Source organism: Clostridium sp. OM05-5BH (genome assembly GCF_003481505.1).
Taxonomy (GTDB): Bacteria; Bacillota; Clostridia; order Lachnospirales; family Lachnospiraceae; genus Otoolea; species Otoolea fessa.
Genome location: NZ_QULJ01000005.1, coordinates 1 through 57671, shown reverse-complemented (window position 1 = coordinate 57671; position 57671 = coordinate 1). Strand labels below are relative to the sequence as shown.

49 protein-coding genes (1 of these 49 running past the window's edge) are annotated in these 57671 nt (G+C 45.2%); 13 read left to right on the top strand and 36 right to left on the bottom strand.

Annotated elements, in window-relative coordinates:
• Both DXB70_RS07935 and DXB70_RS07930 read left to right on the top strand, forming a co-directional pair.
• A protein-coding gene (locus DXB70_RS07935; protein ID WP_118529862.1) for a bifunctional lysozyme/C40 family peptidase crosses the window boundary here: on the top strand, positions 1-925 show its 3' portion. The gene continues 80 nt to the left of window position 1, outside the view; only the last 925 of its 1005 coding nucleotides appear in the window; the start codon falls outside the window, past its left edge; it ends in the stop codon at positions 923-925.
• A gap of 16 nt (positions 926-941) precedes the next feature.
• A complete protein-coding gene (locus DXB70_RS07930) occupies positions 942-1850 on the top strand; it encodes a conjugal transfer protein (protein WP_118529860.1) in 909 nt (302 codons plus the stop codon).
• Between the two features lie 74 nt (positions 1851-1924).
• Here DXB70_RS07930 and DXB70_RS07925 read toward each other — a convergent pair whose 3' ends face one another.
• The gene (locus DXB70_RS07925; RefSeq protein ID WP_103900079.1) at positions 1925-2485 is read right to left on the bottom strand and encodes a TetR/AcrR family transcriptional regulator; all 561 of its coding nucleotides are present in this window, start codon (positions 2483-2485) and stop codon (positions 1925-1927) included.
• Between the two features lie 179 nt (positions 2486-2664).
• Between DXB70_RS07925 and DXB70_RS07920 the strand changes: the two genes are divergently transcribed.
• On the top strand, positions 2665-3360 hold the full coding sequence (locus DXB70_RS07920; protein ID WP_015552517.1) for a hypothetical protein: 696 nt from the start codon (positions 2665-2667) through the stop codon (positions 3358-3360).
• A 32-nt stretch (positions 3361-3392) separates the two neighbouring features.
• Here DXB70_RS07920 and DXB70_RS07915 read toward each other — a convergent pair whose 3' ends face one another.
• Positions 3393-3749, bottom strand: coding sequence for a helix-turn-helix domain-containing protein (locus DXB70_RS07915; RefSeq protein WP_118529858.1), 357 nt, complete (start codon positions 3747-3749; stop codon positions 3393-3395).
• A gap of 600 nt (positions 3750-4349) precedes the next feature.
• Between DXB70_RS07915 and DXB70_RS07910 the strand changes: the two genes are divergently transcribed.
• From DXB70_RS07910 to DXB70_RS07890, 4 genes are all read left to right on the top strand, one after another.
• Positions 4350-4769: a sigma factor-like helix-turn-helix DNA-binding protein gene (locus DXB70_RS07910; protein WP_182448439.1), complete on the top strand. Its 420-nt coding sequence runs from the start codon at positions 4350-4352 to the stop codon at positions 4767-4769.
• The gene (locus tag DXB70_RS07905) at positions 4766-5005 is read left to right on the top strand and encodes a helix-turn-helix domain-containing protein (protein ID WP_118567795.1); all 240 of its coding nucleotides are present in this window, start codon (positions 4766-4768) and stop codon (positions 5003-5005) included. Before DXB70_RS07910 ends, DXB70_RS07905 begins: the two co-directional genes overlap by 4 nt.
• 573 nt (positions 5006-5578) lie before the next feature.
• On the top strand, positions 5579-5773 hold the full coding sequence (locus DXB70_RS07895; protein ID WP_011861908.1) for a DUF3173 domain-containing protein: 195 nt from the start codon (positions 5579-5581) through the stop codon (positions 5771-5773).
• 36 nt (positions 5774-5809) lie between these two features.
• A complete protein-coding gene (locus DXB70_RS07890; RefSeq protein WP_015552515.1) occupies positions 5810-6994 on the top strand; it encodes a site-specific integrase in 1185 nt (394 codons plus the stop codon).
• Between the two features lie 310 nt (positions 6995-7304).
• On the opposite strand, the gene DXB70_RS07885 is transcribed toward DXB70_RS07890, so the two are convergent.
• The 8 genes from DXB70_RS07885 to DXB70_RS07850 all read right to left on the bottom strand — a co-directional run bounded on the left by DXB70_RS07885 (position 7305) and on the right by DXB70_RS07850 (position 14533).
• Positions 7305-7802, bottom strand: a complete 498-nt coding sequence (locus tag DXB70_RS07885) for an aminoglycoside nucleotidyltransferase (protein ID WP_009247521.1) — start codon at positions 7800-7802, stop codon at positions 7305-7307.
• A gap of 84 nt (positions 7803-7886) precedes the next feature.
• Positions 7887-9431 (bottom strand): ATP-binding cassette domain-containing protein, encoded by a 1545-nt coding sequence (locus DXB70_RS07880; RefSeq protein WP_009247522.1) that lies wholly within the window; start codon positions 9429-9431, stop codon positions 7887-7889.
• A gap of 453 nt (positions 9432-9884) precedes the next feature.
• On the bottom strand, positions 9885-10262 hold the full coding sequence (locus tag DXB70_RS07875) for a TnpV protein (RefSeq protein WP_009247523.1): 378 nt from the start codon (positions 10260-10262) through the stop codon (positions 9885-9887).
• 26 nt (positions 10263-10288) lie between these two features.
• The gene (locus tag DXB70_RS07870) at positions 10289-11449 is read right to left on the bottom strand and encodes a plasmid recombination protein (RefSeq protein ID WP_009247524.1); all 1161 of its coding nucleotides are present in this window, start codon (positions 11447-11449) and stop codon (positions 10289-10291) included.
• A 334-nt stretch (positions 11450-11783) separates the two neighbouring features.
• Positions 11784-12938, bottom strand: coding sequence for an AAA family ATPase (locus tag DXB70_RS07865; RefSeq protein WP_055200169.1), 1155 nt, complete (start codon positions 12936-12938; stop codon positions 11784-11786).
• Positions 12928-13263 carry a hypothetical protein gene (locus DXB70_RS07860; RefSeq protein ID WP_009247526.1) on the bottom strand — a complete coding sequence of 112 codons (336 nt, stop codon included), beginning with the start codon at positions 13261-13263 and terminating at the stop codon, positions 12928-12930. The genes DXB70_RS07865 and DXB70_RS07860 overlap by 11 nt, the downstream gene beginning before the upstream one ends.
• Positions 13253-14344, bottom strand: a complete 1092-nt coding sequence (locus DXB70_RS07855) for a site-specific integrase (RefSeq protein ID WP_009247527.1) — start codon at positions 14342-14344, stop codon at positions 13253-13255. Before DXB70_RS07855 ends, DXB70_RS07860 begins: the two co-directional genes overlap by 11 nt.
• Positions 14345-14533, bottom strand: a complete 189-nt coding sequence (locus tag DXB70_RS07850; protein ID WP_009247528.1) for a transcriptional regulator — start codon at positions 14531-14533, stop codon at positions 14345-14347.
• A gap of 448 nt (positions 14534-14981) precedes the next feature.
• Here DXB70_RS07850 and DXB70_RS07845 point away from each other — a divergent pair, with 448 nt between their 5' ends.
• Positions 14982-15512, top strand: a complete 531-nt coding sequence (locus tag DXB70_RS07845) for a helix-turn-helix transcriptional regulator (RefSeq protein WP_009247529.1) — start codon at positions 14982-14984, stop codon at positions 15510-15512.
• Positions 15513-15804: 292 nt separating this feature from the next.
• On the opposite strand, the gene guaA is transcribed toward DXB70_RS07845, so the two are convergent.
• The 8 genes from guaA to ftsH form a co-directional block, all read right to left on the bottom strand.
• Positions 15805-17346 (bottom strand): glutamine-hydrolyzing GMP synthase, encoded by a 1542-nt coding sequence (gene guaA / locus DXB70_RS07840; protein WP_117796206.1) that lies wholly within the window; start codon positions 17344-17346, stop codon positions 15805-15807.
• A gap of 668 nt (positions 17347-18014) precedes the next feature.
• Complete coding sequence (uvrA, locus tag DXB70_RS07835; RefSeq protein WP_118472205.1) at positions 18015-20867, bottom strand: excinuclease ABC subunit UvrA; 2853 nt, start codon at positions 20865-20867, stop codon at positions 18015-18017.
• Between the two features lie 300 nt (positions 20868-21167).
• Positions 21168-21971 carry a formate/nitrite transporter family protein gene (locus DXB70_RS07830; RefSeq protein WP_182448436.1) on the bottom strand — a complete coding sequence of 268 codons (804 nt, stop codon included), beginning with the start codon at positions 21969-21971 and terminating at the stop codon, positions 21168-21170.
• 329 nt (positions 21972-22300) lie between these two features.
• Positions 22301-23263 carry an ABC transporter permease gene (locus DXB70_RS07825; RefSeq protein WP_118293913.1) on the bottom strand — a complete coding sequence of 321 codons (963 nt, stop codon included), beginning with the start codon at positions 23261-23263 and terminating at the stop codon, positions 22301-22303.
• On the bottom strand, positions 23260-24336 hold the full coding sequence (locus tag DXB70_RS07820; protein ID WP_022360157.1) for an ABC transporter permease: 1077 nt from the start codon (positions 24334-24336) through the stop codon (positions 23260-23262). The genes DXB70_RS07825 and DXB70_RS07820 overlap by 4 nt, the downstream gene beginning before the upstream one ends.
• Entirely contained in the window at positions 24333-25889 is a 1557-nt protein-coding gene (locus DXB70_RS07815; RefSeq protein ID WP_107000563.1) for an ABC transporter ATP-binding protein, read from the bottom strand. Before DXB70_RS07815 ends, DXB70_RS07820 begins: the two co-directional genes overlap by 4 nt.
• A gap of 192 nt (positions 25890-26081) precedes the next feature.
• A complete protein-coding gene (locus tag DXB70_RS07810; RefSeq protein WP_107000564.1) occupies positions 26082-27275 on the bottom strand; it encodes a BMP family ABC transporter substrate-binding protein in 1194 nt (397 codons plus the stop codon).
• Between the two features lie 428 nt (positions 27276-27703).
• The gene (gene ftsH, locus DXB70_RS07805) at positions 27704-29578 is read right to left on the bottom strand and encodes an ATP-dependent zinc metalloprotease FtsH (protein ID WP_118673075.1); all 1875 of its coding nucleotides are present in this window, start codon (positions 29576-29578) and stop codon (positions 27704-27706) included.
• Between the two features lie 260 nt (positions 29579-29838).
• On the opposite strand from ftsH, the gene DXB70_RS07800 reads away from it, so the two are divergent.
• From DXB70_RS07800 to DXB70_RS07790, 3 genes are all read left to right on the top strand, one after another.
• Positions 29839-30339, top strand: a complete 501-nt coding sequence (locus DXB70_RS07800; protein WP_118673073.1) for a MarR family transcriptional regulator — start codon at positions 29839-29841, stop codon at positions 30337-30339.
• A 202-nt stretch (positions 30340-30541) separates the two neighbouring features.
• Positions 30542-31489, top strand: coding sequence for a tyrosine-type recombinase/integrase (locus DXB70_RS07795; RefSeq protein ID WP_243099928.1), 948 nt, complete (start codon positions 30542-30544; stop codon positions 31487-31489).
• A 21-nt stretch (positions 31490-31510) separates the two neighbouring features.
• Entirely contained in the window at positions 31511-32410 is a 900-nt protein-coding gene (locus DXB70_RS07790) for a tyrosine-type recombinase/integrase (RefSeq protein WP_118673069.1), read from the top strand.
• 477 nt (positions 32411-32887) lie between these two features.
• Here DXB70_RS07790 and DXB70_RS07785 read toward each other — a convergent pair whose 3' ends face one another.
• The 12 genes from DXB70_RS07785 to DXB70_RS07730 all read right to left on the bottom strand — a co-directional run bounded on the left by DXB70_RS07785 (position 32888) and on the right by DXB70_RS07730 (position 46969).
• Positions 32888-33640 (bottom strand): amino acid ABC transporter ATP-binding protein, encoded by a 753-nt coding sequence (locus tag DXB70_RS07785; RefSeq protein WP_117796214.1) that lies wholly within the window; start codon positions 33638-33640, stop codon positions 32888-32890.
• Positions 33630-34319: an amino acid ABC transporter permease gene (locus DXB70_RS07780; protein ID WP_022360148.1), complete on the bottom strand. Its 690-nt coding sequence runs from the start codon at positions 34317-34319 to the stop codon at positions 33630-33632. Before DXB70_RS07780 ends, DXB70_RS07785 begins: the two co-directional genes overlap by 11 nt.
• A 130-nt stretch (positions 34320-34449) precedes the next feature.
• The gene (locus tag DXB70_RS07775) at positions 34450-35283 is read right to left on the bottom strand and encodes a basic amino acid ABC transporter substrate-binding protein (protein ID WP_107000569.1); all 834 of its coding nucleotides are present in this window, start codon (positions 35281-35283) and stop codon (positions 34450-34452) included.
• A gap of 692 nt (positions 35284-35975) precedes the next feature.
• Positions 35976-37328 carry a TRAP transporter large permease gene (locus tag DXB70_RS07770; protein WP_117796216.1) on the bottom strand — a complete coding sequence of 451 codons (1353 nt, stop codon included), beginning with the start codon at positions 37326-37328 and terminating at the stop codon, positions 35976-35978.
• Entirely contained in the window at positions 37325-37951 is a 627-nt protein-coding gene (locus tag DXB70_RS07765; protein ID WP_117796217.1) for a TRAP transporter small permease, read from the bottom strand. The genes DXB70_RS07770 and DXB70_RS07765 overlap by 4 nt, the downstream gene beginning before the upstream one ends.
• Positions 37905-38966, bottom strand: coding sequence for a TRAP transporter substrate-binding protein (locus DXB70_RS07760; protein WP_117796218.1), 1062 nt, complete (start codon positions 38964-38966; stop codon positions 37905-37907). The genes DXB70_RS07765 and DXB70_RS07760 overlap by 47 nt, the downstream gene beginning before the upstream one ends.
• Positions 38967-38981: 15 nt before the next feature.
• Positions 38982-40643, bottom strand: coding sequence for a hydantoinase B/oxoprolinase family protein (locus tag DXB70_RS07755; RefSeq protein ID WP_118468271.1), 1662 nt, complete (start codon positions 40641-40643; stop codon positions 38982-38984).
• Between the two features lie 16 nt (positions 40644-40659).
• Complete coding sequence (locus tag DXB70_RS07750) at positions 40660-42738, bottom strand: hydantoinase/oxoprolinase family protein (RefSeq protein WP_118638394.1); 2079 nt, start codon at positions 42736-42738, stop codon at positions 40660-40662.
• Positions 42739-42757: 19 nt separating this feature from the next.
• Entirely contained in the window at positions 42758-43837 is a 1080-nt protein-coding gene (locus DXB70_RS07745; RefSeq protein ID WP_118468274.1) for an SIS domain-containing protein, read from the bottom strand.
• A gap of 38 nt (positions 43838-43875) precedes the next feature.
• Positions 43876-45021 carry an ROK family transcriptional regulator gene (locus DXB70_RS07740; protein WP_117796220.1) on the bottom strand — a complete coding sequence of 382 codons (1146 nt, stop codon included), beginning with the start codon at positions 45019-45021 and terminating at the stop codon, positions 43876-43878.
• A gap of 881 nt (positions 45022-45902) precedes the next feature.
• The gene (locus DXB70_RS07735) at positions 45903-46373 is read right to left on the bottom strand and encodes an LURP-one-related family protein (protein WP_118523041.1); all 471 of its coding nucleotides are present in this window, start codon (positions 46371-46373) and stop codon (positions 45903-45905) included.
• Positions 46370-46969 (bottom strand): methyltransferase domain-containing protein, encoded by a 600-nt coding sequence (locus DXB70_RS07730; RefSeq protein ID WP_118523883.1) that lies wholly within the window; start codon positions 46967-46969, stop codon positions 46370-46372. The genes DXB70_RS07735 and DXB70_RS07730 overlap by 4 nt, the downstream gene beginning before the upstream one ends.
• A gap of 327 nt (positions 46970-47296) precedes the next feature.
• Here DXB70_RS07730 and DXB70_RS07725 point away from each other — a divergent pair, with 327 nt between their 5' ends.
• Entirely contained in the window at positions 47297-48061 is a 765-nt protein-coding gene (locus tag DXB70_RS07725) for a YwaF family protein (RefSeq protein WP_118673067.1), read from the top strand.
• A gap of 157 nt (positions 48062-48218) precedes the next feature.
• On the opposite strand, the gene carB is transcribed toward DXB70_RS07725, so the two are convergent.
• A complete protein-coding gene (carB, locus tag DXB70_RS07720; protein WP_107000573.1) occupies positions 48219-51431 on the bottom strand; it encodes a carbamoyl-phosphate synthase large subunit in 3213 nt (1070 codons plus the stop codon).
• A gap of 410 nt (positions 51432-51841) precedes the next feature.
• Here carB and DXB70_RS07715 point away from each other — a divergent pair, with 410 nt between their 5' ends.
• Positions 51842-52267 (top strand): DUF3842 family protein, encoded by a 426-nt coding sequence (locus tag DXB70_RS07715; protein WP_107000574.1) that lies wholly within the window; start codon positions 51842-51844, stop codon positions 52265-52267.
• A 21-nt stretch (positions 52268-52288) separates the two neighbouring features.
• On the opposite strand, the gene DXB70_RS07710 is transcribed toward DXB70_RS07715, so the two are convergent.
• From DXB70_RS07710 to infB, 5 genes are all read right to left on the bottom strand, one after another.
• Positions 52289-53215, bottom strand: a complete 927-nt coding sequence (locus DXB70_RS07710; protein ID WP_118468282.1) for a bifunctional riboflavin kinase/FAD synthetase — start codon at positions 53213-53215, stop codon at positions 52289-52291.
• 1 nt (position 53216) lies between these two features.
• Positions 53217-54194, bottom strand: a complete 978-nt coding sequence (gene truB, locus DXB70_RS07705) for a tRNA pseudouridine(55) synthase TruB (protein ID WP_118629111.1) — start codon at positions 54192-54194, stop codon at positions 53217-53219.
• An 82-nt stretch (positions 54195-54276) separates the two neighbouring features.
• Positions 54277-55248, bottom strand: a complete 972-nt coding sequence (locus DXB70_RS07700) for a bifunctional oligoribonuclease/PAP phosphatase NrnA (protein WP_118570830.1) — start codon at positions 55246-55248, stop codon at positions 54277-54279.
• Positions 55241-55633 carry a 30S ribosome-binding factor RbfA gene (gene rbfA / locus DXB70_RS07695; RefSeq protein ID WP_022360140.1) on the bottom strand — a complete coding sequence of 131 codons (393 nt, stop codon included), beginning with the start codon at positions 55631-55633 and terminating at the stop codon, positions 55241-55243. The genes DXB70_RS07700 and rbfA overlap by 8 nt, the downstream gene beginning before the upstream one ends.
• A gap of 16 nt (positions 55634-55649) precedes the next feature.
• On the bottom strand, positions 55650-57671 hold a 2022-nt coding region (gene infB, locus DXB70_RS07690), incomplete at its 5' end, for a translation initiation factor IF-2 (RefSeq protein ID WP_270228558.1).

The following is a 57671-nucleotide window of genomic DNA, read 5'->3' as shown; positions in this document are numbered from 1 at the left end:
CTTCTCGGATGAGGAAGACGGCGGAAGCGGCGGAAACCTTATCTATGGGGGCGTGAGCGTATCACAGGAAGTCCTCGCCCATAAACCTATGCTGGAAAAGTATGCAAAGGAATATGGCATAGAAGAATACTTAAATGTGCTGCTCGCCATCATTCAGGTGGAATCCGGCGGCACGCTGGAAGACGTTATGCAGTCCTCGGAATCTCTGGGGCTTCCTCCGAACTCCCTTAGTACAGAGGAATCCATCAAACAGGGCTGCAAGTATTTCTCGGAACTGCTCGCAGCAGCAGAAACAAAGGGCTGTGACTTAAACAGCGTGATTCAGTCCTATAACTACGGCGGCGGTTTTTTAGATTATGTAGCAGGACACGGGAAAACGTACACCTTTGAACTGGCAGAGAGCTTCGCAAGGGACAAATCCGGCGGAAAGAAAGTCACCTACACCAACCCTGTTGCGGTAGAGAAAAACGGAGGCTGGCGGTATTCCTACGGAAATATGTTCTATGTCCTCTTGGTATCGCAATACCTGACCGTGGCACAGTTTGATGATGAAACGGTGCAGGCTATCATGGAGGAAGCCTTAAAGTATGAGGGCTGGACGTATGTGTACGGGGGCGATTCCCCCTCCACTTCCTTTGACTGTTCGGGACTGGTGCAGTGGTGCTATGGCAAGGCAGGAATCGCCCTGCCACGGACAGCACAGGAACAGTATAATGTGACGCAGCACATCCCCCTGTCCGAAGCAAAAGCAGGGGATTTGGTCTTTTTCCACTCCACCTACAACGCCGGAACCTACATCACCCATGTGGGGCTGTATGTGGGAAATAACCGGATGTACCATGCCGGAAATCCCATTGGTTACGCAGACCTGACAGGCTCCTACTGGCAACAGCACCTTGCCGGAGCCGGACGAATCAAACAATAAGAAAGGATGAACCGATATGATTCAGATTAGAAAAGAGGATAACCAGAAAAAGCAGAAAGAAAAGAAACTGAAAGTTTACAAAGTCAATACCCACAAAAAAACCGTGATTGCCCTGTGGGTGCTGCTGGCAATGAGCTTCCTGTTTGCCGTCTATAAGAATTTCACGGCGATAGACATTCATACTGTCCATGAAACCAAAGTGATTGAGGAAACCATCCTCGACACTCACAAGATAGAAAACTTTGTGGAGAATTTCGCAGAAGTCTACTATTCATGGGAACAGTCCGCCACTTCCATTGACAACCGGACAAACGCTTTAAAAGGGTATCTCACCGGAGAGCTGCAAGCCCTGAATGTAGATACTGTCCGAAAGGACATCCCCGTATCGTCTGCCCTGACCGATTTTCAGATATGGGAAATTACAAAAGAAAAGGAGCAGCATTATCAAGTGACCTATACAGTGGAACAGCGTATCACAGAGGGAGAATCCAGTAAAACCGTCCGTTCCGCCTATCAGGTGACGGTCTATGTGGACGGCTCTGGAAACCTGACGATTATCCAGAACCCAACCATCACCAGCGTTCCTGTAAAATCCGGTTACACCCCAAAAGCGGTACAAAGTGACGGTACGGTGGATTCCATCACCACGGAGGAAATCAACGAATTTCTCACTACCTTTTTCAAGCTGTACCCTACGGCAACCGCAAAAGAGCTGACCTATTATGTGAATGAGGGCGTGCTGAAACCTGTGGGGAAAGAATATATCTTCTCGGAACTGGTAAATCCTGTCTACAACCGAAACGGAAATCAGGTGACAGCTTCCCTTGCAGTAAAATATCTGGATAACCAGACCATGACAACACAGGTATCGCAGTTTTACCTTGTGCTGGAAAAGAACGGGGAAAACTGGAAAATTGTGAAATAGTTATAGAGAAACGTGCATTTCTCATTTGGAGATTTGCACGTTTCTCTTACAAAGTATTTAAAAGAAATTTTCGTTTAATCTTTATATTTTTGATTAGCTCCCAGCAGTAGTGTATCAATTGCTTCGGATAATTCTTTTCTTACTTTATCAGGATTTGAAAAGGCATATCTTAATTGTAATGTTGTATAACCATGAAGCATACCTGTTACCATGCTCAAAATTTCAGTGGTCTTATCTGGATTAAAGCCACATGAGCAAATAAGTGTTTTAAGTAAAGATAGATAATCATTAAAAATGATTGCTGTTTCCTCTGTTCCATTCCAACTAGCCCATTGAATTATTTCATACACACCGGGATGTTCAATCATATAATTAAGATATTCAACTGCCACTAATTTTAACGCTGAATCCCCTGTCTTACCGATTGCTGCACGAATCATTTTTTCATTCATAGTACGCATACCACTATGTGCTATCTCCCTAAGAAGTTCATCCAAACTTCCTATATGATTATATAAGGAGGGGGTACGAATCCCTAAATTTTCAGCAATAGCTTTCAAAGAAACATTATGAAGTCCATTTCTATCAGCCATATCAGACGCTGTTTTTATAACTTCGGCTCTTGTAACTCGCATATTCATTTTCCTCTTTCTTCACATCATTTACCTCATTTTAAGTAATTAAATTAGCGAAGTCAATAATTAGGTTAGAAAAAAAGAACTTTTATATTGACAAATTGTATTATAATATTTAATATTACTAATATAATTAGTTTTGATACTACTATAATTAGTTTATGAAAGGAACTACAAATATGTGTACAAGATTTGTGTATAATGGGAAAGAAACCATTGTTGGGTTCAATTTTGATATTGACCTTTCTGAATGGGAACATACCGTAATTGCTGAAAAAGACCGTTTTTTTATAGGGATAAAAATGTCCGATAATAAGTATCACTCTTTTCACGGAATCAATAGAAATGGGAATGTTGGCACATTGTTGTATGTACATGGAAATGACAATGCACAATTTTGCGGTAATGAATCATGCTATACAATAGCTGATTTGACAGAAAATTTTATAAAAGGCAACCTCTCTTTTGATGATTCATTGGAAATAGTGAAAAAAAAGAAAATTACTTATGCTCCTGACACTACTATGCAGGCTATGTTTTCGGATAGAACTGGGCGTGTTCTCATTATTGAACCGGGGATTGGGTATCGTTTGGAAAAAGAAAAATATTCCTTAATAACAAATTACTCCATTCTAAAACCAGAATTGACTAATCCATATGTTTTATCTGGGGATAACAGATATGAAAAGGCAAAGGATTTACTGCAAGGATATGGAGAAAACTTCTCTATTTCCAACGCCTTTGATGTACTTAGGTCAGTACGTCAGGAAGGACTTTGGGCAACCAGAGTTTCTTTTGTATATTCCGTTGCTAAAAATAAGGTATATTATGTGTTGAACAATGATTTCAAAAATATTGCAGAGTATCAATTCTAATATCACTGCAATTATAAACAAAAGTGGAGGATTTACATTTCCCCCACTTCCTTAGATTTGACAATACCATCTGCGACGCTTTCCATAATAACAAGGTCAGCGTCTGTGAAATTGTCTATTTTGTTTTCTAACTGCCTGCGTTTGGTACTTTTCACCCGACTGCTGGCAGGCAAGAAAAACTCATCCACTGATACATTCAGCAGAGATACAAGGTCGTAAAGCACCTGTAAGCTGGGATGCTGCCCTTTGTTCTCAATATTGGTTAAATAACGTGGGTCAATCTCAATCATTGCTCCCACCTGTTCACGGGTCAAACCCTGTTTTTTACGGGCTTCTTTTATGGCAAGCCCCAAAGCCCTGAAATCATATTTATCTTCTTTTTTACGCATAATACACCACCTCTGTACATTTTACTGTTCCTGTTATAATAGTGACAGGTATAGAAAAACGTATTGTACAGTTGTACAGTTCCTATTATGTGTACCAAAGATAAAACTATGCTGCTGAAACGGAAATAAAAAAAACCGTTATTTGGCAGTACACTTTTCTTGCGTCAAAATCACATAAGCCTTTCCAGACGACGGTTTAATAAAAGCCGCCGTCTTTCTTTTTTCCAGAACACATGGAGGTTGTATTAAAGTCAGCTTTTTTTAGGCTCCGGCGGCTTACAGGAGGAAGCCGCTATGCAAAATATTTTCTTAAATATATCTACATTCGGTAAACCGTTAAAAAAAGCCATCCACCTACGCTAGAAAAGTCTGACCTGCAATATGGTTTTTCACAATACATAGTAAGAACTATCGAAGCACACAAGCAGAAATATCGTCTGTTTGCGTGCTTTTTTAGTTGGAAGAAAAAGTTTTTAAATTTTTCTTCTCAAAACGCAACTGCACCCCCTGTCCTGTCGGGACTAAGAGCGAAAAGGGGGAAAGAAGCAGAAATTCCTATCAACTCGCTCCCTTTCAAGGCTGGAAAGGGGGTGAGCAATGATGAAGCCATCTGAATTTCAGACAACCATAGAGAACCAGTTTGATTATATCTGTAAAGTCGCTATGGAGAATGAACGCAAAGACTATCTCAAAGCGTTGTCCAGACAGTGTAAACGGGAAACCCTGTTCTGTGATATGGACGATTACACCGTCAATCTGTTTTCTTCCGAAGACACCTATCCCTCCCATTTCCATACTTTTGAAATGGATGGATTTACTGTCCGCATTGAAAACAGCCTATTAGCAGAAGCATTAGAAAATCTGGATGAAAAGAAACGTGACGTTATCCTGAGATATTATTTCCTCGGATTTGACGATACGGAAATTTCAAAAATTCTGGAAGTCAACCGTTCTACCATCCAGAGAAGAAGACACGCCGGACTGGAATTTATCAAAAAATTTATGGAGGAAGAAGCATGACATCAAAGCACCCTATGATTCCGTTTCCTGTAATTGTAAGGGCTGCGGACGGTGATATTGAAGCAGTCAACCAGATTGTACGCCATTACAGCGGTTTTATTGCCAGCCGTTCCATGCGTCCCATGAAAGACGAATATGGCAATACTCACATGGTTGTAGATGAAACCCTACGCCGCCGGATGGAAACACGTCTGATTGCAAAGATTTTATCTTTTGAAATCAGGGAACCAAAGTAAAAATAACGCTCTCCTGTGGAAGCATGGACAAGCCCATGCTTCCCAGACAGAGCTTGCCAGCCTATTAAAGTGCATTATCACCAGTGCATTTTAACAGGCTGACAAAGCCGGATTGTTCCTTGAAAAAGAAAGCGTCTAATCAACGCAGCATAAAGCAGCCGAATACGTTTCGATAGAAAGAGAGCCGTTGGGCTGGCACGCCGTGACCCACCAAAGGAGGGATGAAACCGGATAGCGATTCCTGCCAGCGTTCCATAAGCAGCTTACCGCAGAGCTGCCGCCATGACCTTTCTATTGTGATAATGATACTTCCGTACAGCCTTAGTCCGTGTGATGATGTAGCACCGCTGGCAAAGGGTACGGCTGGATGAGAACCATGCAGGGGTGAGATTCCCATGAGCTTTAGCGAAAGCTGCTCGGCTTGCTTATATACTATTTTGAATTAGAATTTTTCATTCAAAATCAAATAACTATTCGCAGGAAATACAATCTTAATATTACTTTTGCCACAAAATCTGATATAATATAGACAGATATTGAGGGTTCCATATCTGGTCTATGGAAAGGAGGAACATGATTACAGTAACAAAAAAAGACTTAATAGAACTGGGTTATGGGACTTCATTCGCAGCAGACATCATAAGAGAAGCAAAAAAACTTATGATTTCAAAAGGGCATACCTACTATCAGTCACGCAAACTGGACAGGGTTCCCAGAGAAGCTGTGGAAGAATTGTTAGGGATTACTTTTACTGATAAATCAAACTGATTGTACTTCTTGCACATTTATGTAAGGAGTGAAATCATGGCAAAAGACCCTATTAAGAAAGCAGAAAACGGAACTTATTATTTTAGAGCAAACTTAGGTTTCCACCCGATTACCGGAAAACAGATTCAGAAATACAAAAGCGGATTCAAGACAAAAAAGGAAGCCAGAGAAGCATATTCAAAGCTTATGCTTACATCCACAGAGGAATTGACAGAAAAGAAACAGCAGCTATCCTTTCAGCAGTTCATTGAAGAGACTTACCTACCTTGGTATAAAACACAGGTAAAGGAAAGTACCTATCTGAACCGCCGTTCTACCATTCAGAAACATTTTTCATACTTTTACAAAATGACGGTGGATGAGATAGAACCCATTAACGTCCAAAACTGGCAGCTTGAACTCGCAAAAGAATTTAGTCCAAACTATATCCGTATTGTACAGGGTATGCTCTCCATTGCCTTTGACAGAGCAGTTGTTCTCGGTCTTGCAAAGAAAAATCCGTCACGAATGATAGGAAACATCAAGAGCAAGAAAACAAAAGTGGATTTTTGGACACTGGATGAATTTCAAAAGGTAATTTCCCTACTCTACAAGGGCGATTATTACGAACATTACCTTTTCATTTCATACTGGCTCCTGTTTATGACTGGAATGAGAATCGGAGAAGCCGCAGCCCTGCAATGGTCGGATATCAACTTTGAAACCGGACTTTTAAGTATAACGAAAACGCTGTACTATAAAACAATAGACGAATACAAATTTGTGGAACCAAAGACACAAGCCAGTATTCGCACTATCTATATTGACACAGATACCATTAAAGAATTAAAAGCATGGCAGGAAGTACAGCAAAAGGTTTTAAAGGACTGTGACCTTGTACTAAGCTATAATGGGATTCCCACCAGTAAGCACACCCTCCCACGGGCATTAGAAAAACTTGCTGGATTGGCAGGCGTACACCGTATCAAAATTCATGCACTCAGACATTCCCATGCTTCCCTGCTCATCAGTATGGGAGAAAATCCTTTATTGATTAAAGAACGTCTGGGGCATGAAAAGATACAGACCACGTTAGGAACCTATGGACATTTATATCCCAACACCAACGTGGAAGTTGCCAAAAAATTAACTGGCGTTCTCACTTATACTCCGGCAACAACCAGTGTTGCCGATTACACCAGCAATCAGCATACAGCAATCTATCACAGAGCAGTTGAATAAAAAAATGCAATCAAAATGCAATTCTAAAAGAAAAGAGCCTCAAAACCCTTGAAAATAAAGGCTTTGAAGCTCTGCTCCAACTATTCGAACTCTACAAAGACTAACGCTTTTTGTTTAGGAATTATTCTCTGTAATGTTTCTCGTTCTTTTGATTATTTGATATATCCATATTATCCTGCCTATACGAGCTAATGTTATCATTTTGTTATCGGCATTGATAACACCTACTCGATAACTGTGGATAATAACTATATGTAGCATGTCAAATTATAAGCTATTTTGCTTAGAGATTCAACACAAAACTGAAATTTTACTTTTCCTTATATTCATCTGGTATTGCTATTTGAAATGTTTCACACAACAGCATCACATCATGCACATCATTTTTATCGTGTTCATATCCCAAATGAAGCATTACCTGACTCAATGGTTCAATACAAGAAACAGTTATATCTCCAACTTTTCCAATACCGGAAAAAGTTTTTGATGGAAATATATCTCCCTCATAAACAATTCCGTCATCTGTAAATTCAAAACAATGTAAATCAATGATTCTTTGTTTATCATCTTTCCAGACAGTATGACCATCCGTTGTATAATCAGTATTTACTTCCTCAAATCCATGCTGCTTAATCACATAAATATAATCATGATAATGTTTCAGTTCAACAAACAAATCAATATCATTGTGTATTCTTGATTCTCTTTTAAGAAGTGCATCAACACCCCATCCGCCATCTAAATATACTTTAATTTCGTTTTGCAAAGCATATTTTATAATTTCACATGCATCTTCTGTACGTACCATAATCTATCCTCCAAATTCAAATCTTTGTATGCTTTCCAACTCACTAAAAGCCTGAAATTTGTCAGTCTTTCATCCTTTTTGTTATCAATCACCAATTAGCTGTAATCCATTAGGATTTAGCTGATATATTTTATCGCACACCTCTTCAATATACTTTCTATCGTGAGAAATGCTAATGACAGCCCCCGGAAATTCTCGGAGCATTTTTCTTATTACCGGACCGGACAATGGTGAAAAATTTCTTGTCGGTTCATCCAGAATAAGAACATTTGCACCACTTAAGCTCATCCTCAAGAGAAGCACTTTCGCCTTTTGTCCGCCTGATAACTCCCGAATCGGATGCTCCATTTCATCTGGTGTGTATTTAAGTGAACCAAGGTATGTTCTAATTCTTGTACGCTCTTCTTTATCTCCTGTTTTATCAAGGTAATCAACCGGTGTAACATCCAAATCCAGCAGGTCTTCATAAGTTTGAGGCATATATTCTGCTTTAATGTCATTCCGATTTAGGAGTTCTTCCGCTATCTTTTTTAGAAGAGTCGTTTTTCCTGCCCCGTTGGCTCCTATCATACAGATTTTTTCTGAACCTTTTATTTTTAAATGAATTCCTTCTGCTAAAATTCTTTTGCCATCCGGAGTCACAAGCTTTGAAAGTTCATATTCTATGACCGTTTTTCCTGCGGGAATGTGTGAGTTTTCATCCCCTAATTTGACAAAGATTGCTTCTTCCTGTTCCGGCATCTGAGTCATATTTTCATCTTCTTTTTCAAATCTTCGTTCCATTGCCTTAACCGTATGCATTTTGTCCTTTAAGTTTTTGGCAACAGACGGTGCTTGTCTGGTACAACTTCTTAATGCACCTTGTACACTCTGCATAACTCTTTGATATTTTTCATCGCGAATCTTTTTCTCCCTACGGTCACTCAGTGCCCGCTGTTTTTGGATTTCAAATTTATGAAGCCGTTCTTCCACATAGCGTCTATAGGGAAGCTTTGCCACGGTATATCTCGCCTTTGTTTTTCGTATAATCTGCTCGATATGTATCACCATGTTGGCAGTACGCTCTATCAGCGTTTCATCGTGTGAAATAAAAAGCACAATGTGCTTCCAGTCATTTATGATTTTTTCCAGTAATGTAAGCGTCGCAATGTCGATGTCATTGGAAGGTTCGTCCAACAACAGCACAGAAACATCGCGAATGAAAAGCCTCATAAGTTGTGTCTTGACTTTTTCGCCTCCTGAAAGACTACCCATTGTCTGGTTACTGTAGAAAAAATCATTTTTCATTCCAAATTTTCCCGCAATAACAGACAATTCTTTAGGCGTTTTCTCCCAGAATATTTCCTCTTCAGAAAAATATTCGTATATTGTTTTTTCCTTATCTTCATCGAGCATCTCCTGCGGAAGATAACCAAGACGTTCGTGTCCCATTATCCTTTCCCCATCTGCTTCTATATAGTTTTCTACAAGCGACGGATTGTATATCCACTTCATTAATGTCGATTTCCCATTTCCCTCTTCTCCAATAATAACTGCCTTATCTCCATCATTTAGCACAAGGTTGAAATCATTAAGAATTATTCTCAGGTCTTTTTTATGTGTTAAATTTAATTTTTTTATCTGCAACATTAAAGTTTCTCCTTTTCGAAGTCTGAGCCAATTATTATTTTGAACACACAAAAACGAGTCTTTTTTGCATACGCAAAAATAGACTCGCTAAATAGACCCTTATTTCTTTTCCAAAAGGAAAACAAAGGAAATGCCTCTTGCGATAATCCAACTTAAGCGTACACAAAACAAACCTATTCTCTACAGGCTCAATAACTATATGTGTCTTACTTAAATCAAATTATCTATTAATCATTTCCTCACCTTACACAAAATGTGCCTTTCTTTCTTCTAATGGCAATACTATCATACTGTATTTTTTGTGTCAATACATTTCACCTTATGGAAGTGCAAATTAAAATTTTCACTTCCTAATTATACATCCAACCATTACGAAATTCAATCTTTCACAACCTCTTTACAACCACAACCACAGCACTCCAGCAAACGCAGGAGCACCATACCGTAAAACGCTTATGTGTAAATCAACTCCGTTCCTACAACTTCCCTCACACAAGCCTGAATATTATTCATTCTTCCAATCCATTCGTAGGGATTATCTTTCTTTAATTGTTCCGTCACATCTTGTCTGTCGGCATATTCCTTTACCAGTCGAAGAAACATATCCTCTGCTTGCTTATCGACTTCTGCAAGATAACTATGCAGCTTTCCGCTTGTCAGCAGGTTCATATATAACACTTTATAGTGTTCCTTTAAATGCCTTGCATGTCGTTTCCCCCATAAACCAATCGGCTCTATTTCTTCTTCGGCTGGTACTGTGATGTTCGGCAATAAATAATCACCCACCTGTCTATAAGTTCCGCCCATTTCTTCAAAAATTGTCTTTGTCATTTTCCTTTTCCTCCTGTGATTTTTGTCTATCGTGATCGTGTATTATCACGCTTGCGACCTTTAACTGTTCTTGCCTGCTCCAACAAATCATCTATCTGTTTGCGACCAAAAACCTTACGGAGCAGGCTGTAATCTTTATTTTCTGCTTTTAGGATTTTGTTTTCTTCGGTCAATCTTTCATTGACTTTCTCCAAACGCTGATTGGTGCGGTATAACTGTGCATTCGCTGTATTCAGCCTATGATAGTTGTCCCACCCCTCAAAGCAGCGGGCAAGCACCGTTTTGACAAGTTGCTTCAATTTCCTTACAACCGGCTCTGCCATTTTGGTTTTATATGCCTTTGCAGTCATAAATTTCTCTGGTTCTGGCAACTGATATTTCGGTGCAGTATCAAGCTCTATTTCAAGATTTGACAGCTCGTCTTTTGCCTTATCATAGTTCAATACTCGTTCCGACAACACATCAAATTCAATCTGTTTCTGCTCGATTTTCGCACCTAATGCCGCCACTTCTTTTTCTCTTTCCTGCTTTTTATAATCCAAAACAGAAAGATGTTTTTCGTGTGTGCCTAAATGTTCCCACTCAATCCCATAACGTTCCATCACCGCCGCAAGCTGTTCTTTTTCGGACTGTATCCATTGCGACCACTCCGTATCGCCACGACTGCCGCCCTTAAAACCTTGCGTTGCAAGAGCCTGCTTTAGTGACACTCTTGTATCAAGTCCACGCTTGCTGCCTGTGGTAAAAGGTACAAAATCTATGTGCAGATGTGGTGTAGCTTCATCCATATGCAGATGAGCCGAGAACACCCGAAGCTGTGGATTTCGCTCCTGAAAACCCTGATAGTATTCATCTAAAATCTGCTTTGCCAGTTCTCCGTTTTCCGTATCGGCGTTCATATTTCCCTTACCGCCCACCTGTAAAATGATTTCGTGGAACGGTTTTTCCTGCTTGGAACTTCGGATTTTTTCATAATAATCTTTTATCTTTCGGTCTGACCTTATCTGCTTGGCATTGTATCTTTCCAATGCTTCATCAAACAATTCGTGATAAACTGTCTTTATATTTTCATTGCAGTAGTCGATATTGAGATGAGTACGAGTTCCGTCTACATTTTCTGCTCGGAACTTTCGGCTATTGTGATTGACCGAGCCTTTACCGACCATTGCACTTATCGTTCTCTGCATTTTTTCATCTCCCATCTGTAAATTTCAACATTCTCAGGTTTTGTTACTTTTGTCAAAAGTAACGCAAAAGCACTTTTGACGGGTACACCCATCAAAAATGCGACCTGTAAACAGGTTTTGCGTTCTCCGAAGGCTCTCCGAGGGGTGAGCGTGTGCCGGTGGCACACACGCCTGCGAACCGACCGAGCCAGCAGGCGAGACCAAAGAGCCGCCTTTGAAAAGGCACTCTCTGCACACTCCCCTAAACTTTATCCGGTGTCAAAGTGTGACGATGGTGACAATGTTTTTCACAGCGTGCTGCTCTCAAAAACATTGACACCTTTGACACCGTTTGTCACGCCGTCTGCTCGGTTTCTTTCCAAAGTGAAACCTTTCTTCCGTCGTGTGTGCGGCTGTTCTGATAACGGATACCGTAATCACGAAACAGCCTGCTTGCGTTGATACTGAGCCTTAAAGAAAGTACATTCGGCTTTATATCCACCGCAAGCCTTTCGCAAAGTTCCGAAGCAGTTCCTTCCCATCTGTCACTTTCCGAAAAGAGCGTATCCGCTATCTTCTCAAGCAGAGGTTCGGGCGGTTCTTTCCACATCTCCGTTTCCGATTTTGCAAAGTTCCACACCAATCGCTCGCTGTCCCTTACAAGATGGATTTTCATATCCTGCTGGTCTCTGCCAGCAACATCAAGTGTGGCATTGTTGGAAGCACGCTTGTCCTTACTGAGAACAAATGCACCGTCTGCCGCACCCATCAGACCATTCGTGCCTGAAATCATATCGAATATATCTTCCGATTTTTGTTTGCGTGTATGATGAACAATAAGCATTGAAACCTTGTAACTGTCTGCCAACGCTTTCAGCCTTGCCACAACATCATAATCACTTGCGTAGCTGTAATCTGCTCCGCCTGCTTCACGCACACGCTTTAAGGTGTCTATGATAATCAAGCCTGTGTCTGGGTGTTCCCTCATAAACCCTCTTATCTGTTCTTCCAGTCCGCCATTGACCGTTTTACATTCCGTTGCGAAATACAGATTGCCTGTCTCCTTTGCACCGAACATCTGAAACAATCGCTTCTGCAAACGTGGGTAATCATCTTCAAGGGCAAAATAAAGCACCGTTGCCTTACGCACCTTATACTCCCAAAGCGGTGTGCCTGTGCTGATATGATAGGCAAGCTGTGCCATCATAAAGCTCTTTCCCACTTTCGGGGAACCTACGAAAAGGTAAGTTCCCCTTTGGAGCAGACCGTCGATAAGTGGTGTCTGAACCTCAAACACCGTATCATACAGCGTTGTCATTGATACTGTTTTCAGATAGGAAGGGTCTAACTGTCTGAGTATTTCCCTTTGCATTTCTTCAAAAGATTGCTCGTACCCCTTGAAATCCGTATCCTGATTGACTATACTATTGTCAGTACATTTGGAAAGTGACTGTTCCGCATCTGTTGCCGCAGATACATTTGGAATAGTCATTTCTTTTTTATTCTCCATTCGCATCCTCTCCTTTCAAACCGCCGAGAATAATGGAAATCAGTTCTATTACACTCAGCAGTTCATCATCCACACCTTTTCCTGCTTCAATCCTTTTCAGTTCCGCAAGGACTGTGGCAAATTCCGTTTTCAACGCCTTATACACTCTCGGATTGCCCTGTACCACCACATCCTGATTTAAGCAACGGCGGTAACAATACTCCTGTTTTGGCAATCCTGATAGAGCTACAGCTCTGTTAATGAGTTCGTTTTCTTCGGGCGATACTCGAAACCCTACTGTGATATTCCTCCAACGATTTTTGTTATCTCTGTTCTTAGCTGACATTTTCAAAATCTCCTTTCCCTAAATCATCTAATTTTTCTGCCATCTCAATCTGCTTTGACGGAAAGAGGTGTGCGTACTGATAAGTAATATCAATACTTTCGTGACCAACTCGGTCAGCAATCGCCACCGCAGAAAAGCCCATATCAATCAAGAGTGAAATGTGGCTGTGACGGAGATCGTGAATGCGGATACGCTTCACGCCTGCCGCCTTTGCCCCTCTGTCCATCTCGTGATGAAGATAGCTTTTCGTCACCGTAAAGATACGGTCTTTCTTCTTCAATCCGTAAAGCATACCGAGATATTCTTTCATTTCCTCACACAGAAACTTCGGCATTTTAATCGTGCGGTTGCTCTTTTTCGTTTTCGGAGAAGTAATCACATCCTGCCCTTTCAAACGCTGATAGGATTTATTGATTGTGACTGTTTCCTTATCAAAGTTGAAATCTGCCGGAGTCAAAGCTAACAGCTCGCCCTCTCGGATACCGCACCAGTAAAGCATTTCAAACGCATAAAAGGAAACAGGCTTGTCCATCATCTCAAAAGAGAATTTCTTGTATTCTTCCTTTGTCCAGAACAGCATTTCCTTGTGTTCCTCACGTCCCATATTTCCCACCTTTGCCGCAGGATTGGAACGCAGTTCATAGTAGCGGACAGCGTGATTGAAAATGGCGGACAACTGATTGTGCAGCGTTTTCAGATACGTCTGTGAATAAGGCTTTTTCTTCTCATCACGATAGGCAAGCATTTCATTCTGCCAAGTAATAATCTCCTTTGTGGAAATCTCGCTGATTTTCAGTTTCCCGAAATACGGAAGTATCTTTGTGCGTATGATATGCTCTTTGGTAAGCCACGTGTTTTCCTTCAAACGGTTCTTCACATCATTGATATAAAGCTCCGTAAAGGCTTCAAAACTCATATCAAGGTCTGAAGAAGTCTGCAATTTGAACATTCTTTCCCATTCCTGTGCTTCTCGTTTGGTAGCAAAGCCACGCTTGCATTTCTGCTTGCGTTCCCCTTTCCAGTTCACATACCTTGCCATCACATACCAAGTACCGTTATCTTCATTCTTAAATACCGGCATTTACATTTCCCCCTTTCCTGCTCCGTAGAGCCTTTCGTAAAAATACTGGCGATTTACACGCCCTGCAATCGTAATAAAGCCCTTTGCTTTCAATTCCTCATTTAATTGTCTGATGAGTTTATATGCATAAGGTTTTGATACGTTTAGTTCCTGAGCCACATCTTCGGCTCGGATAAATCTGTTTTCCATATCCTTTTTCTTCCTTTCTTAAAATAATTTTTTGCTTGCCGCTTTCTCCGTGTTAAAGTTCCAACAGGCACTCCTGCTTGTCGGCAGGCGCTGTGCTGTCCCAATGCACCGCAGTACATCAGGCGCTCGCTCGTATAGGGGTTCCCGAAAAGTCGGAGACTTTTGGGGAAGAGGAGGAGCAGTGCAGCGAATGAGCTTTTGTGCTTGCACACAAGCGAACGATACGGAACTTGCTCCGACGAGGTCTTGGCGGTTTGGCTTTTCGGACGGTCATTCAGTTGTCGCATTAAGCATATTTGTTTAATTCGTAATTTATTTTACTAAACATATTTGCTATTGTCAAGTGGTTGCAAAGAAAATATTAAACATTTTTGTTTCGGTTTTTCTTGACTTCCACTAAACATTTCTGCTATACTTATTTCACTAAATATAAAAGGAGCGTATCATTATGGCTATCAGCGAAAGAATACATTTTTTCAGACTAATGCGTGGTATGACACAAAAGTATCTCGGTACAGCAATCGGTTTTCCAGAAAAGAGTGCTGATGTGCGTTTGGCACAGTACGAAACTGGTACACGCAAACCGAAAGCAGACCTTACAAATGCATTGGCACAGGTGCTTGATGTTTCTCCACAGGCTCTTGATGTTCCTGACATAGACAGCTATATCGGTCTTATGCACACTCTGTTTACCCTTGAAGATATTTACGGTCTTACTGTCAGTGAAGCAGACGGAGAGGTATGCTTAAAGGTCAACAAGGACAAAGGCAGAGAAGCATATGAACTCCTCAAAATGCTGTATGCTTGGAAAGAACAGGCAGACAAGCTATCTTCCGAAGAAATCAACAGAGAAGAATACGATAACTGGCGTTACCATTATCCAGAGTTCGACACCACACAGCGTTGGGCAAAAGTTCCATCACAGGAATTAAGTGACGCTCTCGTGGAAGCATTCAAAGACCACTTGAAAGATAAATAAGCACCTACAGGACCTGCCACTGGCAGCTCCCTACAGATGCTTTGGCAACGACAAAAAAGCCCTTAACTATGGTTATTAACCACAGCTAAGGGCTTAGTTTATAATATGGAATTTGTTCAGAGCCAAGCTCCGAACTTTAGTCTGCAAGCCACCTGTTAATTGTTCCGTTACCCATAAACCACTGGATAACAAGAATAATGGCACTTGCTATGACTGTTATCAATTTGTTATCAAAAGACTAATCGAAATCGCTGAAACCCGCATAAACACTGGCTTTTTTAAGCAACTCGATTTATTCAAACTCAATCGTAGCCGGCGGTTTCCCCGTGCAATCATACAGTACGCGGTTTACACCTTTCACCTCATTTACAATTCGGCTTGTGACTTTTCCGAGTACTTCCCACGGAAGTTCTGCGGATTCTGCGGTCATGAAGTCGGATGTGAGGACGGCACGAAGTGCGATGGCATAGTCATAGGTTCTGACATCGCCCATGCAGCCTACGGAACGCATATTGGTCAGGGCTGCGAAGTACTGACCGAGTGTGCGGTCGATACCTGCTTTTGCGATCTCCTCGCGGTAGATAGCGTCTGCATCCTGTACGATGCGTACCTTCTCTGCTGTTACCTCACCGATGATACGAACGCCAAGTCCCGGACCCGGGAACGGCTGACGGTATACCAGATTTTCCGGAATACCAAGTTCCAGACCGGCGCGGCGGACCTCATCTTTAAACAGCATACGCAGCGGCTCGATGATCTCCTTGAAATCTACATGTTCCGGAAGTCCGCCTACGTTGTGGTGGGACTTGATAACAGCGGATTTTCCAAGACCGGACTCAATCACATCCGGGTAAATCGTACCCTGTACGAAGTAATCTACTTTGCCAATCTTCTTTGCTTCCTCCTCAAATACGCGGATGAACTCTTCGCCGATGATCTTACGCTTGCGCTCCGGATCGGTTACACCTGCCAGCTTGTCGTAGAAACGCTGCTGTGCATTGACACGAATGAAGTTCAGCTTGTACGGACCGTTCGGACCAAATACTGCCTCTACCTCGTCACCCTCGTTTTTACGAAGCAGACCGTGATCGACGAATACGCAGGTCAGCTGGTCGCCGATCGCTTTCGCCATCAGGACGCCTGCTACGGAAGAGTCTACACCGCCGGACAGAGCCAGAAGGGCACGACCATTTCCTACTTTTTTACGGATTTCTTCGATGGATTTCTCTACGAACGCATCCATCTTCCAGTCACCTGCACAATGGCAGACACTGTATACGAAGTTATGCAGCATCTTGGAGCCTTCCTGTGTATGAAGTACCTCAGGATGTGCCTGGATGCCGTACCAGCCTTTTTCTTCATTTTCCATACCTGCAATCGGGCAGACCGGAGTATGGGCTGTCACACGGAAACCTTCCGGCATCTTGGAAATATAGTCGGTATGGCTCATCCAGCATATGGTCTTCGGGGATACACCCTCATACAGCTTAGATGTTGTGTCTACCTCTACCTCAGTCTTTCCGTATTCGCTGACCGGTGCTGTGGCAACCTCGCCACCTAACAGGTAGGACATCAGCTGTGCGCCATAGCAGATACCCAGTACCGGGATTCCCAGATCAAAGATTTCCTTTGAACATCTCGGAGATTCCTCCTTGTATACACTGTTCGGTCCGCCGGTGAAAATGATACCCTTCGGGTTCATCTCTTTGATTTTTTCCAGCGGCAGGGTGTAAGGATGAACCTCACAATATACGTTACACTCTCTTACTCTTCTGGCAATCAACTGATTGTACTGTCCGCCAAAGTCCAGTACAATGATCATCTCTTTCTCCACGAGTATTCCTCCTATAATTTTATGCTGCGATCCGTACTTCATCAACTTGTAGCTTCGAATCAACTTCCAGGATTTATGGTCACACGCTTGCACAACATGTGAACTGTAACAGTCATACTGCTGCCGCAGGTAATCGCTCCGTTTCAGCCCCATCGCCGCCAATCGAAAAATAACCGGTCGCAATCTGTTCAGCAGCTATACCACGTTCTCTTCCTGTCAATTCCTGTAACTTTTATTATAAAATACCCGGCAATTAAAGACAAGCCATTTTTACGGTATTTTCAGGCACTTTTTTCAGAAAAATGCTTTTCGATTCAATTCAAGTCGAACATCCGTGAGACTTGGCGCGTGATTCTGGTCAGCGAAGCATCGGCAAAATCCGCTACCAGTATGATATCGTACGGAATTTTCAGTGCAGAAAATTCCTATCCGCAAGTAAAAATGCATATTCTATGCAGAATCACTGCGCATCCTCGCGGAGCGTTTATCTCAATCGGAGACCTAACTCCCACTAAGACAAATTTGTTATTACTCGCCACCTAAAGAGGTGGGGCTTCTCAACTGAGAGCAAAGGATGAGAATTATTATACTATTTGCATTGTGCAGATATGCACACTACTGCGCTTTCATCTCGGTAATTGAATTGCCGAGGATTCCCGCTTATTGTCCTAAACATTTAAATATTTCTTCACATACTTCCCCGTATACGATCCCGGCGTCGCTGCCACCTCTTCCGGTGTTCCTTTCGCAATCACGGTTCCGCCGCCCTCGCCGCCTTCCGGTCCGATGTCGATCAGGTAGTCAGCAGTTTTGATGACATCCAGGTTATGTTCAATGACAACCACGGTATTTCCACCATCCGACAAACGTCTTAATATCTCAATCAGACGGTGTACATCGGCAAAATGAAGTCCCGTAGTCGGTTCGTCCAGAATATAGATCGTCTTGCCGGTTCCACGCTTGCTCAGCTCCGTCGCCAGCTTGATTCGCTGTGCCTCACCGCCGGACAGCTCGGTGGACGGCTGTCCCAGGCGGATATAGGAAAGTCCTACATCGTAGAGTGTCGCAATCTTCCGGTGTATGGACGGCACATTTTCGAAGAATTTCATCGCCTCCTCAACCGTCATATTGAGGACATCATAGATGCTTTTCCCTTTATATTTGACCTCCAGCGTTTCCCGGTTATAGCGCTTGCCGCCGCAGACCTCACACGGCACATAGATATCCGGCAGGAAATGCATCTCGATCTTGATGATACCGTCGCCGGAGCACGCCTCACAGCGCCCGCCTTTTTTATTGAAGCTGAAACGTCCTTTATTGTAGCCTTTTGCCTTGGCATCCGTAGATGCCGCAAACAGATCCCGGATCAGATCAAATGCCCCCGTATAGGTTGCCGGATTGGAACGCGGCGTCCGCCCGATCGGAGACTGGTCGATCGCGATAATCTTATCGAGCTGCTCGACGCCCTCGATGGATTTATGTTTTCCCGGAATCGTGTGTGCTCGGTTCAGCTTCTTTGCCAGCGCTTTATAAAGAATCTCATTGACAAGTGAGCTCTTTCCCGAACCGGAAACGCCGGTGACGCAGGTCATCACGCCCAGCGGGAATTTGACGTCGATATTCTTAAGATTATTTTCCGCTGCGCCTTTCACCGTCAGCCAGCCGGCCGGTTTTCTCCGCTCGGACGGCACCGGAATCTGAATGCGCCCGCTCAAATATGCGCCGGTGATCGATTTTTCATTTTTCATGATCTCTTCCGCTGTGCCGATCGCCACGACCTCGCCGCCGTGTTCGCCCGCGCCCGGACCGATGTCCACGATACAGTCTGCCGCGCGCATCGTATCCTCGTCATGCTCAACCACCAGAACTGAATTTCCCAGATCCCGCAGGTGTTTCAGGGTATCCAGAAGCTTGTCGTTGTCCCGCTGGTGAAGTCCGATACTCGGCTCGTCCAGAATATATGCCACACCGACCAGACCGGAGCCGATCTGGGTTGCCAGGCGGATTCGCTGCGCCTCGCCGCCGGACAGCGTGCCAGTCGCACGCGACAGGGAAAGGTATTCCAGACCGACATTGATAAGGAAGCTGATCCTCGCCCGAATCTCTTTCAAAATCGGCGCACCGATCGCCTGCTGCATCGGCGTCAGCTCCAGCGCATCGATAAATTCGCGGAATTTGACGATCGACATATCGGTCGCCTCGAAAATATTTTTCCCGCCAACCGTGACTGCCAGAGATTCCTTCTTTAATCGCTGCCCCTTGCAGGCTGGACACGGCGTGATCCGCATAAATGTCTCATATTCCGCCTTCATTGAATCAGAGAACGTCTCACGGTATTTGCGGTTCATGCTCTGAATCAGCCCCTCAAAGGCAATATCATAAATTCCCTCGCCACGCTGTCCACGGTAATACACCTTCACAACCTTGCCGCCGGTTCCGTAAATTAAAATATCATGGATCTCCTTCGGATAATCTTCAAACGGGGTATCCAGACTGAAATCGTATTCTTTTGCCAATGCATTTAAGATCGCGCCGGAAAAGCTCGTTTTGTCCGTGCAAGACTGCCATCCCATCGCCGTGATCGCACCCTGATTGATGCTCAGGCTCTTGTCTGGAATCATCAGATCCTCATCAAACTCCATCTTATATCCCAGACCGAAGCAGTCCGGGCACGCACCAAATGGGTTGTTGAAAGAGAAGCTGCGCGGTTCGACCTCATCCACGCTGATACCGCAGTCCGGGCAGGAAAAATTCTGGCTGAACGTCAGGGTATCGTGCTTTTCTTCGCCGTTTTCATCCCGCACCGCCGTATCGGTCAGCATCAGACCATTGGAGAGACCCATGACCGTTTCAATCGAATCCGAAAGGCGTTTCTCAATCCCCGGCTTGACCACCAGGCGATCGACCACAATCTCAATATTGTGCTTGATATTTTTATCCAGCGTGATCTCCTCGGAAAGCTCGTATAAGCTGCCGTCCACCCGCACACGGACATAACCGCTCTTCTTTGCCTGCTCCAGCACTTTCTCGTGGCGTCCTTTCCGCCCGCGCACGACCGGGGCAAGAAGCTGGATCTTTGTGCGCTCTGGCAGCGCCATGATCTGGTCAACCATCTGATCGACCGTCTGGCGGCGGATCTCACGACCGCACTTCGGGCAATGCGGAATACCGATTCGTGCGTACAAAAGACGCATATAATCATAGATCTCCGTCACTGTGCCGACCGTCGAACGCGGATTCCGGTTCGTCGATTTCTGGTCGATAGAGATCGCCGGGGACAAGCCCTCGATGCTCTCGACATCCGGCTTTTCCATCTGACCTAAGAACTGACGCGCATAAGACGACAGGGACTCCATATACCGCCGCTGCCCTTCGGCATAGATCGTGTCAAATGCCAGAGATGATTTACCCGAACCAGAAAGTCCGGTCAGGACGACCAGCTCATTTCTCGGAATATCAATGGAAATGTTTTTCAGATTGTGCTCATTGGCACCTCGTATCTTTATATATTGCTTCGCCATATCTGTACCTCAATTATCATTGACTCTGCTCTGTTTTATCATGTCGCTACTGACTTATTTTATAGTCATTATAGTCACAGTCTTCCCTGTAATTATGCTTAGTATAACACATTCCAAAAGTCTTTGCAAACATTTGTTCTGTTTGATAAAATTGAATCAGCTAAACATAGATATTCCTTGGGAATAGAAGTCAAACTTTTCATCAATTCTAATACAAAAAGGGCACCTCCGCCCGACTCCAAACCTAACATGGAGACCAGACAAAAATACCCTTTCGCCCTATTTCATTTTTTCACGCATTCATTTTATTTCACGATTTTTCGTTCCCCGAAGATACACCAGCCAGTACCCGCCTCCAATCACCAGCATCCCGCCGATCATATTTCCGATCGTAGCCGGAATCAGATTATTGAGAATAAAGGTTCCGATCGTCAGCCCTTCCGCTGCCAGACCGTACTCGCCCATGATCATCAGCCCCGCCGGGATGTAAAACATATTGGCGATGCAATGCTCGAAGCCGCAGAGAATGAAAATCGCCACCGGCGGGTAAAGCGCCAGAATTTTGCCAGATACCTGCTCGGAGCTCATCGCCGCCCAGACTGCAATACAAACCAGCACATTACAGAGGATCGCACGGCACAGCACCTCCGACAGAGTCAGGGTCACCTTGGAAACGGCTGTATTCAGAAGAACCTGCGCCAGATTGCCGCCGTACAGGCTTGGAATATGCCCGTAGACAAATAAAACCGCCACAAAGATCGCGCCAATCAGATTTCCCAGATAGACAAACAGAAGATTTTTAAACAGCCCGCCCACGGAAATCCGTTTCTGCAGCGCCGAGATCGTCATCAGGCAGTTCCCAGTGAAAAGTTCCGCCCCGGTGCAGACCACCAGCGCCAATCCTGCCGGGAATACGAGTGCCGAAGCAATCCGCGATGCCGAGCCATTTGTCATTGCTGCCGAGGCAACCGACGCCCCCGCGCCTGCCAGCGCGATGAACATTCCGGCGAAAAAGCCGAGTATCAGCATATGAGACACCGGAAGTTCCGCCTTTTTTCTGCCCGTCTCCACATAATTTTCTGCAATCTGTTTCGATGCAACCATAGATTTTCCTCCCATCAGCCTTTCTATGTCCGAAATCCATTTTTCAAATTCTTCCTTTTATCTTCTGAATTTCCGAACCTGCCACATCGTTTTATAACCTTTCCTTCCATTTCAAACAGAAAAAGACGGTTTTCGTCCGATCTTTCTGTTCTATCCCTTTAAAATCTTTGACAAACAACCGTCTTTTCTATTATTTCTATATCATTTCTGATGTCGTCCTATCATCTCAAGCCGCCATCTGACATCACCTATCAAGGGCTTCCCTTATTATTTCATGTAACTACTTTTTGCAGCCCTCCCACAAATCCTATAAGTTCCCCTTCATTTTCCTACCGTTCCTCCCGGAAATAATTCTCGCCCAGATGCGCCGGGATATGTGCCCCTTTATTCTTACGCATCGACGCGATCACCAGCACCAATGCGGTGATAATGAACGGAAGGGCATCGAAAAATGCCGTTGGAATCGCATACGTGTTTTTCGGCACATAGTATTTCAGCACGCGCAGCGCCCCGAAAATAAAGGAACCGTAAATAACATTGATCGGCTTCCACGCCGCGAAGATAACGAGGGCAACGGAAATCCAGCCAAGACCGCCGACGCTGTCGCGCAGCCACACGCCGCCGTTGATGATCATCGAGCAATATGCGCCGCCGATACCGCAGATCGCACCGGATAGCAGGATATTAATGTATCTCCACTTTGTAACTTCGATACCTGCCGCATCTGCTGCGCCCGGATTTTCTCCGATCGCCTGCACATTTAAACCAACCTGTGTTTTATATAAGTAGAAACTCGCCACAATCGCGATGATGATTCCAAGATAAACGAACGGGTTATAGGAAAATAATAATTCTCCGACCACCGGCAGATCACTGAGTCCCGGGATGTGGATGTTACGCATCTGTGCCGTCACCGCATCCGGAAGTTTCAGGGTGCCGTTCTCTGATTTTTCCAGCATAAAGACGCCGATAAAATTGGATAATCCGACACCGAAAATTGTCAGTGTCAATCCCGTTACGTTCTGATTTGCCATAAATGTGACAGTCAAAACACCGTAAATCAATGCCGACAGCATTCCAGCCACCGCCGCAGCTAACAGCGCCGCAACAAAGTTATCCGTCTGATAGCCGACCATAAATCCGGCGCACGCGCCAATCGACATCATTCCCTCGACGCCCAGATTCAGGTGTCCGACCTTCTCACTCAAAATTTCGCCAACCGTGCCAAACAGGAAAGGCGTACCCGCCAATACAGCCGCCACCAGAAATTTAATTACGATCTCGCTGCTCATGCGCGTGTACCTCCTTTTCCGCGAAATACAAATTGATACCGGATAAACAGTTCACATCCCAGAATGAAGAACAGGATGATTCCCTGCAGCACATCCGCGCAGTCCGAGGACAATCCGAATGAAGACTGAACTACGCTGCTTCCTTTTTCCAGCACGCTGAACAAAAAGGTAACCAGCAGAATCACTGGCGGATTCAACTGTGCCAGCCATGCCACGATGATCGCCGTAAATCCGACACCGCCGGCAACTGCCGTCGTCAGCGTGACATCCGAACCGGTCGCCTGCACCATGCCGCCGATGCCGCAGACAGCGCCGGACAGAAACATCGTCCGCAGAACCACTTTTTTTACATTCATGCCGGCATAGCGGGCCGTCTCCTGGCTCTCTCCCACGACGCTGATCTCATATCCCTGCTTGGAACGATTTAAGTAAACCGCTATCACTACCACAAGAATCAGCGCAATCACCCAGCCGAACTGGATGCCGAACACCTTATCGAGCGCCGCATTCTTATTGAAACGGGCAATCTTCGCATATCCCTGGGAACCTGGGTCACGCCATGCGCCCTCTCTCAAAAATACGATGACATTCAGCGCGATATAGTTTAACATCAGCGTAAACAGCGTCTCGTTCGTATCATACCGGGTCTTAAACCACGCCGGAATGAGTCCCCACAGACCTCCGCCGATCGCGCCTGCCAAAAACATCACGATCACCAGCAGCCAGTGATTCCAGTTCGCATGGAACAGGGCAAAATACGAGGCAAAAATACCGCCCATAATGATCTGTCCCTCAGCTCCGATGTTCCAGAATTTCATTTTAAATGCCAGCGTCACGCCCAGCGACGCAATCAAAAGTGGAATCATGATTTTGACCGTCGCCTGTATCGCCATCTCGCTTCGCAGCGCTCCGGTTACAATCGTCTGATAAATGACAAATGGATTCTGCCCAATCAGCAGGATAAAGAATCCGCCTGCCACCAGAGCCAGCACGATCGCCTCCAGACGGAGGATCAATGTTTCTCTTTTTCCAAGTTCCGCCTTTTTTACAACGCGGATCCACGGTTCTTTCATGCCTGTTCCTCCTTCTTTTCGGATGCCATACTCTTATCCAGCCCCAGCTCGCCCGCCTCGGTACCGGTCATCATCAGTCCCAGCTGTTCTTTCGTGAGCTTCTTCGCATCCACGATACCCGTGATCTTTCCATGGCAGAGTACCATGATCCGGTCTGAAAGCTCCAGAAGCACATCCAGATCCTCGCCGATATAGACAACCGCCACGCCCTTTTTCTTCTGCTGGTTCAGGAGATCGTAAATCAGATAGGAAGAATTAATATCAAGCCCTCGCACCGGGTAAGCCGTGATCAGCACCTGCGGGCTCGACTCAATCTCACGTCCCAAAAGTACCTTCTGGACATTGCCCCCCGACATCATACGCACCGGCGTATCAACGCCCGGCGTCACTATTCCCAGTTCTCCGATCAGGCGTTCTGCCATCTCCCTCGCCGGTTTCCGGTCTACAAACAATCCTTTCCCTTCCGAATAGGACTTGAGCAGCATATTATCAACCATACCCATTGAAGCAACCAGTCCCATGCCGAGACGATCCTCCGGCACGAAACTCATACTGATTCCGAGGCGGATGATCTCCGCCGGAGTCTTACCGATGATATTTTCCTTACGGTACAAAATAGCGCCCTTTTTCGCGTCCATCAACCCGGTCAGCGTCTCGCAGAGTTCTTTCTGGCCGCTTCCGGCAACACCGGCAACGCCCAGAATCTCGCCTGTTTTAATCTCAAAAGAAATATCATCCAGCGCCACGCCGCCGTCACTCTTATCGACGGTCAGATCGACAATCTTCAAAATAGTCTCTCTCTTCTCCATCTCCGGGCGCTCGATATTCAGGCTGATTGGTCGTCCAACCATAAGCTCCGTAAGTTTCTTCTCATCACATCCGGCAGTTTCCACCGTCTCGATGCTCTTTCCTTTTCGCAGAATCGTGACACGGTCACTGATAGAAAGGACCTCATTTAATTTATGGGTAATAATAATAATCGCACAGCCCTGTTCCCGCATCCGGCGCAGGATTTTAAACAGCCGCTCCGTCTCCTGCGGCGTCAGGACTGCCGTCGGCTCGTCCAGAATCAGGATCTGGGCGCCTCTATATAATACCTTCAGGATCTCGACCGTCTGCTTCTCGCTGACCGACATGTCGTAGACCTTTTTCTCCGGTTCAATTTCAAGTCCAAATGACTGTCCAAGCGCTTCAATTTTTTCCCGCAACGCCTTTCTTCCCAGCCGTTTTCCCTTGGTTCCCAGCACGATATTATCCATCGCACTGAACACATCCACCAGTTTGAAATGCTGATGAATCATACCTATTCCTAAATTTCTCGAATCTACCGGCGAATTTATGGAGACTTCTTTTCCTCCAACCAGAATCGAACCGGCATCTGGGTGGTAGATACCGGAAAGCATGTTCATGAGCGTTGTCTTACCGGAACCATTTTCTCCCAAAAGTGCCATAATCTCGCCGTACCGGACGGTCAGATCAATCTTATCGTTCGCCACGACGCTTCCGAATGCTTTCGTGATCTGCCTACACTCAATGGCATACTGTTCTGTCATATCGTCACCTCAAATGAATATTTAACCAATTTTTTAATCAATTTTCTAAAAAAGAAAAAAGAGGTGCCGCAAATGAAAGTGGATCCATTTGAAGCTGCCTCCTTTTATCTGTTATATACTCTTGGAATCTGCAACACCCGGAAGCGTTTCCGAACCTGTTTCAGCATCGCTTCCAGGTATATAATTCCGTGATTATTTCTCTACGATGTTCTTGAAGTACCAGTGGATATTGCCTGTGATATCTGCATCGGACATATGCTCGCCCTCGGTGCCAACGGTGGTTCCGTCGTTGCACTCGATCACGCCATCAAATACATCCCAGTCGCCAGACTCGATCTTCGCACGTGCCTCATCGATCTTCTCCTGCGTACCATCTACGCACAGGTCAGATAACGGGGAAATGTCTACCAGACCTTCCTCCAGACCGCCGAAGTAGTTCTCGCCTGTCCATGTACCATCAATCAGATCCTGTACAGCTTTGGTATAGTAAGCGCCCCAGTTCCAAACGGTGGAGGTCAGAACTGCCTTCGGAGCATCCTTGCTCATATCAGAGTTGTAACCAACACCAAATACGCCAGCTTCCTCAGCTGCCAGCTGCGGGTTCGGTGTATCGCAGTGCTGTCCAATGACATCACAGCCCTCGTTGATCAGGGCTACGGCTGCCTGTTTCTCACCTTCCGGATCGTACCAGCTGTTGGTGGTCTTGATGTAAACGGTTGCATCCGGGTTTACAGAATATACACCCATTGCAAATGCGTCACATCCGCCGGTAACCTCGGCATTGTCCTTGCCCCAGGCGCCGACATAACCGATCTTATTGCTCTCTGTCTTTAAACCAGCCGCGATACCAGTGAGGTAACGGGACTGATAAATCCGTCCAAAATAATTGTTAAAGTTCACACCGTTGGATTTGTAGCCGGTTGCATGGGAGAAGATAACGTCCGGATATTCTTCTGCCAGTGCCTCGCATGCATCCATGTAGCCCCAGCTTGTCGCGAAGATAATCTGGCATCCTTCCTCGACACACTCGCGCATTGCTGTCTCGATGGCAGTCTGATCATCGTCTGCTACGTTGTTCTTGCGGATAATCTGATCATCCTCCAGACCAACGGCTTTCTGCATCGCTACGATACCCTGATCATGCGTATAGCTGTAACCGGAACCATCCGCCGGATTTCCAATATGAATCACTCCGACCTTCAGATCCTCTTTAGCAACTGCCGGCATCACGCCCTCTGCTGCCTCGCCTGCTTCTGTGTCTGCCGCGTCAGCTCCCTTTTCCTCCGCTGCCTTCGTATCTGCTGTATCAGAAGACGAAGAAGAACAGCCTGCACACAGGGACAGCGCCATGGCAGCGCTCAGTAACACGCTTACTACTTTTCTCATAACATTTCCTCCTAAGAATGCCTGCGAATGCGGTTCTCTCCCTTTCTCATCGTTTGTCAGAATTCCCTCGCAGAACCTGAAATCCGAAAATAAAACCGCATTCCCGAAAATTTGGATCGATACAGGAGATATTATTGCATATTTACAGACGCTTTTCAAGGAATTTGCCTGATTTTTACTGTGATATTTATTAATCTCTTTTCATAAGTTTTACTTATTTCTTTTTCTCTCCTGTAATCCCCCGATATGCAGGAAGGGAACACCGGAGGAATCAGCTGCCAGCATTTTTTTTCGACGCAGACAACACAAAAACAGGCACCAGACATTTCCTTTCAAAATGCCTGATACCTGCTCAGCTCACTGTAACTGATTTCTCTTATAACTTCGGCAAACACGTAACCGTCCACCTTATAATACACGGCTCCGTTTTAAGCCTCTGCCTCGCCATCCTCTTTCTTCTCTTCCAGAATCTTCATAAACTCCTCACCGGTGATCGTCTCCTTATCCAGAAGATAGTCTGCCAGCTCATGAAGTTTATCCTCATGCCCGGAAAGAATAGCTTTCGCTTTCTCATACGCGCTCTTTACCAGCGCAATCACTTCCTCATCGACCCTCGCCGCCGTCTCTGCCGAACAAGCCAGGGAAGTATCGCCGCCTAAGTAGGCGTTGTTGACCGTCTCGAGCGCTACCATGCCGAAATGGTCACTCATGCCGTAACGCGTCACCATCGCACGGGCGATCTTGGTTGCCTGTTCGATATCATTCGAAGCCCCAGTCGTGATAGAATGGAAGATCAGCTCCTCCGCCGCACGGCCGCCGGTCAGTGTCACGATCTTGTTGAACGCCTCTTCCCTGCTCATCAGGAAGCGCTGATCCGCCTCCACCTGCATCGTATATCCGAGTGCCCCGGAGGTTCGCGGCACAATCGTGATCTTGTGGACCGGAGCCGAGTGCGTCTGCAGCGCCGCTACCAGTGCATGACCGATCTCATGGTAGGAGACAATCTTCTTCTCATCCCCGGAAACACCGGCATCCTTCTTCTGATATCCGGCAATAACCGTCTCGACACTCTCTTCCAGATCCTGCTGGGACACGGTCTTTCGTCCCATCCGTACTGCCCGCAGCGCCGCCTCATTGACAATATTTGCCAGCTCCGCGCCGCTCGCACCGTTGGTGGCACGGGCGATCTCATTGTAATCCACACTCTCATCCACTTTAACCTTTTTGCCATGGACTTTCAGAATTGCCTCACGGCCTTTCAGATCCGGCAGCTCTACCGGAATCCGGCGGTCAAAACGTCCCGGACGAAGCAGCGCCGGATCGAGGGATTCCGGACGGTTGGTCGCCGCCAGAATGACAACACCCTTCTTGCCGTCAAAACCATCCATCTCAGTCAGAAGCTGGTTCAGCGTCTGCTCGCGCTCGTCATTGCCGCCCATGCCGGCGCCGTCACGCTTCTTACCAATCGTATCGATCTCGTCGATAAATACGATACACGGAGCTTTTTCATTGGCCTGTTTAAATAAATCACGCACCTTCGCCGCACCCATGCCGACAAACATCTCAACAAATTCCGAACCGGAGATCGAGAAAAATGGAACGTGTGCCTCACCGGCAACCGCTTTCGCCAGCATTGTTTTACCAGTTCCTGGAGGTCCGACTAACAGGGCGCCCTTCGGAAGCACCGCACCGATCTCCGAATATTTTTCCGGCTTGTGAAGGAAATCAACGATCTCTTTCAGTGCATCCTTGGCCTCTTCCTCACCGGCCACATCCGCAAAGGTGATGCCGGTCTCGGATTCCGCATAAATCTTTGCATTGGACTTGCCGAATGTCATCGCATTTCCGGCGCCGCCCATCTTCTTCATCAGCGAACGCCCCATCAGCTGTCCGATTCCGATAAAAAGAATCAGCGGCAGAATCCAGGTCAGCAGGAAATTGAGAAGCGGAGAAGCCTGTGTATTGATCTCCGCACTGTATTTTACATCTTTTCCATCAAGCAGCTCATACAGGTTTACCCCCGGAATCTCCCCAGTCTTGTAGGTGACATTCCAGGTCTTGTTTTTATCGTCATTTTTCAGCGTATAGACGATCTCATTGTTCGTCGTCACATACACCTCATCGACATTATTCTCTTTCAGCTGTTCACTGAACTGGTCAAACCGCACTTCCTGCGTCCGATCCATCATGGATGGGAAGAGGAAAATGTTTAACAGCATGACAACCAGCATTACCAGTCCATAATAATATAGAAATGATTTTCTGGGCGGCTGCTTTCCGCCGCCGTTCGTGTTCTCTACCATAGATTGTTCTCCTTATTGTGAGTCTGTGACAGATGGTTTCTGTGTTTCTGTCACATCGTTTCGTGATACATTAACATATACCGCATTCTTTGTTATTTGTCAATCCACAACAGTAAATATTTATTTACTTTTTATATTTGTTGACCTTTTTGTCTGGATGTGCTAGAGTACAAGTAAATTGATGTTTCCTTGTTTGCAATTTATGTTTGTGAAATGGACCGCATTTTATTACTTTGATATTTAAATTTGGAGGTTTTCCTATGAATCCAGGCAAAAAAAATTCAAATCTTTTAAAAAACACCGGTATCCACTTCCTGGAGTTTGCACTCGGCTTTCTCTCCCTGGCGAAATGCCACTACCAGCCAAGCCATGATATGAAAGTCAACTCGCTTCCATTTTTTGCCCTGATCGCGCTCGACAGCTGGGCAGATCAGGACTATACCATGTCTGAGCTGGCGGACAAGCTGAGTATCACAAAGCAGCAGCTCTCCCATATGATCAAGGTTCTTGAGGAACGCGGTCTGGTCGAGCGGATCCATGATACAGCCAACCGCCGCCGCGTCTACATCCGCATCTGCAATTCCGGCCGTGAGATGATGAACCAGATGAAGCAGGAAATGCTGTCTTCCACCCTGTTTGGGCTGCGCGCTTACACCCCGGAAGAACTGGCATCGATGGACGAATGCCTGTGCCGCCTGATGGAATTAATGAAGAAATTCAACTGTGAAACCGATGAACCTGCGAAGAATGTATCCGTATGATAAAGACACCGGAGACACTTTTTTCTCCGCTTTCTTTTAAATCCTGTATAATTGACTTTTGTAACGTCCAGCAGCATTCCGGATTGATTTCTCTGCCATTTCATCCTTTCATCCGTTCCGGTGTGTTCCACGCCTCGGCAGAATTTTCTTTCTGTGCCAATGGACGTTTCTCAATGATACAGAAAGAAGGTTCCTACATATTATGCCACAAATGATAGAAAATCATATTTTTCCACACGCTGCTCATAACAAGCACACTCTCCCCCTCTCATCCAGGCAAACTTCTGCTGCCATTCCACGCCTTTCCGGTCAAACGCGTGCTGCCGCACCTGCAAGAGCCCAAAAGGCCGCGGACGAATTTGCCCGCTACCTGCTCACGCGCAACCTTGCCGATGAGACACTCCGCGCTTACACTTATGCTGTACGGCAGTATTTTACCTATTACCGTGACATTACCTACCCCAATTTAAAGCTATACAAAATCTTTCTGCTCGAGCACTACAAGCCGCAGACCATCAACCAGCGGATCCGGGCTTTGAATGCCTACCTGGATTTTAAAAAGCTCTATCCCGGGCATCTTCCCATGGTAAAAATCCAGCAGAAAACCTATCTGGATCACATAATCAGCGAGGCGGATTATGAATACCTGAAACGCTGCCTGCTTCGGGATGAACGGTACACTTACTATTTTCTCATCCGTTTCATGGCGGCAACCGGCGTCCGGGTCAGCGAGGTGATTCAGTTCCAGGCAGAAGATATTTTCTCCGGCTATAAGGACATCTATTCCAAAGGAAATAAAGTCCGGCGCATCTACATCCCACAGTCACTCCGAACCGATACCCTCAAATGGCTTTCCTTTCTCCACAAATCCCACGGTCCCATCTTCCTCAACCGCTTCGGTTCCCCCATCTCTCCAGGCGGCATCCGCAGCCAGCTCAAAACCATCGCCCTCTCCTACCACATGACACCGAAAATGGTACATCCGCATGCATTCCGCCACCGGTTTGCCAAGAGTTTTATCGAAAAATGCGGCGATATTTCCCTGCTCTCCGATCTGCTTGGACACAAAAATCTCGAAACAACCCGGATTTACCTGCGTCGTTCCAGCAGCGAGCAGTATGAGATTGTCAACCGGGTAGTCACCTGGTAGAGAGGAGGAAATGAAGCACATATGAATTTTGAAACACTTATTTCCGACTTTGGCATTTACCTTGAAAAACAGGGGCACGCCGCCAGCACCATCCGGGTCTACAGCTGTTCCGTCCGGCTGTTTTTTGCACATTATAACAGCCTTTCGGTCGAGCACCTGCAGTCGTACCGGCGCTGGCTGCTGGAATGTTATAAGCCATCGACAGTGAATACGCGGATTCTGGGGATGAACCGGTTTCTGGATTTTATGCAAAACAGTGGATTGTTGGATAATGAAAAGGCGAATTTTCAATCACCCATATCCGCCCCCACAGATTCACTCCGCATCACTCCCACAGGTCACTACCGCCTGCGCCCCATCCGGGAGCAGAAGCACACCTACCTTGATACAGTGATCTCCCAGAAAGATTACGACCGGCTCAAACGGCGGCTAAAAAAGGATGAAAATTATTTCTGGTATTTCATCGTGCGATTTCTCGCCTCCACCGGCGCTCGCGTCAGTGAACTGCGCCAGATCAAAATGGAGGATCTGCAGCTTGGCTATCTCGATCTCTACTCCAAAGGCGGCAAGATACGGCGATTGTTCTTCCCCCGCTCCCTCTGCGGGGAAGCAATCCCCTACTTTGCCTCCCACGGCATCGACAGCGGCTTTCTCTTCCTGACCCGCCGCCGCACCTGCATCTCCGCACGCGCCATCGAGATGCAGTTAAAAAACATCGCAAAGCGCTACCGCATCAATCCGGCAACAATGTACCCGCATTCTTTCCGGCACCGCTACGCCATCAATTTTTTGAAACGGTTCAATGACATTTCCCTGCTGGCGGATCTTTTAGGGCACGACAGCATCGAAACAACCCGGATTTACCTGATGAAATCGAGTCAGGAACAGCAGACGGTGATTGACCGGGTGGTGACGTGGTAGGCACAGGCGTGTGAAAACCATAAAAGGGGAAAGAACTGCCATTTTCCACAATTCTTTCCCCTTTATTATAGATTTATTTTTTCTCTGCCTCCACAATCACGAGCTCATATGGAAGTGCTTCCTCAACGCTATCGGTTCTAATGTTTTCAACCGACCGTTCTACCGCATTCTCTTTTTTCTCCTGCTTCCCACTGTCCAGCTTTGTCTCAACATTCTGTTCCGCCTTCTTTTCAGAATCTTCCTCCTTTTCTGCTGTTCTACTAATAAGACGATGGGAGATTTCATTTGGTTTTATATATTTGCAATTTTTTTAACAACTTTTCTTTCCAAATAAACATTTTTCAAAACGGAAGTTAGAAGAACCAGATGGATAATAGAAAACGCATAAAGATATTACAGGCATAAAAAAAGCCCGGCAGAAAGAAAATGTGCTATGACATTCTCTCCCTACCGGACTTTTCCTAATATTAAATTTCCTTACAGCACCTTACTCAAAAATGCCTTCAATCTTTCGCTCTTTGGATGCTCGAAAAACTCCTTCGGTTCGTTTTCTTCGATGAAGTTACCGCCCTCCATGAACATGACGCGGGTTGCCACCTCGCGGGCGAAGCCCATCTCATGGGTAACCACGACCATCGTCATGTGTTCCTCGGCAAGCTGGCGCATTACGTTTAATACCTCGCCTACCATCTCCGGGTCAAGCGCAGAGGTTGGCTCGTCAAAGAGCATCACATCCGGATGCATTGCCAGGGCGCGGACGATCGCCACACGCTGTTTCTGACCGCCGGAGAGCTGTCCCGGATAGGCGGATGCCTTTTCCTTTAATCCGACACGCTCCAGAAGTTTCAATGCCTCCGTCTCCGCCTCGTCCTTCGGGCGTCCGAGCAGTTTCATCGGTGCCAGCGTCATATTATCAAGAATCGTCATATGCGGGAACAGGTTGAACTGCTGGAATACCATTCCCATTTTCTGACGGAGTTTGTCAATGTTTGTCTTTGGATCCGTGATATCCGTTCCCTCAAAATAGATGTGTCCGCCGGTCGGAGTTTCCAGCAGGTTCATGCAGCGCAGAAATGTGGATTTACCGGAACCAGATGGTCCGATCACGCAGACAACATCCCCCTTGCGTATCTGGGTGGAAATATTGGTCAGGACCTTTAAATCACCGAACGCCTTGGAAAGATCCTTGATGTCAATTATCACTTCTCCGTTTTGTACTTTATCGTTCATTCTTTCTCAGGCTCCTTTCCAGATTCTGTGCAAAGTGGTTGAAGATCATCGTCAACGCCAGATAAACAGCAGCCACTATCAGAAGCGGTGTCCACGCGTCATACGTTCTGGAACGGATGATATCGCCGCCCTTTGTCAAATCCTGCACCGCCACGTAACCGGCTACCGAAGTCTCTTTCAGAAGAACAACAAACTCATTGCAGAGCGCCGGAAGTACGTTTTTAAACGCCTGCGGCATAATGATATAACGCATCGTCTGGACATAGTTAAAACCAAGGCTTCGACCTGCCTCCATCTGTCCCTCGTCGATCGACATGATACCGGAACGGAAGATCTCCGCTACATATGCCGCCGAGTTAAGACCAAACGCGATCACACCGACAAAGACGCCGGCAAATACACGCGATACAAAAATACAGTAGTAGAAAATCATCAACTGGATAACAACCGGCGTTCCCCGGATGACCGTCAGATATACCTGGCAGACACCATTTAAAAATTTCATTTTACCGGTTTTGTCGTGAGTCGCACGGACAATCGCAATCAGCAGACCAAGGGCAATGCCGATCAGGGTCGCAAATAACGTGATGATCAGGGTATTTTTTAGGCCCCCTGTCAAATACTGCCACCTGTCATCCTTGATCAGGTTTAAATATAAGGCCTGCTTGAGTTTCTCCAATCCGTTTTCCTCCTTGTAAGATGATATAGACCCGAAAAAGGGCTGCTGCCGAATTTCATCTTTTTCATTCTGCAGCAACCTTTTTCTTAATCAAACAGATGTAGCTTTTTCTGTCAAATTATTCAGCGGTTTATTCAGCGGTAATGTATTTTGCAACGATCTCATCCAGTTTTCCAGACTCTTCCAGGTTTGCGATGGATGCGTTGATAGCGTCCAGAAGCTCTGTATTGCCCTTCTTAACTGCAATTGCGTACTCTTCTTCTGCATACGGTGTTTCCAGAAGCTTTAAGCCGTCATTCTCGTCTACAAATACCTGTGCCGGTTTGTTGTCAATGATAACTGCATCGATCTTGCCAGTGGACAGTGCCTGTACTGCATCTGCGCCCTTGGAAAATCTCTGTACACTCTCCTCGCCGAAATCATCGGTGGAGTAAAGGTCACCGGTGGTACCCTGCTGAACACCGATCTGTTTGCCCTTTAAATCATCCAGGGATTTGATGTCGCTGTCCTCGGTTACGATAACAGACTGAACGCCGGTTGCGTAAGTGTCAGAGAAATCCACCTGGGTCTGACGATCCTCGGTAACAGTCATGCCTGCTGCTGCGAAATCAGCTTTGCCAGACTGAACCTCCGGGATGATAGAATCGAATGCTACGTCGGTGATTTCCAGAGATGCTCCCATATCCTCGCAGATAGCGTTTGCAATATCTACGTCGATACCTACGATATCATTTCCATCGTGGTACTCATACGGTGCGAACTCAGCGTTGGTGGACATAACCAGAGTCTTTCCTGCAAATGCGCTGTCGCCAGCCTCTGCTGCCTCGCTGCCCTCTGCTGCCTCTGCGGTTGTCTCCTCATTCTCCTCTGCGGCTGCGGTTGTCTCTGCCGGTTTGGAAGAGCATGCTGCTAACGATGCTGCCATAGCAGTTGCCATAGCGATTGCTGCTAATTTCTTTTTCATAATAAATTCCTCCTCATTTCTATTCGCTGCTTTTGTATTTTTATGCAGTAAATACGAATATTCTTACTTTTATTATTGTATCTAGGAATACATTATACCGCATTTTTATAAATAATCAAGCCTGAATTCCTGTTTTTTACAGAGTTTTGTATGATTATGCATTCTTTTCCAATTTGTACGGTTCCAGTTTCGGACAGATCTTGTTGTTAATTCTTGGCACGGGAGTTTAATAGTTGCATAATCAGGTTAGTGAAATTTTGAAAGTAAATGAAAGCAGATGACAGCTCGAAGAATGTTTCCGGTTTCCGAACGGATTATCAATTCATAACGAACAGTAAAATGAGAACAATTCCAAAAATGGACAAGGAAGAAAAAAATACTATAGTCTGCAACAGCAACAAAAATCGCTGCACCCCAGCAAATACAAGGGTTACAGCGATTTTATTTTCACTCAACTGCCAAAGACTGGATATATATTTTTTTCAATAATCCAAATTTTTGTTTTTTCTGTGTTTCCTGTTTTCAAACTTCACGTTCTCTCCACAGGCAATATCATTTACTTAGAGAATTTCTTTGAAAAAAATTTTCTTTTTTCTACCAATAACTCAACAAGCACTTGACAACACCTTGATAGTTCAGCGCCTCAGCTAAAAAAACGCATAAAAGCAATCCATTCGTTATAATAGCGTTGACTAGAAACTATAAAACAAGCCCGGCAACCAGGTTGATACGACAGGAACAAACGATACCAGCAGCAAAATAGGTAATGCACCAAAAAGCAAAAATGGAAGAATAGGTTTAATAAGTTTATGAATCGGAACATCACAAACTCTGGAACATGCCATCAGACAAGTAGCCATTGGCGGTGTAATTGAGCCAATACCGATCGAAACAAAAACGATTACTGCTAACTGAATTGTATCAATCCCACATGCAGTAGCAATCGGTGTAAGAAGCGGCACCAGCGTCAAAATAATAACATTTCCATCCAAGAAAAAACCTATAAAAAACAGCAGAAGATCTATTAACAGGATAAGACCAATACGATTATTGGTAATTCCCAACATTAACTCTGCCACCAACTCAGGAATATGGTTAAGTGTCATCAAGCGACTGAAAATCAAAGTCATTGGAAACATTATAACCAATGCCGAAACATCCTTGACTCCCTTAGAAAAAACGCCCATCAATTGAACCAGAGAAAGCTTTTTATAAACTACCACTCCCATGATCGCTCCATATAAACAGGTAATTGCACCTGCTTCTGTCGCTGTAAAAATGCCGCCATAGATACCCCCTAACACAATTACCGGCATTAAAACTGCTACAACAAGCTCTAAAAAAAATCTATTCCGGCTTATAGTCTCACGCGCATTTTTTTCTGATTCTTCTTTAGGCTCATTATCTTCAGTACATGCAGAAACGGATGCAACTGTTTTACCCGCATATTCTGGATGATAATATTTTATATAAATAATCCGATTAATGATCAAATAGAGCCCTGCCCATATTAATCCCGGCACAATCGTAGCCATAAATAAAGCACCAACCGATGCCGAGGACACGGATGCAAAAATAATAGCATTTACATTTGGTGGAATCATAAAGCCAAAAGGACTGGAAGCTGCAATTAATGCCGCTAAATATGCTTTATCATATCCTTTCTTTTCCAATTCTGGCACCATAGCTGTTGACAGTGTATTAGCCGTTGCCAATGCTGAACCGCAAAGGGCTCCAAAAAAGCAGGAAACTACTGGAATTGTGGCCGTCAATCCTCCCTTTACATTATGTAGCATCTTATCCGCTACCCGAATCAGCACATTTGCAATTCCGCTTCGCTCAATCAAAGAACCTCCTACTATAAAAAGCGGAATCGCCAACATAGAAATAGAGTTCAAAATGTAAAACGCATTCGTTGCAAACGTTCCTGTACTTCCAAGCCCCATATATGCCACAAAAAAGGAGCCGCCCAAAAATGCTAACGGAACTGCAACGCCGGAAAAAATCATGAGTAAAATTAATACTGCAGCTATTCCAAATATCATAATGTGCGTAACCTCCTTATAGATTTACAAACATTCACCACATAATAAACCATCATCCCCAAAGCTCCTAAAAATACAGAAGCATATACCCACCACATGCTAAATCCAACAGCTGGAGACACCGTATTACGTTCAATATGTGTCATCATTAAATTAAATGTTAATGGCATAAATAATCCACATATTATAGTAGAAATAATCAAACTAAACAAATGAAGTGCTTCTTTTGACTTTTCCGTCTTACACAGATTCAAGAAGAAATCGACTTTTAGCATATTGTCATCACGCACAACCAGTATTACTCCAAGCCATACAAATACAATAAATAGAATTGTTGGCAATTCCTCATAGCCGTGCATATTAATATTAAATACCCAACGACTGAAGATTGTCAGATTAACCATAATCATCATCACAATCAACAAAATACCCGCTAAATTTCCAACCACAAATTCAACTATATGATCTAATTTTTTTAAAAATTTCACCACGTTCCTCCTCTCTTTAACGGTAAATAAAAAAGCAGGGGATACTACAAACATAGATATCAATCCACTTGCAGCATCCCCCATACCATTAATAATTAAACAGCTCAGATACCTGATTGTATAATTCTTCTCCAATCAGTTCTCTCCACTTATCCGACAGAGAAGCCGCATACTCTTTCCATTGATTCAATTCCTCATCTGTTGGCTGATAATATGTAATTCCTTTTTCATCAAAGAATTTTTCTGCGTCTGCTTTCATATCTTTATAAGATTCATATTCAGCCTCTGAACACGCCCAGGCAGCATCTACAAATATCTTTTGATCCTCTTCGCTATACTGATTAAACTTATCTAAATTCATCATCAAACTATACGAAGTCCACTGAGCTCCAACATATGAATAAAATGGTGCTACTTCATAATAATTTTCAATAATATATGAAGGTATCTGCTGATCCGTAGCCGTAATCAAACCATTCTGCAGCGATGTATATAACTCTCCGTATGGCATAATTGCGATATTTCCCAAACCGCCATAAAATTCGTTAACAATAGCATCTTCATATGTTCGAAACGTTTCATTCGCCAGATCCTTCGGCACTTTAATCAATTTATCTGTCGAAAAGATGTGGCGCTGTAAGCCACTGTTTTGTGCCAAAAGTTTAATTCCATTTTCTTCATAAAGCTTTGTATTAATAGCAAATCCTTCTGCATTCGGATTAGCAAGCTTTTCCCTCACTGTGTCTAAATCAGGTAATAAAAATGGAATTCTTTGCCATGCAAATCTCTTATCTACATTAGACATTCCGGCACCAAAGTTAAAATCCGTCTCCCCATCCTGAATCATCTGAAAGGATTCCGCATCGCTGGCATAACTGGAATACCAATAAATATCTACTACATAACGGCCATTACTATTTTTCTCCACCTCTTCTTTAAATTTCAGTAGTCCATCAGCCCAGGGATTATAATCCGGGGCAACCTCTGGATCTAACGCTGATGTTGTCAAAACAAGATGAGTTGCATCTGAATCTGCTTTCGTAGTTTCTTCCGCTTTATCGCTCTGCAGTGCAACTGTATTATTACCTCCACATCCAACTATAGTTAATGCCATCATTGCTGCCATTGTCGTTGCAATTAATTTTTTCATTGTACTCCTCCTTTTTCAACATCCACCATATTCTTTTTCTGCTCGTTCCTGGCTGATCAAGCCATCTTTCACATCACACTTTAATGCTTTTTTATCTCTCTCAAGCGGATTACCCCAACCTCCGCCGCCACTTGTCTGAATATAGAGTCTATCTTTCTTATAAAAACGCACCCTTGCTTTCGAAGGCAAATGTTCTTCCGTTCCATCAGCTCTATTTACTGTAAAACGAGCTCCTAATGCTGCTTTTCCACCATTCAATCCCCACGGTGCCGTATTAACACGATCAGAGGCAATAAAGCAGTCCACCTCATCTGTCTGGAATTCCAGGACTCGCTCAATTCCAAATCCACCCCTGTGCTTACCAGGTCCTTCAGAATTTGGAGCTAAACCATATCGTATTACCTTAACCGGCATGATTCTTTCAAGAACTTCTACTGGTGTATTTCTGGTATTAGTCATATGCGTATTAACTCCACTGGTTCCATCTTGATCGCACATTCCACCATATCCTCCTCCAACAGTTTCACCATTAGCAAAGAACGAATGTGTTTCTGGATTATAACCACCCAGCTGAATTCCATTCATAGATCCACAAGCAGCCGCACATACTTTTTCTGGAACCACTTGAGCCAGTGCACCAAGCAGTACATCTACCAAACGCTGACACGTAATAGAATTTCCAGAACCGGTAGCTGCTGGATATACCGCATTTACCAAGGAACCTTCCGGTGTTATAACCTCAAAGCGGCGATATGTTCCAGAATTCGGTGGAATCGTGGGATCCGTCACTGCTCGAACAACATAATAAATGCAAGCCAACGCCATCGGACGAACACAATTCAAAGGTCCTCTTACCTGAGGGCATGTTCCCGTAAAATCAATTTTAATATGTGGACCTCCTGTAGTAATTGTTACCTTGATTTTTAATGGCTCTGTTGTAGTAATTCCATCTCCCTCTAAGAAATCCTCAAATTCAAATGTCCCTTTCGGAAGTTTTTCTAACTCTGCTCCCATTCGCCGGTCACAGTAGTTCTCTAACTCTGCAATTGCCTCAAGAACTACTTCTACGCCCATCTCATCACATAATTCCTCAAACCGCTTTTCTCCTACATTATTTGCTGCAATCTGAGCCATCAAATCTCCGCTACTTTCGTATTTTGTTCGGATATTAGAGCGAAACATAGCAAAAATCTCAGGATCTACTTTTCCTTCTTTTTTTATCTTTACTGGTGGGAAGCAAATCCCTTCATGGAAAATTTCCGTTGCATCTGGTGTTAACGAACCCGGAACCTTTCCTCCCACATCTACATGATGCGCCAGATTTCCTACAAAAGCTACTAGCTCTCCTTTAAAAAAGATCGGAGAAAAGATAATAATATCTGGCAAATGAGTTCCACCAATGAATGGATCATTGTGCATGATAGCATCTCCAGGTTTCAGTTCTTTTTTGTTAATATGCTTTAAAGCTCCCTTTACTCCCCAAGGCAACACTCCTGAATGAACAGGTATATGCTCTGCCTGTGCAATCGTCTCTCCATTTACATCAAATAACGCACACGAACAATCTCTTCTATCTTTAATATTTGTGGAATAGGCTGTCCGAATTAATGCTGCTCCCATCTCTTCTGTAATTGCAAAAAAGCGATTTCGCATAACTTCCAATGTGATTGCATCCATCTTTTCATTCCTCCTTTTAGTTCTCTTCTAATGCTTCCATCTTCCCAGTCTCACGATTTGCAATCTTCACAACCAAATTCATTCTCTCATCTACTGTCACCTTATCGCCAGGCCCTACTACGGACGTAGCTCCTGTTTCCTCTATGATTGCCGGACCGATAAAGCTGTTACCTGCTTTTAAAGCATCTCGCTTATATACGGCTGTATCCAGCCACTCTCCCATAAAATAAGCTTTTCGAATTTCTTCTGGTTTTGGAAGTTCCTTGCTAATTTCTCCTTTTGAATACAAGTTACTTTTGTCCATTTCCCCAACTACAGAAAGACGCAAACTAACCAACTCCATGGGATCATTCTTCTTAAATCCATAAGAACGCTCATGTGCATCACTGAAATCATTCACAAGCTTATCCCAAACCAGCTGATTCACCGGGCTATTGGGTACCGAAATCGTTAATTCGTAGGCCTGACCAAAATAACGGATATCTATTTTTCTCTCAAAACTTACGCTACTCTCTGATACGCCATCTCGAGCCATTTCTTTTCTTGCTTCAGCCTCTAATTTTTCAAATTTTTCTTCCATATGGTCGAAAGAAACATCTTTTTCATGTTTATGATACGTGCATACTTCATCATATCTAATTGGTGCAACTAATAATCCAAAAGCAGAAAAGTTTCCAGGTGCGATAGGAATAACAACCGTTCCTATATCCAGAGTTCTTGCCAGTTCAACCGCATGAAGTGCTCCCGCTCCTCCATATGGCAGAAGCACAAACTTTCTCGGATCGATTCCTCTTTCTACCGTCATAACTCTAATTGCTCTGACCATGTTGGAATTCGCTACACGAAGAATTCCCTCTGCTACTTCCTCCACTGTCATATTTAATTTTACGGCCAATTTTTCTTCTATCGCTTTCCGTGCAGCCGCCACATCCAGGTGCATTTTTCCACCTAGCAATTTTTCACCCACACGACCTAACACAGCATGAGCATCTGTTACTGTTGGTTCTGTTCCTCCTTTGCTATAACAAACCGGTCCCGGTACTGCTCCTGCACTGCGAGGACCAACCCGAAGCGCTCCGCCAGCATCCAGCCATGCTATAGAGCCTCCTCCTGCTCCAATCGTAGTAATATCTATATGTGGGAATTTTACCGGAAATCCCTCAATCACTCCTTCACCTGTGATACCAATAGAACCATTCTGCACAATTCCTACATCAAATGACGTTCCTCCAAGATCTCCAGTAATAATATTATGATAATCCGTAATCTTGGAAAGAAATTCGGCAGCCAAAACACCTCCAGCCGGACCAGATAATAACGTATTCACACTCTTCTGAGCTGCAATCTGATCGGTCATCATACCTCCAGAAGATTGCATAATAGTCAATGGAGAATTAATCCCATTTTCATCTAATCGTCTACGCAACTGGGATACATATTTCTGCATTCTTGGCTGAACATATGCATTCATAACGGTTGTATTCATTCGTTCAAATTCACGAAACTCCGGCAAAATTTCACTAGATACAGACACTGGAAAATCTGGTGCGATTTCACGAATAACTTCCAACGCTTTTTTCTCATTTTCATCATTCGCATAAGAATGAAGAAAACAGATTGCAATGGATTCCGCTCCCTCTTCCATTAATTCATGAATCGTTTTCTTTAATTCCTCCATATCCAACTGCACCAATACAGTTCCCGTATAATCCATTCTTTCGTCTGCCTCCCGACGAAGATATCGGGGAATTAATGAAGCTGGTTTTCTAGCATGTAAATCATAAAGTTCTGGTCTGCTCTGGCGACCAATATCTAAAACATCTCTAAATCCTTTTGTTGTTATTAATGCTGTTACAGCGCCGTTTCGTTCCAAAAGTGTATTTGTAGCCACTGTCGTTCCATGTGCAACACCCGTCACACAATCTGGTGATACTCCCAACTCTTCTAAAAGTGCTCTAATTCCGTTCAGAACACCTATACTTTGATCTTCAGGTGTAGAAGGCGTTTTTGCAAAATACACCTTACCATCTTCATTTATTCCGACTACATCGGTAAACGTTCCTCCTACATCTACACCTAATTTCAATTTAGCCATTTTTCATCCTCCTTTATCTCTATCCCTGGTAATAATTTACTTTCGGCATATATTTACTTCCTAGCATCTTATGAAATTCTGGGTATCTTGATTGTTCTGGGTGACGTCCTTTCTTTTCTGTTACATCATTAGCCAGCCATTGTAATGGAATAATGTAAAATAATGGAGTTAAAATTTCATCCATTCCTCCTGGAAGCGAGATAAAACGACCTTTTATTTCAATCTCTTTTTCAAAGCCCTCGTAACCAATAACTGTCACGTGATCCGAATGCTCCTGAGCAAATTGAATCATTCTCTTTATTCGCTCTACTCCAGGTCCCTCGTTTACCAAAAAAATCAAATATGACCACTTTTCAAGACAATGATACGGACCATGCATGTACTCTTCCACATCATATACCTCTACCGGGATTCGCACTCCTTCTAATACCTTAAGAGCCCCTTCTTTAGCTGCAGCTGTTAAAGTACCACCTCCGATAATTGTCACAGATGGAGCAGATTTATACTCCTCCGCAAAATCTTCAATTTCTTCAGATGTACATCTCAAACTTTGCTCCATCCATTTTGGAACTAACGAAATGTCTAATTCCTTACCAGCTAATCCCGCAGCATATAAATACAACATTGCTATAGTCGAAGTAAATCCCTTCGTTTTGGCCCCTACCAGTTCTTCTCCTGTACATGTATCCAAAATCGCCTCAGCACTTTTTCCGCCAGGATTATCAGGCTCGGCTGTTACCATAACGGTTCTAGCCCCATACTCTCTTCCTTTTTCCAAACAATGTATCGTCCCAATACTACGTGCCGTCTGTGAAATTCCTAAAATCAGCGTTTTCTCATCTAGTCGATAATGTGGATAGTAATACAAAAAATCAAATGGGGTAAACACCTGAACCTCTGCATTGAACCATTTTGTAAATGCATATTTAGCCGCAATTGCTGTATGAAGTGAGGTTCCAGAACCAATTAAATAGATTTTATCAAATGGACCTTTTCCCACTATAGAATACACACTATCACACACTTTTTCTGCATTTTGGCAAACTCTTCTAATTGTGTCTGGCTGTTCCAATATACAGCTCTTCATGGTTTGCTTCATTCTATGTATGCCTCCCAACTCTTGTATTTTTCTCTATTTTATTTTTTTACCTGTATGTCCTGCTCTTCGATTTTTTTTGAAGCAAAATTAATTGCTCCTAGAGCTCCTGCTTTTCCTCCCAAGTTTGCCAAACAAATATCCGCCTGAATTGGCGTAAGCCTGCCAACCTCCTCTCGAATCCGCTGAATCACAGATCCCATAGAATCAGAAACTCCACCGCCTATTACAACCTTCTCTGGATTTAAAAGACTAATCGTATTGGCTATCGCAACTGAAAAATCACGAACAAATTTGTCTATTACCGGTATTACTGAGGCATCTCCTCGGCTATATGCTGTAAATAATGCTTCTGCCGAACCAACAATTTGATCCAGTGCCGAGCCAGAACATTTTTTTTCTAAAATTCCCTGTTGTCCTAATTTATTAATTTCCCCTTTTTCCACATCAGAACTTTCTAAATAATATCCTAATTCTCCTGCTCTTCCTTGAGCCCCCAATACCAACTGTCCACCACATACTAATGCTCCGCCAATACCTGTTCCCAATGCAATAAACAACATATCATCCGTCTGTTCACCTGAACCTATCCAACGTTCACCTAATGCTGCCAGATTCACATCATTTCCGACATACACTGGAAATGAAAAATATTCATTCATTAAACTTTGCAAAGGAAATTGATTCCACGATAATGCTTTGGCACGCACCACTGTTCCATCTGAATCCACCGTTCCCGGGACTCCAATTCCCATGCCAAATATCATTTCTCGTTTAATTCCTGCTGCTTCTAATGACTCCTCTACAATCTGGACTAATTCCTCAAACTGATTTTTGGTTGGTATTTTTTTTTCGTACACAATATTACCCACCAAATCTGTTATCAAAAACAAAAGTTTTGTTCCGCCAATATCCATGCCAATACAATACGCAGATTTTGGATTAAATCCCAACATAGTAGATGGGCGTCCAACCCCTGATGGAGACATACAGTCTCCATACTCAACTAGGAGCTTTTTCTTAATTAATTCATCTACAATCGCACTAACTGTTGTTTTACTTAAATTTAATGCCTTTGATATCTGTGCACGGCTAATCGGCTGTTTCTCCTTGACCATATTCAGAATCAATGTCCGATTAATTTTTCGTATTAATTCTAAATGCCCTAAATTTCCATTCTTCTCCATATTACACCCCTTACTCACTTAATTAGTTCAGTGCACTTACTAATTCTTTTAAAAATTACCTCTCGTATTAAGCAAGAGGATTTATATATAAAATACACTTTTATTATTCTGTTTTCAATAGGATTTTTCAACAAAATATCTTTATATTTTCGTAAAAATTACCAAAACGCGTTTCACATAATTTGTTTCTTCAGAAAACTAAATGACACTTTCAAGATACACGTCCATATATGCTGAACTCTTTTTGCAATGCAATTGATAATTCATAAAATCAATTATATCTAACAAAAATGCAATTACAAACCAAAGATGACAGTAACTGTCAACCTGTAACGAATCAACAATTTCAAGAATGTTTTTACTAACCTTCTATATGGTTCCACACATACCCATGCAGTAGAACTTTCAACATTTCCTTATCTCGCTCTTCCCAGGTGGCTTGTACATTCTCCATATCGAACATGGGCATTCTTCGTAAATCTGATATGCTGAAATCTCCCAAGAGCAGGCGTGGCAAAGGCAACTGAAAGAAACGATAGCAACAAAAAACAGGTCCGGACGCACGGAGAGTAATCAGTGTATCTGAACCTAGCTTTTCTATGGTCTTTCCGATGAATAGCTTGGCTGGCTTTTCATTGAGATTTCTTATGCTTTTTTCGTTGACATTTAATACTGTTCAATGTATCATATAATCAAGAAATGGGTTTGTTACCGTACAGCTATTGCTCAAGCGGGGTGCTCGTTTCTTTTTTATGTTCACCATGTCATACAGATATAAATTTCCGTCTGTAGCATGTCGTATCAACATTTCTATCCTGAATATATTAAATCATTCAAGAATACCTCGGTGCTCTTGTATCCAAAAGCAGACGCACCCTTTCTTACTTCCTCGAACATTTTTCCGCATCGATCGCCAGCACAAACATTAATGCATCCAGTGCATATTCCGGCTCATTTACCTGAATCACATACGTGTCCGTCATATGGAACAGCTCTTTGCTGACACTGGCAACCGAATATCCCCTTTGATCGAGGATATTATAATCCCATTCCATAATCGAACCGTCGATATGCCAGCCATTGTAATCAATATTGTAATGCGGCATCAGGAAAGAGAATTCTTTACTCAAGCATCCGATATAGGTGCCTTTTTTATATATCTCAAATTTTGGCAGAAATGTCAGTACACGCTGAACAACCATTCCAATTTCATTGCCGTCTGCATCATATATCACCAACTTATGGCCCCAGGACAACTGGCCTTTTACCACATATACTGTATTGCCAAACTCATCATAAATATCATAACTGTCAAACCACGAAAATAACCGCTGTTTAAATAAAAGCTTCATAAAATCACCTCAAATATCATAATCCGTTCTCTTTTGTCCTCGCCCGGAAACAAATCCGATGTGTCAATCTCATCATAAAACATTAGCTGTTCCTCCGTCATCAGACAACTGATATATTCCTCCGATGGATAATAAAAAAACAGCAGTATCTCTCTCGGATTTTCGTAATAGGACTCATATATCCTGGCAAGAACAGAGTGCAATATCTCTACCGAAAATGGATTGAAAAAATAACACCGGTCCACTTCTGGAGGAAGCTCATAGTTCTCCGCACTGCTTAAGATAAAGGAAGTACGGTTTCCGGACACTGCCGTCTCCTTATTTTCTGCTGCCCCCTGATAAATACGTTCATCGTATTCGATTCCGATTGTTTTACTCCTTGTCTGATAGGACAAGTAAAAACAGACTCTTCCCTTGCCGGTTCCATAGTCCAATAAGGTATTATTCTTCCGAATTAATCCGCTGTTCGCCAACCGTTCCAGAACCACGTATGCCGTCGGTTCGTATGGGTATCGGTATTGATCCGCATGCGAATCATCTCTGCCGCTTGTTCGGATTTTCAGAAATCTATCCCATTGGGTCTCATTTTGGTTCATGGTATATCTCCCGTATCATTTACTCGATTCTTATATCTACAGAATATAGGAAATTGGCGGCGCTTGTCAACTTGCAGCTTTGGAAAGAAAAACATTGCAAATATGTAAATCTCCCATCGTCTTATTATGGGCAGATCTTGTTGTTAATTCTTGGCAAATCTCATATTTCGTACTATAACTATTCTGTACCGTTTTCTCTGTACTGGGCATCTGCTTCCGTAAAGAGAATGTGCCTTGTCACATTCTCTCGCCGGGCGCGGTCGCTTGCAGCATGATTCACAAGATACGGAACCATTCCTTAGGTTTTATTACGAAAGAAGGCTTTTTATGATTTCCCATCTCCTTACCTTAACTGCCTGGTCTATGACGCCGCCCGCAGTCTGGTCTCCCTTTCATTTAGTATTTATGCTGATCGGCATCCCGCTCGCCGCCTTTGCCGCATGGAAATTGCGGACGCGCTCCGAAGCGTTCCGTCTGCATCTGCTCTTTGCCTGCGGTGTTTTTCTGGCATTTTCCGAGGTCTACAAACAGCTTTTTCTCTATTACATAGAAAACAACCGGCACTACGACTGGTGGTATTTTCCATTCCAGCTCTGCAGCCTGCCGATGTACCTCTGCCTGCTACTGCCCTTTGTTCCGCATAAATATCAACGTATTTTTTGCACTTTTATGTATAATTACAACCTGCTCGGTGCCGTCATGGTGTTCGTCGATCCGTCCGGTCTGATGCACCCGTACTGGACGCTGACCCTGCATGGATTTATCTGGCATATCCTTCTGATCTTCATCGGACTGCTCATCGCCTTTTCCCGCATGGTGCTGCCAACCGCCAAAGGATTCTGGCAGTCTACAGCTGTATTTGCGGTCGGATGTGTCATCGCAACCATCATCAATGTTACCTCGCATCCGTATGGAAACGCGGATATGTTTTATATCACGCCGTACTACGCAACCACGCAGATTGTGTACTCCCAGATCGCTGCTAAATTTGGAATTTTTGCCGGAAACGCAGTGTACGTGCTTTCGATCATCCTGGGTGCCTGGCTGCTGCATCTCGTATATGAAATTCTCTCCCACAGAACCTGCCACTGACAGCCTCTTCCAGATGCATGGCAACTTTAAAAGAGCGCCAGCCCCGCATTCACAGCCGGGCAGACGCTCTTTTCTATAATAGCTCAATTAATTCACTGTCACGGTAAAATCCACTGAAACGACTCTGTAACAATGGATTTTACCCTTTTATTTTTATTTACTGAATCTCGCTATGGAACTCCTGCAGGGACTTAACCTCCAGATGTCCGTTCTTCTTGATACTTCTCAGAGCCTGTACGGTAGCCTTTGCTGCTGCCATGTTGGTGAAGTACGGAATCTTCGCCTTTACAGCCGCCTTACGGATGTAGCTGTCATCGCCTCTGCCCTTCTTATCGTTCGGGGTATTGATAATGATTGCCACTTCTCCGTTGGTAATCTTATCTAAAATGTTCGGACGGCCTTCGTTGATCTTGCATACCTTCTCAGCCGGAAGTCCTGCTGCTACCATCACATCACAGGTTCTGCCTGTACCCATCAGGGTAAAGCCACACTCGTAGAAGCCTCTTGCAACCTCGATAAGCTCTATCTTATCCTTGTCATTGACACTCAGGAGGACAGTTCCTGAGGAAGGAAGACGTGTCTGGGTTGCTTCCTGTGCCTTGTAGATAGCCTCACCAACGCTGGTGGACATACCAAGAACCTCACCGGTGGAACGCATCTCCGGTCCAAGTACCGGGTCAACCTCCGGGAACATCTTGAACGGGAATACCGGCATCTTAACACCGTAGTGCGGAATCTTCTTCTCTTTCAGTGCCGGAACCGGTGACGGACGGCCTGTTAAGTAGGAAGTCATGATATCCGTTGCCAGTTTTACCATCTTGATGTTGCATACTTTAGATACCAGCGGCACGGTACGGGATGCTCTCGGGTTTGCCTCCAGCACGTATACTTCGCCGTCCTCGATTGCATACTGCATGTTCATCAGACCTACAACGTGCATCTCTTTTGCAATACGGCTTGTGTAATCACGGATTGTCTCTACCTGATCCTTGGTCAGATTTCTGGACGGAAGGATACAAGCGGAGTCACCGGAGTGGATACCTGCCAGCTCGATATGCTCCATAACAGCCGGAACAAATACGTTCTCGCCATCGCTGATAGCATCTGCCTCACACTCGGTTGCATGATGCAGAAAACGGTCAATCAGGATCGGACGATCCGGAGTTACACCGACAGCTGCTCTCATATAGAAGGTCATCGCTTCATCGTCATGAACAACCTCCATGCCGCGGCCGCCAAGTACATAGGACGGACGAACCATAACCGGGTAACCGATCTTATTCGCAATCTCTAATGCGTCATCAACGGTAACTGCCATGCCTGACTCCGGCATCGGAATCTGCAGTTTATCCATCATCGCACGGAACAGGTCACGATCCTCTGCCATGTCGATGGTTTCCGGAGTTGTACCCAGAATATTGACACCATATTTCTTCAGGTCTGCTGCCAGGTTCAGCGGTGTCTGGCCACCAAACTGTGCGATAACTCCCAGCGGTTTCTCCTTATGATAGATGCTTAATACATCTTCCAGAGTCAGCGGCTCGAAATACAGTTTATCGGAGGTATCATAGTCTGTAGATACGGTCTCTGGGTTGCAGTTAACGATAATTGTCTCAAATCCAAGCTCTTTCAGAGCGATAGCTGCATGTACGCAGCAGTAGTCGAACTCAATACCCTGACCGATACGGTTCGGACCGCCGCCCAGAATCATGATCTTCTTGTTGTCGCTGCACGGACTCTGATCCTTGATGTGATAGCTGGAGAAGTAGTATGCAGAATCCGGTGTGGCACTTACGTGTACGCCCTCCCAGCCTTCTACGATACCTTCTTTGGTTCTTGCATCGCGGATCTCTTCCTCTGTAACGCCTAACAGCTCGCTTAAATATTTATCTGCAAAACCGTCCAGCTTCGCCTGGCGGAGAACCTCAACCGGCGGAACCTCGCCCTTATACTGCATCAGGCTTTCTTCCTCTTCTACCAGTTCCTTCATCTGCTGGATGAAGTAATGTTTAATCTTGGTTAATTCGAACAGCTCGTCTACGGTAGCGCCCTTACGAAGTGCCTCGTACATAATAAACTGACGTTCGCTGCTCGGAACATGCAGCATCGCAAGCAGTTCTTTTTTTGTCTTCTTATCGAAGTCTTTCGCATGACCAAGACCGTAGCGGCCTCTCTCCAGGCTTCGGATTGCCTTCTGGAATGCCTCTTTGTAGGTCTTTCCGATACTCATAACCTCGCCGACTGCCTTCATCTGGGTTCCCAGCTTGTCCTCTGCGCCTTTGAACTTCTCAAATGCCCAGCGTGCAAACTTGATAACGATATAGTCGCCGGACGGAACATACTGATCCAGAGTACCGCTCTTGCCGCATGGAATCTCATCCAGAGTCATACCGGTTGCCAGCATCGCTGATACCAGTGCAATCGGGAAACCAGTTGCCTTGGATGCCAGGGCGGACGAACGGGAGGTTCTCGGGTTGATCTCGATAACAATATCACGGTCTGTCTTCGGATCGTGTGCCCACTGTACGTTGGTACCGCCGATTACCTGGATTGCTTCTACGATCTTGTAGGATTTCTCCTGCAGACGTTTCTGTACTTCTTCCGAAATGGTTAACATCGGAGCAGAACAGAAGGAATCTCCGGTGTGTACGCCCAGCGGATCAATATTTTCAATAAAGCAGACAGTGATCATGTTGTTCTTCGCATCGCGGACAACTTCCAGCTCAAGCTCTTCCCATCCAAGGATAGACTCCTCTACCAGAACCTGACCAACCATGCTGGCCTGCAGGCCTCTTGCACACACGGTCTTCAGTTCTTCTACGTTATATACAAGACCGCCGCCTTCGCCGCCCATGGTGTAAGCCGGACGAAGAACAACCGGATAACCCAGTTTATCTGCGATTGCCAGTGCATCCTCAACGCTGTAGGCAACCTCACTTCTAGCCATCTCGATGCCCAGGCTTTCCATTGTATGCTTAAACTCGATACGGTCCTCACCACGCTCGATAGCATCAACCTGAACGCCGATTACTTTAACATCATATTTATCCAGAACACCTGCTGCTGCCAATTCGGAGCAGAGGTTCAGTCCGGACTGTCCACCCAGGTTCGGGAGCAGCGCATCCGGGCGCTCTTTTTCAATGATCTGAGTCAGACGGTCTACGTTCAGCGGCTCAATATAAGTCACATCTGCTGTCTCCGGATCCGTCATAATCGTAGCCGGATTGGAATTGACCAGCACAATCTCATAGCCGAGTTTTCTCAGTGCCTTGCACGCCTGTGTTCCCGAATAATCGAACTCACACGCCTGTCCGATAATGATTGGACCGGAACCGATAATCAATACTTTGTGAATGTCATTTCTCCTCATGTTTTCTCCCTCTCATTGTCTGCTGTTTTTTTGCTTTAAAAAAGCGGCCTCCCGGATCAACTAAAAATCAAGCACCCCCGCGGTGCCTTCACGCGCGTCTGTCTGATCTTCCGTCACCCTGACAGCCTCCGCCAATCGCAGCTCTGCCAGACCCCAGTTAGCCATTATCAGCATTATAATAGAAAGCGCTTTATTTGTAAACAAAAAATTTTACAAAAATCGATCTTTTTCGCTTTTCAAATTTGATCTTCTATGATATTATAGTAAAGATATACTGGGGTGTTTATTTTGTCCAAAAGGCAGATTTAGACCCTCTTATTTTCGTTCCTGCGCGAGAATGTGCCAAGGCACATTCTTTTTTATTATCTTGTCCTACGAAAATCCTACGAAAAGGAAAGGGGTTATCCATTATGAAAAAAGTTGTCATCATCGACGGTCAGGGCGGACGCATGGGGCGCGCTCTCGTAGAAGAAATCCAGAAACTCTGTCCCGGACAGCCGCTTCTCGCGCTCGGTGCCAACACCACTGCCACTGCCGCGATGATGAAAGCCGGAGCTGCCATGGGCGCCACCGGAGAAAACCCCGTTCTCGTCGCCTGCCGCGATGCCGACCTAATCATCGGACCAATCGGCATCGTCATTGCAGACTCCCTCTTAGGAGAAATCACCCCCGCCATGGCAGCCGCCATCGGACAAAGCCGCGCCCAGAAAATCCTGATTCCTGTCAGTGGAAGCTCCTATTGCCGCCATATTTTAGTAGGAACACAGAATTTACCAATGAATGAATATATCCATTTGGCGGCAGAGGAAGCAGCTGCCTACCTGAATCATATTTAAAAAATGCACGAAGCTGAACTCTCATCGTTCCGCTCCGTGCATTTTTCTCCCGGTTTCTTTATCCTTCAAAACCTGCATCTTCAACTCATCCACCCCGGAAAATTTCATCTCCGGCCGCATAAAATCTAAAAAATGAACCTCTATCTTTTTCCCATACAGGTTTTCATCCAGATCATAGATATATGTCTCCGCACCCGCCGGTCGTTCCCCGGCAATCGTCGGTTTTTTTCCAATATTTGTGATACTTCCATAAGAAGCACCATCAATCACCGTCCGGGAGAGATATACCCCGAACGCCGGAAGATGTTTCTGGATTCCCGGCAGGATATTCGCCGTCGGAAACCCTAGGGTGGAGCCTAAATGCTCCCCGTGTACCACCTGTCCGCTGATCCGGTACTCGTATCCCAACAGTTCATTCGCCTTGCGGATATTTCCCTTCGCCAGCTCTTCCCGGATATAGGTGCTGCTGATCTCGCGATCGCCGTCCATCGCCTTTTCAACGATCGACACCTCATATCCATATTTCGGTGCCAGTTTCCGAAGCAGTTCAGCATCGCCCTTCCGCTGGTAGCCAAAATGGCAGTCCGGACCGGACACGATCGCCTTTGCGCCCATCTTGCCGACCAGAATCTCGGCAACAAACTGTTCCGGGTCCATATGTGCGACTTCCTGGTTGAACGGATATTCCACCAGATACTCCACCCCCGCCTCGCGCAGGTTCTCCTCGCGCTCCTCGTTGGTCGTGATCATCGTCTGCAGCTTTCCCCGGATCAAGGTTCCCGGTGCCGTCTCAAAGGTAAACACCGCTGGTTTATATCCTTTTTCCCGATACCGCATCACTTCCCGCAGCAGCTTCTGATGTCCTCTGTGAAGGCCGTCAAACTTACCGATCGTGACCGCAGTCGGCTCTTTTATCTGAAATTCTCTGGTTCCGGCAAAATACTGCATCTTACTCTCCTCCCAGAAAGATCTTACGTGGTTTCCATTGTTTCTTCTCCGGCTGATAGGCATAGAGACCGATAAACTGGTTCGCGCTGTCATAGACGCGGATGATTCCAGAATCCGGAAGTACCATCTCTGAGTTTCCATCCGCAGAAACCTGGTGTTCAGCCAAACTGCTTCCGATCTGCACTAAGCAGCCGTCTCTCGATCCCAGCCCCTTCGGGAATGGATTTCCATTCTGCAGAAGCTTATCCAGAACTTCGCTCTCCGACACATACGCCGGGCAGTCCTCAAACATTCCATCCACCGGCACGATCCTAGCCTCGATCTGACCGGCTTTCGCCAGCGCTTCCACCTCGGACAGGCGCAGGCTGTCCCCGATCGCAAATCGATCGACGCGGGTGCGGATCAGTTTTTCCATACAGCCGCCGCATCCCAGCTTTTCACCGATGTCATGGCACAGGGTACGGATGTAGGTTCCCTTGGAACAGGTCACGGTCATCGTCACACGCGGCAGTTCCACCGCATCTATCTGAAGATCATAGATTTCCACCGGACGTGCTGCCCGCTCTACCTCTTTTCCGGCTCTCGCCAGCTCGTAGAGCTTCTTTCCGTTGACCTTAAGCGCCGAATACATCGGCGGTACCTGCATATACGGACCAACAAAGCTCTCCGCCGCCCCGCGGACTGCCGGTTCTGTCAGCTGTTCCGTCGGTTTCTCCGAAAGAATCGTTCCTGTCGTATCCTGCGTATCGGTTTCGGTTCCCAGCAAAAGAACTGCCTGATACGTCTTTCTCTTATCCGTCAAAAGGTCGCACAGCTTCGTGCCCTTCCCCAGACATACAGGGAGTACGCCCTCCGCTGCCGGATCGAGCGTACCCGTATGACCGATCTTTTTCTGTCTCAAAATGCCCCGGAGCTTCGCCACCACATCGTGGGACGTAAACCCCGGTTCTTTATAAATGTTTATCACACCGTGAAACATAAAATCTCCTAAAAAATCAGAACTATTACCGTCCATGCGCTGTGCACCTGAAAGCAGGCAGCGCAATCAGCAACAGAACCTCCTATTCCTCCCTACGGGCATCCATCTGTTTCTCAATATGTCCCGTCAGGTTGTTGATCACATCCCTCGGATGTCCCTGCATCGTGCAGCCCGCCGCGTGGATGTGTCCGCCGCCGCCGAAATACGCCGCCACCTTGCTCACATCGACATAGTCGTTGGAACGAAGGCTGACCTTGTACTCGTTGAACGCCTTTTCATAGATGAAAATGGCACATTCCACTCCTTCGGTAATCCGGAGCTGATCGATAATGCCATCCAGATCGTTCGTATCGACACCGTAAAACTCCATTTCTTTCTGGGAAACCACACTGAAAATACATCTTCCATCCAGAATCCGTGTACTGCCAAGCAGCGCTTTTCCGAGAATCTGGTTCTGTGCGTAGGTCTTGCGGTAAAAGCTGTCGTCGATGATCTTCGCCGCGTTCACGCCTTTTTCCATCAGCGCGCCCGCGATTTCCATCGTTTTCCGGGTCGTTGAATTGTACTTAAATACACCTGTGTCATGCACAATTCCGGTATAGAGACACTCTGCCGCCTCCCTGCTGATCTTTGCCTCATCAAGAAGCGTGTATAACACTTCGCTGCAGGAGCTTGCGTCCGGAATGATGTAATTTTGTTCTGCAAATCCTGTATTGGTTCTGTGATGATCGATACAGAGTGTCTTGGCGGCGCTGTCAAAATAGACCGCGTAGGCGCCCAGACGCTCTTTGTCGCTGGCATCCAGCGTAATGCACAGATCAAACTGTTTTTCCGGCACAATCTCGGTATGAATTTTCTCAAAATCATTCATATAAGAAAATTTAGCAGCCGGATGGTCGAGAAACAGTTCTGCCTCTATCTGCGGATAATTCTCCCGCAGATAGTTAAGCAGTCCCAGAGTCGTTCCGATACAGTCCCCGTCCGGATGGATGTGACCAAGCAGTACGATGTGCTCCGCCCCTTCCAGTGACGCCTCTAAGATATTTTTACTCATTTTCTTCCTCATCTCCCGATTCTGAGTCTCTGAGGTTTTCAGTTACTTCATCGATCAGGCGGGTCATGTGTACACCGTACTCAATCGACTGATCGAGAATAAATGTAATTTCCGGCGTATTCCGTAAATTAATGCGTTTTGCAAGCTGGGTGCGGACAAATCCGACAGCACTTTTCAGTCCCTGGATCGTATCCTTCGCCGCTTCCTCGTTGCCTAACACGCTGATATACGCCTTGCAGTACTTGAGATCCGGAGTTACCTCCACGGAGACAACCGTTGTCATCGGATGAATCCGCGGATCTTTCAGCTCACGGCTGATGATGGAACTCAGCTCTCTCTGTACTTCACTGTTAATTCTTGTATTTTTAATGCTATTTTTACGCATGAATCCCTCTGCCTTTCTAGCGCGGAACCTCTACCATCGCATATGCTTCGATCATATCGTCTTCCTGCAGATCGTTGAACTTCTCAAATACAAGACCACACTCGTATCCGGAAGCAACTTCCTTCACGTCGTCCTTGAAACGCTTTAAGGATGCCAGCGGACCATCGAAGATCTGCTCGCCGTCACGGGTAATACGTGCCTTGCAGCCTCTCTGGAATTTACCATCCAGGACGTAGGAACCAGCGATAGTACCAACGCCGGAAGCCTTGAAGGTCTGACGTACAACGGCGTGACCGATTACCTGCTCCTCGTAAATCGGGTCAAGCATACCCTTCATCGCTGCCTCGACATCCTCGATTGCCTGATAGATGACGCGGTAGAGACGAACGTCTACTTTCTCACGCTCTGCGATGGACTTCGCGGTTGCGTCCGGGCGCACATTGAAACCAATAATGATCGCGTTGGATGCGGCTGCCAGACTGACGTCGGACTCGTTGATCGCACCAACACCGCCGTGGATGACCTTGACTACGACTTCCTCGTTGGACAGCTTCATCAGGCTCTGTTTTACTGCCTCGACAGAACCCTGTACGTCTGCCTTGACGATCAGTGGAAGTTCCTTTACATTTCCTGCCTTGATCTGGGAGAACAGATCGTCCAGGGAAAGCTTCATCTTTGTATCTTCAATTAACTTATTCTTGCTCTCAGAGATAAAGGTTTCTGCAAAGCTTCTTGCCTCTTTCTCGTTCTCCGGCTGTACAAATACCTCGCCGGCGTTCGGCACGTCATTAAGACCCAGAATCTCGACCGGAGTGGACGGACCAGCCTCTTTGACGCGGCGTCCCTTATCGTCCATCATCGCACGGACACGGCCGTAGCAGGCGCCTGCCGCGATCGGATCACCGACATGCAGGGTACCTTTCTGTACCAGGACGGTCGCAACCGGACCTTTACCCTTATCCAGCTCCGCCTCGATGACAAGACCTCTCGCATTACGGTTCGGGTTTGCCTTTAACTCTTTAACCTCTGCGGTCAGAAGGATCATCTCAAGCAGTTCCTTGATACCTTCCTTGGTATGTGCAGATACCGGAACGAAGATGGTGCTGCCGCCCCAGTCCTCCGGAACCAGTTCGTACTCGATAAGCTCCTGTTTTACCTTCTCGATATTGGCACTCGGCTTATCGATCTTGTTGATCGCTACGATGATCTCAACACCTGCTGCCTTCGCATGGTTGATCGCCTCGATGGTCTGCGGCATAACACCGTCATCTGCTGCAACAACGAGAATTGCAATATCAGTGGATTTTGCACCACGCATACGCATTGCGGTAAATGCCTCATGTCCCGGCGTATCGAGGAATGTGATCTTCTGTCCGTTGATCTCTACCATGTACGCACCGATGTGCTGGGTGATACCGCCTGCCTCTTTTGCAGTTACATTGGTCTGGCGGATTGCATCCAGAAGGGAGGTTTTACCATGATCGACATGACCCATAACGCATACAACCGGCGGACGGGTTACCATGTCCTTCTCATCCTCTTCTTCCTCTTTCAGAAGTTCCTCGATGACGTCAACCTTAACCTCTTTCTCACAGAGTACGTCAAACTCCATCGCGATCTCTTCTGCCTGCTCGTAATCTACTTCCTGATTGATGGTGACAACCTTGCCCTGTAAAAAGAGCTTCTTTACAATCACAGACGGCTGAAGTTTCATCTTGTCTGCGAGATCCTTGATGGTGATTACCTCCGGGATCGTGATTGTCTTGATCTCCTCAACCTTTGCCTCCTTCTTCTGCGGCGGCTGAACAGCGCTCTTTACGTTCTTTCCGCCTCTTCCCTTGGAGTGCATCTCTTCCTCATGGTCGATCTTGCTATATTTATCGTTCTTGTAATTATTCTTATTCTGCTTGTTGTTCTGCGGTTTCTGTACAACCGGGCTGTCGAAGGATGGCTTCGGAATATTTAAACCGCCGCGTCCATCGCGTCCGCCTCTCTGACCATCACGGCCGCCCTGATAGCCGCCGCTTCTCTGGCCGTC

Coding starts and splice junctions, on each gene's coding strand:
- DXB70_RS07920 (WP_015552517.1), top strand. CDS start 2,665: ATGTGTACAAGATTTGTGTATAATGGGAAAGAAACCATTGTTGGGTTC.
- carB (WP_107000573.1), bottom strand. CDS start 51,431: ATGAGGAGAAATGACATTCACAAAGTATTGATTATCGGTTCCGGTCCA.
- DXB70_RS07735 (WP_118523041.1), bottom strand. CDS start 46,373: ATGAAGCTTTTATTTAAACAGCGGTTATTTTCGTGGTTTGACAGTTAT.
- DXB70_RS07810 (WP_107000564.1), bottom strand. CDS start 27,275: ATGAGAAAAGTAGTAAGCGTGTTACTGAGCGCTGCCATGGCGCTGTCC.
- DXB70_RS07830 (WP_182448436.1), bottom strand. CDS start 21,971: ATGGTTGCATCGAAACAGATTGCAGAAAATTATGTGGAGACGGGCAGA.
- DXB70_RS07740 (WP_117796220.1), bottom strand. CDS start 45,021: ATGGAGAAGAATGGAAATTTAGGGCATTTAGAATTAATACGAAAAATT.
- DXB70_RS07865 (WP_055200169.1), bottom strand. CDS start 12,938: ATGGAGAATAAAAAAGAAATGACTATTCCAAATGTATCTGCGGCAACA.
- DXB70_RS07775 (WP_107000569.1), bottom strand. CDS start 35,283: ATGAAAAAGAAATTAGCAGCAATCGCTATGGCAACTGCTATGGCAGCA.
- DXB70_RS07860 (WP_009247526.1), bottom strand. CDS start 13,263: ATGTCAGCTAAGAACAGAGATAACAAAAATCGTTGGAGGAATATCACA.
- DXB70_RS07825 (WP_118293913.1), bottom strand. CDS start 23,263: ATGAGCAGCGAGATCGTAATTAAATTTCTGGTGGCGGCTGTATTGGCG.
- truB (WP_118629111.1), bottom strand. CDS start 54,194: ATGTTTCACGGTGTGATAAACATTTATAAAGAACCGGGGTTTACGTCC.
- DXB70_RS07930 (WP_118529860.1), top strand. CDS start 942: ATGATTCAGATTAGAAAAGAGGATAACCAGAAAAAGCAGAAAGAAAAG.
- DXB70_RS07905 (WP_118567795.1), top strand. CDS start 4,766: ATGACATCAAAGCACCCTATGATTCCGTTTCCTGTAATTGTAAGGGCT.
- DXB70_RS07750 (WP_118638394.1), bottom strand. CDS start 42,738: ATGGCTAAATTGAAATTAGGTGTAGATGTAGGAGGAACGTTTACCGAT.
- DXB70_RS07730 (WP_118523883.1), bottom strand. CDS start 46,969: ATGAACCAAAATGAGACCCAATGGGATAGATTTCTGAAAATCCGAACA.
- DXB70_RS07710 (WP_118468282.1), bottom strand. CDS start 53,215: ATGCAGTATTTTGCCGGAACCAGAGAATTTCAGATAAAAGAGCCGACT.
- DXB70_RS07725 (WP_118673067.1), top strand. CDS start 47,297: ATGATTTCCCATCTCCTTACCTTAACTGCCTGGTCTATGACGCCGCCC.
- DXB70_RS07880 (WP_009247522.1), bottom strand. CDS start 9,431: ATGTTGCAGATAAAAAAATTAAATTTAACACATAAAAAAGACCTGAGA.
- DXB70_RS07915 (WP_118529858.1), bottom strand. CDS start 3,749: ATGCGTAAAAAAGAAGATAAATATGATTTCAGGGCTTTGGGGCTTGCC.
- DXB70_RS07875 (WP_009247523.1), bottom strand. CDS start 10,262: ATGACAAAGACAATTTTTGAAGAAATGGGCGGAACTTATAGACAGGTG.
- DXB70_RS07800 (WP_118673073.1), top strand. CDS start 29,839: ATGAATCCAGGCAAAAAAAATTCAAATCTTTTAAAAAACACCGGTATC.
- DXB70_RS07770 (WP_117796216.1), bottom strand. CDS start 37,328: ATGATATTTGGAATAGCTGCAGTATTAATTTTACTCATGATTTTTTCC.
- DXB70_RS07790 (WP_118673069.1), top strand. CDS start 31,511: ATGAATTTTGAAACACTTATTTCCGACTTTGGCATTTACCTTGAAAAA.
- DXB70_RS07910 (WP_182448439.1), top strand. CDS start 4,350: ATGAAGCCATCTGAATTTCAGACAACCATAGAGAACCAGTTTGATTAT.
- DXB70_RS07700 (WP_118570830.1), bottom strand. CDS start 55,248: ATGAGTAAAAATATCTTAGAGGCGTCACTGGAAGGGGCGGAGCACATC.
- DXB70_RS07715 (WP_107000574.1), top strand. CDS start 51,842: ATGAAAAAAGTTGTCATCATCGACGGTCAGGGCGGACGCATGGGGCGC.
- DXB70_RS07850 (WP_009247528.1), bottom strand. CDS start 14,533: ATGGAAAACAGATTTATCCGAGCCGAAGATGTGGCTCAGGAACTAAAC.
- DXB70_RS07845 (WP_009247529.1), top strand. CDS start 14,982: ATGGCTATCAGCGAAAGAATACATTTTTTCAGACTAATGCGTGGTATG.
- DXB70_RS07925 (WP_103900079.1), bottom strand. CDS start 2,485: ATGCGAGTTACAAGAGCCGAAGTTATAAAAACAGCGTCTGATATGGCT.
- DXB70_RS07885 (WP_009247521.1), bottom strand. CDS start 7,802: ATGGTACGTACAGAAGATGCATGTGAAATTATAAAATATGCTTTGCAA.
- uvrA (WP_118472205.1), bottom strand. CDS start 20,867: ATGGCGAAGCAATATATAAAGATACGAGGTGCCAATGAGCACAATCTG.
- rbfA (WP_022360140.1), bottom strand. CDS start 55,633: ATGCGTAAAAATAGCATTAAAAATACAAGAATTAACAGTGAAGTACAG.
- DXB70_RS07785 (WP_117796214.1), bottom strand. CDS start 33,640: ATGAACGATAAAGTACAAAACGGAGAAGTGATAATTGACATCAAGGAT.
- DXB70_RS07855 (WP_009247527.1), bottom strand. CDS start 14,344: ATGCCGGTATTTAAGAATGAAGATAACGGTACTTGGTATGTGATGGCA.
- DXB70_RS07870 (WP_009247524.1), bottom strand. CDS start 11,449: ATGCAGAGAACGATAAGTGCAATGGTCGGTAAAGGCTCGGTCAATCAC.
- DXB70_RS07760 (WP_117796218.1), bottom strand. CDS start 38,966: ATGAAAAAATTAATTGCAACGACAATGGCAGCAATGATGGCATTAACT.
- DXB70_RS07815 (WP_107000563.1), bottom strand. CDS start 25,889: ATGACAGAACAGTATGCCATTGAGTGTAGGCAGATCACGAAAGCATTC.
- DXB70_RS07820 (WP_022360157.1), bottom strand. CDS start 24,336: ATGAAAGAACCGTGGATCCGCGTTGTAAAAAAGGCGGAACTTGGAAAA.
- DXB70_RS07795 (WP_243099928.1), top strand. CDS start 30,542: ATGCCACAAATGATAGAAAATCATATTTTTCCACACGCTGCTCATAAC.
- ftsH (WP_118673075.1), bottom strand. CDS start 29,578: ATGGTAGAGAACACGAACGGCGGCGGAAAGCAGCCGCCCAGAAAATCA.
- DXB70_RS07895 (WP_011861908.1), top strand. CDS start 5,579: ATGATTACAGTAACAAAAAAAGACTTAATAGAACTGGGTTATGGGACT.
- DXB70_RS07890 (WP_015552515.1), top strand. CDS start 5,810: ATGGCAAAAGACCCTATTAAGAAAGCAGAAAACGGAACTTATTATTTT.
- DXB70_RS07745 (WP_118468274.1), bottom strand. CDS start 43,837: ATGAAGCAAACCATGAAGAGCTGTATATTGGAACAGCCAGACACAATT.
- DXB70_RS07755 (WP_118468271.1), bottom strand. CDS start 40,643: ATGGATGCAATCACATTGGAAGTTATGCGAAATCGCTTTTTTGCAATT.